The sequence below is a fragment of the Bacillus sp. MD-5 genome (genome assembly GCF_002201875.1).
GTDB lineage: Bacteria > Bacillota > Bacilli > Bacillales > Bacillaceae > Bacillus > Bacillus stercoris.
On the sequence record NZ_CP021911.1, the window covers coordinates 402751 to 460421 of the forward strand.

General features: G+C 43.0%; 57 protein-coding genes, 2 tRNA genes, 2 rRNA genes, 3 pseudogenes and 1 riboswitch (2 of these 65 only partly in view). Of the genes and pseudogenes, 36 read left to right on the forward strand and 28 right to left on the reverse strand.

Features of this window, described 5'->3' with window-relative positions; translation table 11 throughout:
- The 3 genes from CDO84_RS01965 to CDO84_RS01975 all read right to left on the reverse strand — a co-directional run.
- Positions 1-59 carry the 5' portion of a carboxymuconolactone decarboxylase family protein gene (locus CDO84_RS01965; RefSeq protein ID WP_040084067.1) on the reverse strand. Its footprint begins 385 nt before the window's first position, so 59 of the gene's 444 nt are visible here — the first part of the coding sequence; its start codon is at positions 57-59; the stop codon falls past the left edge of the window.
- Positions 60-146: 87 nt separating this feature from the next.
- A complete protein-coding gene (locus CDO84_RS01970; protein ID WP_080478167.1) occupies positions 147-323 on the reverse strand; it encodes a hypothetical protein in 177 nt (58 codons plus the stop codon).
- A complete protein-coding gene (locus tag CDO84_RS01975; RefSeq protein WP_052438186.1) occupies positions 320-469 on the reverse strand; it encodes a hypothetical protein in 150 nt (49 codons plus the stop codon). The genes CDO84_RS01970 and CDO84_RS01975 overlap by 4 nt, the downstream gene beginning before the upstream one ends.
- Before the next feature lie 189 nt (positions 470-658).
- On the opposite strand from CDO84_RS01975, the gene ydfH reads away from it, so the two are divergent.
- The 3 genes from ydfH to CDO84_RS01990 all read left to right on the forward strand — a co-directional run bounded on the left by ydfH (position 659) and on the right by CDO84_RS01990 (position 4803).
- Positions 659-1882 carry a two-component system sensor histidine kinase YdfH gene (ydfH, locus tag CDO84_RS01980; RefSeq protein WP_040084065.1) on the forward strand — a complete coding sequence of 408 codons (1224 nt, stop codon included), beginning with the start codon at positions 659-661 and terminating at the stop codon, positions 1880-1882.
- Entirely contained in the window at positions 1875-2516 is a 642-nt protein-coding gene (gene ydfI, locus CDO84_RS01985; RefSeq protein ID WP_040084064.1) for a two-component system response regulator YdfI, read from the forward strand. The genes ydfH and ydfI overlap by 8 nt, the downstream gene beginning before the upstream one ends.
- A 115-nt stretch (positions 2517-2631) precedes the next feature.
- Positions 2632-4803, forward strand: a complete 2172-nt coding sequence (locus CDO84_RS01990; RefSeq protein WP_040084062.1) for an MMPL family transporter — start codon at positions 2632-2634, stop codon at positions 4801-4803.
- Positions 4804-5273: 470 nt separating this feature from the next.
- On the opposite strand, the gene CDO84_RS01995 is transcribed toward CDO84_RS01990, so the two are convergent.
- The 3 genes and pseudogenes from CDO84_RS01995 to CDO84_RS02005 form a co-directional block, all read right to left on the reverse strand.
- Entirely contained in the window at positions 5274-6176 is a 903-nt protein-coding gene (locus tag CDO84_RS01995) for a carboxylesterase (protein ID WP_040084061.1), read from the reverse strand.
- Between the two features lie 195 nt (positions 6177-6371).
- A pseudogene (locus CDO84_RS02000) lies at positions 6372-6582 on the reverse strand (DUF554 family protein); the annotation flags it as partial.
- Between the two features lie 270 nt (positions 6583-6852).
- A complete protein-coding gene (locus CDO84_RS02005) occupies positions 6853-8241 on the reverse strand; it encodes an aminotransferase-like domain-containing protein (protein WP_040084060.1) in 1389 nt (462 codons plus the stop codon).
- A 114-nt stretch (positions 8242-8355) separates the two neighbouring features.
- Between CDO84_RS02005 and azlC the strand changes: the two genes are divergently transcribed.
- From azlC to CDO84_RS02025, 4 genes are all read left to right on the forward strand, one after another.
- A complete protein-coding gene (gene azlC / locus CDO84_RS02010; RefSeq protein ID WP_080488072.1) occupies positions 8356-9117 on the forward strand; it encodes an azaleucine resistance protein AzlC in 762 nt (253 codons plus the stop codon).
- Positions 9114-9446 carry a branched-chain amino acid transporter permease gene (locus tag CDO84_RS02015; RefSeq protein WP_040084057.1) on the forward strand — a complete coding sequence of 111 codons (333 nt, stop codon included), beginning with the start codon at positions 9114-9116 and terminating at the stop codon, positions 9444-9446. Before azlC ends, CDO84_RS02015 begins: the two co-directional genes overlap by 4 nt.
- Positions 9447-9607: 161 nt before the next feature.
- Positions 9608-10930: a branched-chain amino acid transport system II carrier protein gene (brnQ, locus tag CDO84_RS02020; RefSeq protein ID WP_040084056.1), complete on the forward strand. Its 1323-nt coding sequence runs from the start codon at positions 9608-9610 to the stop codon at positions 10928-10930.
- Between the two features lie 147 nt (positions 10931-11077).
- Positions 11078-11452: a Rok-like winged helix domain-containing protein gene (locus CDO84_RS02025; RefSeq protein ID WP_040084054.1), complete on the forward strand. Its 375-nt coding sequence runs from the start codon at positions 11078-11080 to the stop codon at positions 11450-11452.
- A 254-nt stretch (positions 11453-11706) separates the two neighbouring features.
- On the opposite strand, the gene CDO84_RS02030 is transcribed toward CDO84_RS02025, so the two are convergent.
- The 3 genes from CDO84_RS02030 to mneP all read right to left on the reverse strand — a co-directional run bounded on the left by CDO84_RS02030 (position 11707) and on the right by mneP (position 14307).
- On the reverse strand, positions 11707-12396 hold the full coding sequence (locus CDO84_RS02030) for a DUF554 domain-containing protein (RefSeq protein WP_040084053.1): 690 nt from the start codon (positions 12394-12396) through the stop codon (positions 11707-11709).
- Between the two features lie 90 nt (positions 12397-12486).
- The gene (locus CDO84_RS02035) at positions 12487-13299 is read right to left on the reverse strand and encodes a MerR family transcriptional regulator (protein ID WP_040084052.1); all 813 of its coding nucleotides are present in this window, start codon (positions 13297-13299) and stop codon (positions 12487-12489) included.
- Positions 13300-13413: 114 nt separating this feature from the next.
- Positions 13414-14307, reverse strand: coding sequence for a manganese transporter MneP (gene mneP / locus CDO84_RS02040; RefSeq protein WP_014662962.1), 894 nt, complete (start codon positions 14305-14307; stop codon positions 13414-13416).
- Between the two features lie 453 nt (positions 14308-14760).
- Here mneP and CDO84_RS02045 point away from each other — a divergent pair, with 453 nt between their 5' ends.
- From CDO84_RS02045 to CDO84_RS02060, 4 genes are all read left to right on the forward strand, one after another.
- The gene (locus CDO84_RS02045) at positions 14761-15381 is read left to right on the forward strand and encodes a nitroreductase family protein (protein WP_040084051.1); all 621 of its coding nucleotides are present in this window, start codon (positions 14761-14763) and stop codon (positions 15379-15381) included.
- A gap of 15 nt (positions 15382-15396) precedes the next feature.
- Positions 15397-16335 carry a ring-cleaving dioxygenase gene (locus CDO84_RS02050; protein ID WP_040084050.1) on the forward strand — a complete coding sequence of 313 codons (939 nt, stop codon included), beginning with the start codon at positions 15397-15399 and terminating at the stop codon, positions 16333-16335.
- A gap of 101 nt (positions 16336-16436) precedes the next feature.
- Complete coding sequence (locus tag CDO84_RS02055; RefSeq protein ID WP_014662965.1) at positions 16437-16826, forward strand: DoxX family protein; 390 nt, start codon at positions 16437-16439, stop codon at positions 16824-16826.
- A gap of 181 nt (positions 16827-17007) precedes the next feature.
- Entirely contained in the window at positions 17008-17346 is a 339-nt protein-coding gene (locus CDO84_RS02060; RefSeq protein WP_040084048.1) for a thioredoxin family protein, read from the forward strand.
- Between the two features lie 171 nt (positions 17347-17517).
- Here CDO84_RS02060 and CDO84_RS02065 read toward each other — a convergent pair whose 3' ends face one another.
- From CDO84_RS02065 to CDO84_RS02075, 4 genes are all read right to left on the reverse strand, one after another.
- Positions 17518-17754, reverse strand: a complete 237-nt coding sequence (locus tag CDO84_RS02065; protein ID WP_014662967.1) for a spore germination protein — start codon at positions 17752-17754, stop codon at positions 17518-17520.
- A 231-nt stretch (positions 17755-17985) separates the two neighbouring features.
- Positions 17986-18279: a hypothetical protein gene (locus CDO84_RS21540; RefSeq protein WP_014662968.1), complete on the reverse strand. Its 294-nt coding sequence runs from the start codon at positions 18277-18279 to the stop codon at positions 17986-17988.
- 33 nt (positions 18280-18312) lie between these two features.
- On the reverse strand, positions 18313-18543 hold the full coding sequence (locus CDO84_RS02070; protein ID WP_014662969.1) for a spore germination protein: 231 nt from the start codon (positions 18541-18543) through the stop codon (positions 18313-18315).
- Positions 18544-18666: 123 nt separating this feature from the next.
- The gene (locus CDO84_RS02075) at positions 18667-19248 is read right to left on the reverse strand and encodes a DUF421 domain-containing protein (protein ID WP_014662970.1); all 582 of its coding nucleotides are present in this window, start codon (positions 19246-19248) and stop codon (positions 18667-18669) included.
- 209 nt (positions 19249-19457) lie between these two features.
- On the opposite strand from CDO84_RS02075, the gene CDO84_RS02080 reads away from it, so the two are divergent.
- Positions 19458-20165, forward strand: coding sequence for a DUF421 domain-containing protein (locus CDO84_RS02080; RefSeq protein ID WP_014662971.1), 708 nt, complete (start codon positions 19458-19460; stop codon positions 20163-20165).
- A gap of 11 nt (positions 20166-20176) precedes the next feature.
- Here CDO84_RS02080 and cotP read toward each other — a convergent pair whose 3' ends face one another.
- From cotP to CDO84_RS02095, 3 genes are read right to left on the reverse strand one after another with little or no spacing between them, the layout of a single operon-like run.
- Positions 20177-20608, reverse strand: coding sequence for a spore coat protein CotP (gene cotP / locus CDO84_RS02085; RefSeq protein ID WP_014662972.1), 432 nt, complete (start codon positions 20606-20608; stop codon positions 20177-20179).
- A 12-nt stretch (positions 20609-20620) separates the two neighbouring features.
- Entirely contained in the window at positions 20621-20863 is a 243-nt protein-coding gene (locus CDO84_RS02090) for a spore germination protein (protein WP_014478992.1), read from the reverse strand.
- Positions 20864-20876: 13 nt separating this feature from the next.
- Positions 20877-21149 carry a spore germination protein gene (locus tag CDO84_RS02095; protein WP_003243854.1) on the reverse strand — a complete coding sequence of 91 codons (273 nt, stop codon included), beginning with the start codon at positions 21147-21149 and terminating at the stop codon, positions 20877-20879.
- Positions 21150-21506: 357 nt separating this feature from the next.
- Between CDO84_RS02095 and CDO84_RS02100 the strand changes: the two genes are divergently transcribed.
- From CDO84_RS02100 to CDO84_RS02110, 3 genes are all read left to right on the forward strand, one after another.
- On the forward strand, positions 21507-22106 hold the full coding sequence (locus CDO84_RS02100; RefSeq protein ID WP_040084046.1) for a TetR/AcrR family transcriptional regulator: 600 nt from the start codon (positions 21507-21509) through the stop codon (positions 22104-22106).
- Positions 22103-22438, forward strand: a complete 336-nt coding sequence (locus tag CDO84_RS02105) for a DoxX family protein (RefSeq protein ID WP_040084045.1) — start codon at positions 22103-22105, stop codon at positions 22436-22438. Before CDO84_RS02100 ends, CDO84_RS02105 begins: the two co-directional genes overlap by 4 nt.
- Positions 22439-22579: 141 nt before the next feature.
- Entirely contained in the window at positions 22580-23053 is a 474-nt protein-coding gene (locus tag CDO84_RS02110; protein WP_040084044.1) for a GNAT family N-acetyltransferase, read from the forward strand.
- A 136-nt stretch (positions 23054-23189) separates the two neighbouring features.
- On the opposite strand, the gene vmlR is transcribed toward CDO84_RS02110, so the two are convergent.
- The 3 genes from vmlR to dinB form a co-directional block, all read right to left on the reverse strand.
- Positions 23190-24833 carry an ABC-F type ribosomal protection protein VmlR gene (gene vmlR / locus CDO84_RS02115; RefSeq protein WP_040084043.1) on the reverse strand — a complete coding sequence of 548 codons (1644 nt, stop codon included), beginning with the start codon at positions 24831-24833 and terminating at the stop codon, positions 23190-23192.
- A gap of 321 nt (positions 24834-25154) precedes the next feature.
- Entirely contained in the window at positions 25155-26531 is a 1377-nt protein-coding gene (locus tag CDO84_RS02120; RefSeq protein WP_040084042.1) for an amino acid permease, read from the reverse strand.
- Positions 26532-26701: 170 nt separating this feature from the next.
- The gene (gene dinB, locus CDO84_RS02125) at positions 26702-27220 is read right to left on the reverse strand and encodes a damage-inducible protein DinB (RefSeq protein WP_040084041.1); all 519 of its coding nucleotides are present in this window, start codon (positions 27218-27220) and stop codon (positions 26702-26704) included.
- Between the two features lie 161 nt (positions 27221-27381).
- Between dinB and CDO84_RS02130 the strand changes: the two genes are divergently transcribed.
- Both CDO84_RS02130 and CDO84_RS02135 read left to right on the forward strand, forming a co-directional pair.
- On the forward strand, positions 27382-27840 hold the full coding sequence (locus tag CDO84_RS02130) for a MarR family transcriptional regulator (RefSeq protein WP_040084379.1): 459 nt from the start codon (positions 27382-27384) through the stop codon (positions 27838-27840).
- The gene (locus CDO84_RS02135; protein ID WP_040084040.1) at positions 27837-30494 is read left to right on the forward strand and encodes an MMPL family transporter; all 2658 of its coding nucleotides are present in this window, start codon (positions 27837-27839) and stop codon (positions 30492-30494) included. Before CDO84_RS02130 ends, CDO84_RS02135 begins: the two co-directional genes overlap by 4 nt.
- Positions 30495-30655: 161 nt before the next feature.
- Here the strand turns inward: CDO84_RS02135 and CDO84_RS02140 are convergent, their stop codons facing one another.
- On the reverse strand, positions 30656-31285 hold the full coding sequence (locus CDO84_RS02140) for a nitroreductase family protein (RefSeq protein WP_014662981.1): 630 nt from the start codon (positions 31283-31285) through the stop codon (positions 30656-30658).
- A gap of 15 nt (positions 31286-31300) precedes the next feature.
- A pseudogene (locus CDO84_RS02145) lies at positions 31301-31794 on the reverse strand (MarR family transcriptional regulator).
- Between the two features lie 310 nt (positions 31795-32104).
- On the opposite strand from CDO84_RS02145, the gene CDO84_RS02150 reads away from it, so the two are divergent.
- A complete protein-coding gene (locus CDO84_RS02150) occupies positions 32105-33313 on the forward strand; it encodes a Bcr/CflA family efflux MFS transporter (protein ID WP_040084038.1) in 1209 nt (402 codons plus the stop codon).
- 35 nt (positions 33314-33348) lie between these two features.
- Here CDO84_RS02150 and CDO84_RS02155 read toward each other — a convergent pair whose 3' ends face one another.
- The gene (locus CDO84_RS02155) at positions 33349-34086 is read right to left on the reverse strand and encodes a sulfite exporter TauE/SafE family protein (RefSeq protein ID WP_040084037.1); all 738 of its coding nucleotides are present in this window, start codon (positions 34084-34086) and stop codon (positions 33349-33351) included.
- A gap of 246 nt (positions 34087-34332) precedes the next feature.
- Between CDO84_RS02155 and CDO84_RS02160 the strand changes: the two genes are divergently transcribed.
- The 3 genes from CDO84_RS02160 to CDO84_RS02170 all read left to right on the forward strand — a co-directional run bounded on the left by CDO84_RS02160 (position 34333) and on the right by CDO84_RS02170 (position 37741).
- Positions 34333-35007, forward strand: coding sequence for a GntR family transcriptional regulator (locus CDO84_RS02160; protein WP_003234129.1), 675 nt, complete (start codon positions 34333-34335; stop codon positions 35005-35007).
- Between the two features lie 125 nt (positions 35008-35132).
- Positions 35133-36395, forward strand: a complete 1263-nt coding sequence (locus tag CDO84_RS02165) for a glycoside hydrolase family 18 protein (RefSeq protein WP_040084036.1) — start codon at positions 35133-35135, stop codon at positions 36393-36395.
- A 158-nt stretch (positions 36396-36553) separates the two neighbouring features.
- A complete protein-coding gene (locus CDO84_RS02170; protein WP_040084034.1) occupies positions 36554-37741 on the forward strand; it encodes a macrolide family glycosyltransferase in 1188 nt (395 codons plus the stop codon).
- Between the two features lie 38 nt (positions 37742-37779).
- Here the strand turns inward: CDO84_RS02170 and CDO84_RS02175 are convergent, their stop codons facing one another.
- A complete protein-coding gene (locus tag CDO84_RS02175) occupies positions 37780-38484 on the reverse strand; it encodes a membrane lipoprotein lipid attachment site-containing protein (RefSeq protein ID WP_040084032.1) in 705 nt (234 codons plus the stop codon).
- A 65-nt stretch (positions 38485-38549) separates the two neighbouring features.
- Positions 38550-39938 (reverse strand): alkaline phosphatase family protein, encoded by a 1389-nt coding sequence (gene phoB / locus CDO84_RS02180; protein WP_082033066.1) that lies wholly within the window; start codon positions 39936-39938, stop codon positions 38550-38552.
- Between the two features lie 326 nt (positions 39939-40264).
- On the opposite strand from phoB, the gene fra reads away from it, so the two are divergent.
- Positions 40265-40636, forward strand: a complete 372-nt coding sequence (gene fra / locus CDO84_RS02185) for an iron chaperone frataxin (RefSeq protein WP_040084030.1) — start codon at positions 40265-40267, stop codon at positions 40634-40636.
- A 93-nt stretch (positions 40637-40729) separates the two neighbouring features.
- On the opposite strand, the gene CDO84_RS02190 is transcribed toward fra, so the two are convergent.
- Both CDO84_RS02190 and CDO84_RS02195 read right to left on the reverse strand, forming a co-directional pair.
- Positions 40730-41215 carry a YdhH/YoaO family protein gene (locus CDO84_RS02190; protein ID WP_040084029.1) on the reverse strand — a complete coding sequence of 162 codons (486 nt, stop codon included), beginning with the start codon at positions 41213-41215 and terminating at the stop codon, positions 40730-40732.
- A gap of 17 nt (positions 41216-41232) precedes the next feature.
- Positions 41233-41712 (reverse strand): GNAT family N-acetyltransferase, encoded by a 480-nt coding sequence (locus tag CDO84_RS02195; RefSeq protein WP_040084028.1) that lies wholly within the window; start codon positions 41710-41712, stop codon positions 41233-41235.
- An 81-nt stretch (positions 41713-41793) separates the two neighbouring features.
- On the opposite strand from CDO84_RS02195, the gene CDO84_RS02200 reads away from it, so the two are divergent.
- Together CDO84_RS02200 and CDO84_RS02205 are read left to right on the forward strand one after the other, a co-directional pair.
- Entirely contained in the window at positions 41794-42771 is a 978-nt protein-coding gene (locus CDO84_RS02200; protein WP_040084026.1) for an HD domain-containing protein, read from the forward strand.
- 145 nt (positions 42772-42916) lie between these two features.
- A complete protein-coding gene (locus tag CDO84_RS02205) occupies positions 42917-43537 on the forward strand; it encodes a YdhK family protein (protein ID WP_082033065.1) in 621 nt (206 codons plus the stop codon).
- Between the two features lie 13 nt (positions 43538-43550).
- Here CDO84_RS02205 and pbuE read toward each other — a convergent pair whose 3' ends face one another.
- The gene (gene pbuE, locus CDO84_RS02210; RefSeq protein WP_014662995.1) at positions 43551-44717 is read right to left on the reverse strand and encodes a purine transporter PbuE; all 1167 of its coding nucleotides are present in this window, start codon (positions 44715-44717) and stop codon (positions 43551-43553) included.
- A 55-nt stretch (positions 44718-44772) separates the two neighbouring features.
- Positions 44773-44872: riboswitch (purine riboswitch) on the reverse strand.
- Between the two features lie 175 nt (positions 44873-45047).
- Between pbuE and CDO84_RS02215 the strand changes: the two genes are divergently transcribed.
- The 8 genes from CDO84_RS02215 to gmuG all read left to right on the forward strand — a co-directional run bounded on the left by CDO84_RS02215 (position 45048) and on the right by gmuG (position 52293).
- Positions 45048-45359 carry a PTS sugar transporter subunit IIB gene (locus tag CDO84_RS02215; protein ID WP_014475989.1) on the forward strand — a complete coding sequence of 104 codons (312 nt, stop codon included), beginning with the start codon at positions 45048-45050 and terminating at the stop codon, positions 45357-45359.
- Positions 45359-45691: a PTS sugar transporter subunit IIA gene (locus CDO84_RS02220; protein WP_040084022.1), complete on the forward strand. Its 333-nt coding sequence runs from the start codon at positions 45359-45361 to the stop codon at positions 45689-45691. The genes CDO84_RS02215 and CDO84_RS02220 overlap by 1 nt, the downstream gene beginning before the upstream one ends.
- A gap of 18 nt (positions 45692-45709) precedes the next feature.
- Complete coding sequence (gene celB, locus CDO84_RS02225; RefSeq protein WP_040084020.1) at positions 45710-47038, forward strand: PTS cellobiose transporter subunit IIC; 1329 nt, start codon at positions 45710-45712, stop codon at positions 47036-47038.
- A gap of 17 nt (positions 47039-47055) precedes the next feature.
- Positions 47056-48453 (forward strand): 6-phospho-beta-glucosidase GmuD, encoded by a 1398-nt coding sequence (gene gmuD / locus CDO84_RS02230; protein ID WP_040084017.1) that lies wholly within the window; start codon positions 47056-47058, stop codon positions 48451-48453.
- A 147-nt stretch (positions 48454-48600) separates the two neighbouring features.
- On the forward strand, positions 48601-49314 hold the full coding sequence (gmuR, locus tag CDO84_RS02235; protein WP_014662999.1) for a transcriptional regulator GmuR: 714 nt from the start codon (positions 48601-48603) through the stop codon (positions 49312-49314).
- A gap of 28 nt (positions 49315-49342) precedes the next feature.
- Positions 49343-50242, forward strand: coding sequence for an ROK family protein (gene gmuE / locus CDO84_RS02240; RefSeq protein WP_040084015.1), 900 nt, complete (start codon positions 49343-49345; stop codon positions 50240-50242).
- A complete protein-coding gene (gene manA / locus CDO84_RS02245; RefSeq protein ID WP_040084013.1) occupies positions 50239-51186 on the forward strand; it encodes a mannose-6-phosphate isomerase, class I in 948 nt (315 codons plus the stop codon). Before gmuE ends, manA begins: the two co-directional genes overlap by 4 nt.
- Positions 51187-51204: 18 nt before the next feature.
- Positions 51205-52293 carry a mannan endo-1,4-beta-mannosidase gene (gmuG, locus tag CDO84_RS02250; RefSeq protein WP_040084009.1) on the forward strand — a complete coding sequence of 363 codons (1089 nt, stop codon included), beginning with the start codon at positions 51205-51207 and terminating at the stop codon, positions 52291-52293.
- 131 nt (positions 52294-52424) lie between these two features.
- On the opposite strand, the pseudogene CDO84_RS02255 reads toward gmuG, so the two are convergent.
- Positions 52425-52766, reverse strand: a pseudogene (locus CDO84_RS02255) (manganese catalase family protein); the annotation flags it as partial.
- 288 nt (positions 52767-53054) lie between these two features.
- On the opposite strand from CDO84_RS02255, the gene CDO84_RS02260 reads away from it, so the two are divergent.
- The 4 genes from CDO84_RS02260 to CDO84_RS02275 all read left to right on the forward strand — a co-directional run.
- Positions 53055-53131, forward strand: a tRNA-Arg gene (locus tag CDO84_RS02260).
- Between the two features lie 14 nt (positions 53132-53145).
- Positions 53146-53219: transfer RNA gene (locus CDO84_RS02265), tRNA-Gly, on the forward strand.
- Between the two features lie 98 nt (positions 53220-53317).
- Positions 53318-54867 (forward strand): 16S ribosomal RNA (locus CDO84_RS02270).
- 170 nt (positions 54868-55037) lie between these two features.
- A 23S ribosomal RNA gene (locus CDO84_RS02275) occupies positions 55038-57671 on the forward strand (it continues 294 nt past the right edge of the window).
- The 16S and 23S rRNA genes sit together here with 2 tRNA genes alongside, the layout of an rRNA operon.

A 57671-nucleotide genomic window follows, 5' to 3' on the forward strand; every position in this document is an offset into this window, starting at 1 on the left:
TCCATCATGATTTTCATACCTTCAGGTGCAATCTCATAGTAGGACACTCTTTGACTCATCAGGCAAAACTCCTTTCCGTCGTATATCTAAATTGTATCTCGATATTGATATCTTTACCAATGTGCGAATTGTATGGCGTTATTTCACTATTTTTTAGCAAAAAGCTGCTTAGAATAAAAATAAGGGTAACCCAAAATGATGAGTGGAGCTGCTAAGGCAAGCAGGGTCCACGAGCCTGAGTGGCTGTCTCTAATGATTCCAATGAATACACAAGTACCGATGAGAAAATATAATAAAGCACCTAAAAACCAATACATGTTCATTCCTCTTTTTCCTTGCATCTGATTTTTGGCTGCATATTTTTATCTGTCATATGGCTTAATCGATCAGGATATTGATTTTTTAATACCTTCTCAGTCCGGATTCCTTTTCTTTTTAATGATAAAATTGTAAGATCAATTGATTTCAATGATGATCATTCCTTCAATGAATAGTATGTTCCTTTTGATTTTAAAGATAAATTTGAAAAGATAAAACGTACATAAAGGCAGAACGTTCATGTACGTTTGGGCAATGATCTTTTGTTGGAAACTCTAATGTTGCGTTCGATTCTCATGAATTTTGATTTGGTGAAACAGGTAAAGGAAGTGGATAAGGCTTGCTGATAAGGAATCCTTTCAAAGATAAATATTACTCACATGATAGGCGTGCATTAAACATGCTTGCACTCAGAGTGCCGGGCCTGGCTTTTATTCTCATGATCTATATAGCCTCTATCGTGCTGCAATTTGTTTCTGGGGGCTGGTCCATTTTATTGCTTTATGCGTTTACCATATTAATCGCCATTTTTGCTTTGCTTCATTGGCACTCATATCGCTGGGTTAAGAAAAGAGTGATTCTGTATTTCGTGGTACAAGGTTTGATCACCTTTGCACTTGCTAATCTCATGACTGGCTTCTTTATACTTGTTATTATCGGCCTTTATGCATTTTTAATTGGCCAAATCATAGGAATGGCAGACAGAAGAAGGGTTTTTCCTATTCTTTACCTATTGCTGCTGCTGGGCATAAATTCGGCGTATCACCTTAATAAAGGTGAAGTGTTGCATTTTATTGTTATTGCTGCGCCGATCATGATTGTCATCATCACTTATGCCGCAACATTTTTTGCCCAAGTTGATGAAAAAATAAAAGCTCAATTGACTCTTGAAAGGCTGGAGCTAGCTCATCAGCAGGTCGAACAGCTGACGCTGCAGAACGAAAGGCAGCGGATGGCTCGAGACTTACACGATACGCTTGCTCAAGGGCTGGTCAGTTTAAATATGCAGCTGGACGCGATTCATGTACATCTCTCCAAAGGCAACACAGAGAGAGCGAAGGAAATCATACAACAATCGATGAAAAGAGTGAAAAGCACATTAGCTGATGCACGTTCAGCAATTGATGATCTCCGCAGCAAATCAGAAGAAATCGGTGTTTTAAAAGAAAGAATTACCTCACTGATGGATCATTTTATAGAGTCGACAGGCATGGCTTGTTTATTAGATTACAGATTGCATCAGGTGCTGGATGTGCGTACAGCTGAAAACTGTTATTTCATCATTGGAGAATGCATGACGAATGCGGCAAAGCATGCTGAAGCAAAAACAATCTGGATTTCCATTTGGGATGATGAGAAGGGGAGGCTCCATTTAACAGTTAAGGATAACGGCAAAGGATTTGATGTTGAAAAAGGAAAGAAAAAGAGAGGGCATTATGGGCTTCTTGGCATACAAGAACGTGTCAGATCCATGAATGGCCAATTCAATATAAAGAGTACAAAATTGAAAGGGACACAAATTGAGATTACTGTACCAATTCAGGGAGAGATGCAAGATGAATAAGGTTTTAATCGTTGATGACCATCTTGTCGTGAGGGAAGGTCTGAAGCTTTTAATTGAAACGAACGATCAATACACCATTATAGGAGAGGCGGAAAATGGCAGAGCAGCAGTCCGTCTAGCAGATGAATTGCAACCGGATATCATTCTTATGGATTTGTATATGCCGGAGATGAGCGGATTAGAAGCCATTAAACAAATAAATGAAAAACACGATATCCCCATCATTATTTTGACTACATATAATGAAGATCACCTAATGATTGAAGGAATTGAATTAGGAGCGAAAGGATATCTGTTGAAGGATACGAGTTCAGAAACCCTTTTTCACACAATGGATGCAGCGATAAGAGGAAATGTGCTATTGCAGCCTGATATCCTTAAACGCTTGCAAGAAATCCAATTTGAGCGGATGAAGAAGCAGAGCAGTGAGACGCAGCTGACAGAAAAGGAAGTCATTGTTTTAAAAGCAATTGCTAAAGGGCTTAAAAGCAAAGCGATTGCCTTTGATTTGGGCGTCTCTGAGCGAACAGTAAAGGCCAGATTAACGTCCATTTACAATAAATTAGGCGCGAATTCAAGAACTGAAGCAGTAACGATTGCCATGCAAAAAGGTATTCTGACATTAGACAAATAAACTGCATATTTGAAAATTGCCCAAACGTACATGCCCGAATGTACGTTTTTTTTATTTCGTGGTCAACTACAATGAGAAAGAATGTGATTAAGCAATGTATTGAAAGGAGATTATCATGTCAAAAATGTTATATACATTAGGAGGATGGGTTGCTCGGCATCGCGTAAAAGTAATATGTGCATGGGTCGTTGTGTTAGTTGCTTCGATTGGCCTTGCAATCACCTTAAAGCCAAGTTTTTCTGAGGATATGTCCATACCTGACACACCTTCGGAAAAAGCGATGGATGTGATTGAAAAAGAATTTCCTCACGGTCCTGATAAAGGGAGCATACGGGTGATTTTCGGTGCTGATGATGGGGAGAAACTGACTTCAAAGCCAGCGAAAAAAGCTATAGAAAAAACGTTCAAGGAAATCAGTAAAGATGATTCTGTTGACTCGATTGCAAGTCCTTTTGTGACAGGAACAATCGCGAAAGATGGCACAGTTGCCTATGCTGATATCAAGTATAAATCATCAGCAGATGATATAAAGGATTACTCTATCAAACACTTAAAAGACAGTTTGAAAATGGCTGATGATGAGGGATTGCAAACTGAGCTAAGCGGAGATGTACCGGGAGCCGAGATGGAGATAGGCGGTGTCTCTGAAATTGTCGGCATTATCTTGGCCTTTGTCGTTTTAGCTATTACATTCGGTTCTTTATTAATAGCAGGATTGCCGATTTTAACTGCGCTGCTTGGTTTAGGGGTAAGCATTGGACTGGTTTTGATTGGGACACAAGTATTCGATATTGCTTCCGTCAGTCTTTCATTAGCCGGAATGATTGGTCTTGCTGTTGGGATTGATTATGCTTTATTTATTTTTACGAAACACCGCCAGTTTTTAGGTGAAGGCATACAAAAGAATGACTCGGTTGCAAGAGCCACCGGAACAGCTGGGAGTGCAGTCGTTTTTGCCGGACTTACTGTGATCGTCGCACTTTGCGGATTGACGGTTGTTAACATTCCTTTTATGTCTGCAATGGGGCTGACAGCAGGGCTTAGTGTACTGATGGCTGTTCTTGCCTCCATCACGCTGGTGCCTGCCGTCTTATCAATAGCAGGGAAACGGATGATTCCGAAAGCAAACAAGAAAAAAGGAAAACAAAGCTCTGCCACAAATGCATGGGGGCGTTTTGTCACAAAACATCCTATTCTGCTAAGTGTTTGCAGCATTCTCATTTTGATCGTCATTAGTATTCCATCTATGCATTTGGAACTGGGCTTGCCTGATGCAGGGATGAAAGCGAAGGATAATCCTGAACGCCGGGCTTATGACTTGCTTGCCGATGGGTTTGGAGAAGGTTTTAATGGCCAATTAACCATCGTAGCGGATGCCGCAAGTGTCAAAGGAAATAAAGCGGAGGCTTTCGCAGATGCAGTGAAAGAAATAAAGGGCTTAGACCATGTAGCAAGTGTCACCCCTGCAATGCCTAATAAAGAAGGGAACTTTGCCATCATTACGGTCGTTCCGGAAACAGGTCCAAATGATGTGGCAACGAAAGATTTGGTACACGATGTACGCAGTTTGTCAGATAAAAACGGAGTAGATTTGCTTGTTACTGGATCGACTGCAGTGAATATTGACATTTCAGATCGCCTGAATGATGCGATACCGGTGTTTGCTGTACTCATTGTCGGCTTTGCATTTGTATTGCTGACCATTGTTTTCCGTTCGCTGCTTGTGCCGCTTGTTGCTGTTGCAGGTTTCATTTTAACGATGACAGCCACTCTTGGGATCTGTGTATTTATCTTACAAGACGGCAATCTCATCGACTTTTTCAAAATACCTGAAAAAGGGCCAATACTCGCCTTCCTGCCGATTTTATCGATTGGGATTCTGTTCGGTTTAGCTATGGATTATCAAGTATTTCTTGTCAGCAGAATGCGTGAAGAATATGTAAAAACAAAGAATCCAGTACAAGCCATTCAGGCTGGATTAAAACACAGCGGTCCTGTTGTCACCGCGGCTGGTTTAATCATGATTTTCGTTTTCGCAGGATTTATCTTTGCCGGAGAAGCTACTGTGAAAGCCAACGGATTGGCCCTTTCCTTTGGTGTGCTCTTTGACGCATTTATTGTGCGAATGACACTGATTCCAAGTGTGATGAAACTGATGGGGAATGCAGCCTGGTATTTGCCGAAATGGCTGGACAAGATCATCCCGAATGTGGACATAGAAGGGCATCAACTCACACAGGAAATACAGCCAGAAATAGATCATGAACAAAAGAAACAAATCATGTAATAGAAAAAGCAGATCTTTTATGATCTGCTTTTTTGTTTACTATTCCCGATCAAGCTGTAAACGATTTTATAGCCGAACATTGTGGTGGTATTTGGAAAGTGAAGGAGACACTTATGGCGCCATCACTCATTTTCGATATGTGGCAGAAGCTGCGTCATACTAGCAGGCATCCTAGGAAAAGTGATAAAGCACATCAAATGATTTTTTTGACTTGCATTCACTCCTTGATGCCAAGGATCTTGAGAATCCTTTTTGAAAATTAAGGAATTTAAAACTGATCTGTAAAAAATGCAAATGAAACAAGCACACAAAACCAGTTCTGGGTCTTGTCCAATCGATCATGATATAAATGCAAAAACAAAATGATGTGTAAAAAATAGAGTCCATGAGAGAGACTCTATTTTTTGAAATGGCTGGCTAGAAGCATATTGCAGTTCTTTATGAATGCGAATCACTATCTTAATAAGCACTTATTGTGAAATGTCTTTTTCTGCATTAAAAAAACGCATTACACGTTCATTTACGTATGCGGGTTGCTCCATCGATAAAACATGTCCGGCATTTTTAATGACTTCCGCCTCAATATCAGGAACGAATGAAGAGGCTCGGTGCAGGGCTGAGTGGGGATCATAGATGACTTCATGTTCACCGAGTAATAATAGAATAGGGACTCTTGCTGATTGTAATTCCTCATCGGTAAATACATACGGAAATCCGTCGGCTTTAGGATTTGGATTTCTTGATCCATCCTGCCACATTACCCCTGCCTGAAACTGCTTCACAAAAATCGGGTGCAGCACACTGTGATCATTCATCATCCAATGTAAGAATGTTTCAACTCCATTTGGAGCTGTAAGGCCAAGAGCGTATTTGTAGAAATCGTGATGAAATGGCAAAAATGTTTCTGCCGGACTCAGTATAGCTGCGCTTTTTACTCTCTCAGGCATACGTAAAAGGAAATTCATCGTATGGAGACCGCCAAGCGAAAGTCCGATCATGTGGGACTTTTCGATCCCCAGATTGTCAAACACATCAAGAAGCCAATTGGCGTAATCCGTTCTCGTACCGCTTAGATTCTCAGGAATACTCTTGTTTTTATCACCTATGATATCAACTGCATAAGTTCTGTATTTGCTGCTCCAATCGGCGATGTTGGGATACCACATCGTGGAGCTGAATAATGCTCCGTGGAGTAATACAAGCGGCGGGGCATCCTCTGGCCCGCTAGCAATCACATGGGTTTGTCCAAAACGAGTGGATATGTAGAATGATTTGCAGCGGACCGGCCAAAGACTAAGGCTTTCATTATAAGTTTGATAATAGCGGATACCGCTGTCACTTAATTCGGGAATACTAGATGAATGGTTTGACATACAAGTGCCCCTCTCAATTTTGTTTAAATGAATGTGCCGTTTCGTGATGGGGAGTCTGATTTTGATATAACAGAATTTATTTACAATATAATACAGAGGTTATTCGACGTCAAATCCAAGATAAAAAGGAAATAAAATGATTGGGACAGATTATTGAAAATCAATATAACAGAATATTAACCTCCTTTTTGGGAGCGCCATAGCAATTCCAAAACCAAAAGTTGAAGCGAGCACAATGGAGGTGATCCCATATAATATTCCGTTAGTCAGGAGGTATGATAATCTCCATGCAAAGCGGCTTCAATAGGGCTTAAAATTGACAGCGAACCGATACAGAATCATAGGATCGCAGTTGATAAACTCTCCGCTAAATTGCTTTGTTCACCAGCTTGTTGAATCGTAATTCCTTCATTCTAATAACCTTTCTGTTCATATGATTTATACATTCACATTAAATAGTACAGTGAGTTCCAAAGGTAAAGTTTGCGGCATAATGAAAAAGCTCCTTTTAAAAAGCAGATCTTTTATGATCTGCTTTTTTCTTCACGTTCATTGCCTGATCATGTTGTAGGCGATTCTATGGCCACTCAATGTGGTCGTATTTAGAAGGTGAAGCCGCCATTTTGTTTTTACGCAGGTAGAGGACATCAAGCGGTATAGGGTGTGTTTGATCAAGTTAGCCGAGATAATGTTTCAATCTCTCTAATCCTATTCTCAACTCGTCTAATGATTCTGTTGAAGAAAGCGCAACACGCAAATGCTTATGAGGAGTGGCAGACCCGCTCAGGAAGCGATCAGAATGAAATGCGCGGATTCCATGTTTCTTCAAATCCGTTTCCAGCTGTAACGCATCGGTATCATCATTGATGGAAAGCCATCGATAAAAGCTGAGAGGATGTCCATTCACCTCTGTTTCAGGAAAAAACTCTGCAAACATATCATTAGCCGACTGGGCAAGCTGTTTTTTTTGAGAAACAATATCGTGCGCTTTTCCTGATAAGATCAGTTCTGTTATGACCTCTGCATCAAAAGAAGACGTTTTTACATTAATGTTGAACATCGCCTGATGGATTTTCTCGCCCAAGGCATCTCCATAGACCATATAGGCCACTCTTAATCCTGAACAGATTGACTTAGAGGTGCTGCAAATATATACGCTTTGTTCTGGGAGCAAGTTGAACATGGGCTCCTGATAATCAGAAATCAAGCCTGCGGTCATAAACGCATGAATATCGTCCTCAATCAATAATAAACGATGCTTGCGGATCACTGCCGCGATTTCTTTCTTTCTGGCACTCGACATCATAACAGTAGTTGGGTTACAGCAAGAAGGCATCAAAAAAATGCCATGAATGTTGAGTTGAGTACATTGCTTTTCTAGTTCGTCCGGCAGCATTCCATACTCATCTCCGGGAATCGGCACTAGCTGAATGTGGTGCATTTTTGCAAGTTCAATAAAGTTTGAGTACGTGTATAAGTCAGTGGCAATTCGATTCCCTGGCTCAAACAGTGCAGCCAATGAAATGGCCAACGCATTTTGGGCACCGGAAACAATTGAGATATGGTCTTGGTCAGTTTGAATGCCAAACGATTTCATCCAGTTTAGCCCTGCTGTTTTTTGATGCGGAATGCCTGTTGGATCATTGTAATTGAGTAACTGTTTTACGTAATGTTTACTCGCAACCTGTTGAATCACTTCCGTTACAATTTGATTGGTTTCTTCAAAAGAGGCGACTAAACCAAGATCGATACAGTTGGTGATTTTATCTTTAGAAATCGTAATTGAACGAGCGGCGCTAGGAGAAACAAAGGTTCCCTTTCCGGTGACCGCATATATCAGCCCCTTTACCTCACACACTTTATAGGCTCGGGTAATTGTAGTGAAGTTTAAGTCAAGAAAGTCAGCCAATTCTCGCTGGGGCGGGAGCTTTGTACCCGGTGCCAAAAAACCATTTTTGATATCGTATTCAAGCAGTGCAGCGATTGATTCATAGAAAGGCCGCTTTAACGCCTCTCTTTCTGGCTTCCAAGACATTGGGTAATTGTCGAATGAATTGACCGGCATAATCCACCTCTATTGTTTCGTTTTCCATGAATGGTTTTTAAAAGGAGTGCAGCAAGTTTTCTCTATTATGATACAAAGGATAATTGTAATCCATACAATTATCTTGTTTGTTGTATGGATTTAATATGGTACTTTAAAATAAAAATGTTGCAAGGTGTGAATCTTATGACAAAAAGAACTCAAATAGGGGCTGCATTTCGTTCGGCCTTCCCGTATACGATTCCGATTTTTGCCGGATTTTTATTTTTGGGAATTGCTTATGGAATCTTTATGCATTCTATAGGGTTTAGTGCAATTTATCCGATCATCATGAGTTTTATTATATTTGCAGGATCAATGGAGTTTGTTGCCGCCCATTTCTTGCTGGGCGCGTTCAATCCGTTGAATGCCCTTTTTTTGACGTTGATGATCAATGCCCGACATTTGTTTTATGGAATTTCCATGTTGGATAAGTACAGGGGGACTGGAAAGAAAAAGCTTTATTTGATCTTCGGGATGTGCGATGAATCATTTTCTATCAATTATACCGCTAATGTTCCGGCGAATGTTGACAAGGGCTGGTTTATGTTTTTTGTGACATTGCTTAATCATTTATATTGGGTCGCGGGAGCAGCGATAGGCGGTATTTTTGGATCGTATGTGAAATTTAATACCGAAGGGCTTGAATTTGTGATGACCGCCCTCTTTATTGTGATCTTCATTGAGCAGTGGATGAAAGAGCAAAAACATCACAGTGCTCTCGCAGGCCTTGGGCTTTCAGCTGCCAGCCTTATCATTTTTGGCGGAAACCATTTCATTATTCCTGCTATGCTCGCCATTTTAGGGATACTTACTGTTCTGAGAAAACCATTAGAGAAAGCTGAGGTTTCTGTATGACGATGAGTATAACGCAGCAAATCATTACCGTTGCTATGGTCGTGCTTGGCACAATGCTGACACGGTTCCTTCCATTCATGATTTTCCCGTCTGGGAAACCGACGCCGAAATACATACAATTTTTGGGCAGGGTGCTGCCATCAGCGGTAATCGGGCTTCTGGTTATTTATTGTTTTAAAGACGTGAGTCTACTTTCTGGGAGTCACGGTATTCCTGAATTGATTGGAGCAGCTGCAGTTGCACTGCTTCACTTTTGGAAAAAAAATATGCTACTTTCTATAGCGGGGGGAACCGTTGTTTATATGGCTATGGTACAATTGGTTTTTTAACCGTATGGGGAACGATCAATGATCAAACTTTTATTGAACTTTTTAAAAATTAATGAAATTGACACAATCTTATTTTGGACTCAGCACCGTGCCAATGTATATAGCATCTGTAGTGTTTCCTTGCCATTCAAGAGGTGTCTACTTTATTCGGAGGATTTATCATGTCAAAAAAAGTGTCTGCTTCCTATATCATCATTATAGGACTAATGCTATTTGCATTGTTTTTTGGGGCGGGAAATCTCATTTTCCCGCCTATGCTTGGGCAAATGGCTGGAAAAAATGTATGGATTGCCAATGCGGGTTTCTTGGTGACAGGAGTCGGCTTGCCGCTGCTGGCAATGACTGCATTTGTTTTTTCAGGTAAAGATAATTTACAATCGTTAGCCAGCCGTGTGCATCCGGTGTTTGGCATTGTGTTTACAACGATTCTCTATCTGGCCATCGGGCCTTTTTTCGCTATCCCAAGATCGGGGAACGTATCGTTTGAAATTGGAGTGAAACCTTTTTTATCAGATGATGCAGGCCCTGTTTCATTGATCATATTTACAATATTGTTTTTTACAGTTGCATGTCTGTTATCACTTAATCCCACAAAAATAGTGGATGTGGTCGGAAAAGTTTTAACACCAATTAAATTGACATTTATCGGTTTGCTTGTAGTGGTAGCTCTTGTTCATCCAATTGGAACCATTCAAGCGCCATCAAAAGGGTATACATCGCATGTGTTTTTTAAAGGCTTTCAGGAGGGATACCTTACACTAGATGCCCTTGTAGCATTCGTTTTTGGAATCATTGTGGTGAATGCAATGAAAGAACAAGGGGCAGCCACCAAAAAACAGCTGATCATCATTTGTGCAAAAGCCACCGCGATTGCTGCGACACTTTTAGCCCTTATCTATACTTCCCTTTCATATATGGGGGCCTCCAGCGTTGAAAAGCTGGGGCTTTTAGAAAATGGGGCCGAGGTTTTGGCTAAGGTTTCATCCTATTATTTTGGATCCTATGGTTCTATTTTATTGGGTTTAATGATTACGGTAGCATGTTTGACGACAAGTGTCGGACTCATCACAGCGTGTTCTTCGTTTTTTCATGAATTATTTCCGGGCATTTCTTATAAAAAAATAGCTGTGATGTTAGCGGTGTTTAGCACACTTGTTGCAAATATAGGATTAACAGAGCTCATTAAGGTGTCCAAGCCTGTCTTAATGACGATGTATCCAATCGCGATTTCCTTAATATTTTTAACGTTTTTGCACTCTGTATTTAAAGGGAAGGCTGAAGTGTATCAGGGGAGCTTACTGTTCACGTTTATCATCAGCCTATTTGACGGTTTGAATGCAGCTGGGATAAAAATTGAAGTCGTGAATCGCGTTTTCACTCAGGTTCTTCCTATGTACAGCATAGGGCTTGGGTGGCTTATTCCAGCCATTGCAGGGGGGATAGGCGGCTATATACTGAGTATGTACCGAGTAAAAAAATCATGATTTAGCGCTGTAGGGCCGATAGAACCACTCACCTTCATAGATGGTGATTTCCCTGATCCGTGTTCTAAAGAGTTGAACAATGACTCAGATCTGCAGGTGGAATAAAGCTCTTTTCCGCCTGCTTAATTGGGGGGAGAAGCTTTGTGTATGAGATTAGCACACATAGATAAACACGAAAGATCGATCCTTCGTGAGTTTCAGCTACAACGATCAAAGACGAGCCCATCTCAAGTTGCGTTCATGGAGCAAGCTGCAAATGATGTAAAGACATATCGCGTAACATCAAAACCAATCCAAAAGAAAAAAAGAAGGCAGGGCAGAGCTGAATCAAAAGCCTCCCGTGAAGCAGCATTACACATATTAAAGCAGCAGAATCAGCCAATGAGCAGTATCGATTTGAAAAGAAGGATTGAAAAGGAAACCGGCGTACACATTTCGAATATGACATCATTTATGAATACTTTGATGAAAACACACCCCGAGGTGAGAAAGCCTTATAGAGGGCAGTACATTGTGATTTGAATGCATGGTATCAAAGACTCAGCATTACAAATGTAGATCAGAGACAGAAACACAGCGCATGTTCAGCATGATACCAAGGATCTTGACGACCTTGGTATTTTTGTTGTGAACTGCCGGCCATCGATCGGTTTATGTACAAAGACGATCGCAAAGATTGTGATGAATGAATTGACGCCCATATGACCATTCTCCGTCTGTTCAAGTAATAAAACATGGCCGGCATTCATGATTTTCGCTTAATTGATGCCGATTTGTTAAAAATGCAATCCAAATGATTGAATCACAAAAATCACAACAGGAGGGATCAACAGGGAAGGCAGCAGATTCAGTGTTTTGAACTTCTTGATTCCAAGAATGCTTAGACCTGAACTGAGGATGAGTATGCCACCCACAATAGTAATTTCGTTAATAAGGTCTGTATTGATTGCGCTCTCCATTACTTTAGCAAATAAATAGATGGAGCCCTGCCAAGCAAACAATACAATGGCAGCTGCCGCTATTCCAAAACCAAAAGTCGAGGCGAGCACAATGGAGGTGATCCCATCTAACATACCGTTTGTAAGAAGGTACGTATAATCTCCATGCAAAGCGGCTTCAACAGGACCCAATATTGACAGCGAGCCTATACAAAATAATAAGATCGCAGTTGATAACCCCTCCGCTAAATTGCTTTTAGAAAATTTGTTCACCAGCTTGTTGAATCGTAATTCCAGGTTAATGACCTGGCCAAGCAAACCTCCAATGGCTAAACTCACGATGAAAAGAATGGGGTATTTACTATCAGGCAAATGCTGTGTAACGGCGTTGATCCCCAGTGCGACTGCAGCGAATCCCATTGCCTGCATCAAAATATCCTGGTATTCATCTTTAATGCCTTTTTTGAATATCCCCCCGATTATGCTTCCCGCAATGATCATCACTGTGTTAAAAATCGTTCCAAACATAAGCTTTCTCCTCCAATAATGATTCCTGCATAAAAAATAAACCCTCTAGTTAGTAGAGAGTCAAGGGAGATCAAAAACATATTCATAAGATTATTTGATGGGCAAGAGGATTTCAGTCACATAATTGTCTAGGTTATTCGTAATGCCATAATCAATGAGTGTGATTTCGATAGAATCTCCTGCTACCTCATAATGATGCTCTTCCATATACGCCAGTAATGTTTTGTAGTAGGGTTCGGCTTCTGGGTGTGACCCTCTAAACCTAATTTGCAGATATTCTCTTGAAGGGAAAATGATTTCTGATGAAGTTTTTTCATTTTCATCTTCAAGAATCATAAATATACTGGAATATTTGTCAAACTGTTTTGCCTTCACATTTGCTGCTGAAATGGATAAACCGATTTTGCCTATAAATATATCTTCGTTCACATTCAGGTGGGTTCTCAATTCTGCTAACGAATGTTCGATATCATGGCCGAGAACATATTCATGCTGTAAATAAGCCACACGAATTGCGGGAAGTTTGATTTTTGAAATGTGATGTAACGGCATGTTAACGGCATCTTCTATATGTGTGATGCGGCGGGAGATCTTTCGTTCAATGCGTTCTAATTCTTTCTTCTTGCGGTCAATTTCAGCTTGCTGGCTTTTTAGTAGATGAAGAAGGGTATTTGTATTTTGAGAGTTATAAAAATCAAGCAGCTTATGGATTGGCAGGCCTAAGGCCCTCAAATACTTGATGGTATCCAGCCGCTCAAACTGTTGGGTGGAATAATATCGATAGTTCGTTTGCTCGTCTTTATATTCCGGCTTCAAAAGACCGATTTCATCATAATACCTAAGAGCAGAGATTTTCACATTGAATAACTTTGACACTTCCCCAATCGAAAAAAATTCCTTCATTCTAACAACCTTTCTGTCCCTATGATTGATATACATCCATATTATATAGTACAGCGAGTTCTAAAGGGAAAGTTTAACAGCATAAAGCAAAAGCTCCTTTTCAAAAGGAGCTTTTCATTCTTCGAAATAAGGATTCACATGGATGAGCACTTCTTCAACATCGGAAAACTGTCTTTTGATTTCATTTCGAATTTCGCGGGCAATGTCATGTCCCTGCTTAATTGTCAAATCATGATCCAAAGATAGACGGACATCAAGCAATTTATAGTGGCCGTGTTCTCTCGCGCGGATTCTATCGATTCGTTTTACCTGATCACATTGAAAAATAACAGCTTTATATTCCTCTATCAGTTTGGGGTCAACGCTCTTTTCCATAAGCACATCAACAGACGGCCTGATTAATTCCATAGAAATCTTAAAAATGAGGTAAGCAACGATTGCACTGGCTATTGCATCGGCGTACAACAGATAGGACCAGCCGCGTGTGTTTCCGATGATAGCCAATAGGACGCCGATAAAAGCGGCAAGGGAGGCAACGATATCGCCTTTATGATCGTATGCAATGGCTATAATCGCTTTGCTGTTCCATTTTTCCCCTTGCTTGATAGAATAACGATATAAGATTTCCTTAGCCACGTACGAAATAAGAGCCGCAAATAATGCGCTGTATTGGGGAACGCTTGGCCCTTTAACAAAGGACAGAATCGCTTCAATGAGGATATAAACGGATACGATCACTAAGATTATTCCTACAATAGCCTCACTAATGACTTCTGCTTTTCCGTGCCCAAAAGGATGGTCTTGATCGGGCGGTTTATTGGAAATGCCGATCACTGCCAAGACCGCAATCGAAGCAACGACATCTGCCGCAGAATGGATTCCGTCTGCAAAAACGGCTTCACTATCGCCTATTAGTCCAAAAAAGACCTTTCCTGCCATTAGGATCAGATTGGCGATCAATGCAATCAAAGCAACTTTTCTGCTGATTTGTTCTCTTTCACTTGCCATTTTTTCCTCCTATAAAACTGCACAAAAAAAATAGGAGTGCTCTTTAGACGCTCTCCGTATCCTTTTCTGTGTAATCACTTTGCTTATCATACCAATTCAATTTCGAGTGGGTCTATAGCAACGTTGTTTCCTGGTTACTAATAAATAAGGTAACAGAAAAAAAGTTGGAGCTGTGCTAAAAGCTCATACTGCAAACAAATGAGTTCTCATGTAACAAGGAGTGGCGATAATAATGCTGCCTTCAGCGGAAAAATTCCATCTGTTATAAAAAACTGTTGACATTAGATGATCTGTATTTTACTATTATCTCATATTCAAGATATTTTAATTAGAGATATTAAGTTAATAAGATCAACGATCAAGGTCCAATCGCAGTCAGTTCTTTTTTAAAAATTCAATGAGATTTTTTATAGAATAATATCTCGAATTCGAGATAAAAAGGAGTGTATCGTAATGGCTGAATTTACACAGTTAGTCAATGAAAGAAGATCTGCAAGCAATTTTCTTTCAGGTCATCCAATCACAAAAGAAGACCTCAATGAGATGTTTGAATTGGTTGCATTGGCACCATCGGCTTTTAATTTGCAGCATACAAAATATGTGACGGTTCTAGACCCGGATGTAAAAGAAAAGCTGAAACAGGCCGCAAACGGACAATATAAAGTGTTTAGCTCATCTGCGGTTCTTTTGGTATTAGGGGATAAACAGGCATATCAGCAAGCGGCTGACATCTATGAAGGATTAAAGGTGTTAGGGGTATTAAATAAGCAAGAGTATGACCATATGGTTCAAGACACCGTTTCGTTTTATGAAAACAGGGGAGAGCAATTTAAGAGAGATGAGGCGATAAGGAACGCTTCACTTTCTGCGATGATGTTTATGCTGAGTGCTAAAGAAAAAGGCTGGGACACCTGCCCGATGATCGGCTTTGATGCGGAAGCCGTGAAACAGATTTTGAACATAGATGACCAGTTTGAGGTTGTCATGATGATTACAATTGGGAAAGAAAAAACAGAGAGCAGAAGGCCGCGCGGCTACCGTAAGCCTGTGAATGAGTTTGTTGAGTATATGTAAAAGGAGCAGATAAAAATGGCTAAAAAAACAATGGGAATTCATCATATTACAGCGATTGTCGGCCATCCTCAAGAGAACACAGATTTCTATGCAGGAGTGCTTGGGCTTCGTTTGGTCAAGCAAACTGTCAATTTTGATGATCCAGGTACGTATCATCTTTATTTTGGAAATGAGGGCGGGGAGCCGGGAACAATCATCACTTTCTTTCCGTGGGCTGGAGCCCGCCAAGGCGTCATTGGAGACGGCCAAGTTGGCGTAACGTCATATGTCGTGCCGAAGGGGGCTATGGCATTTTGGGAAAAGAGACTAGAAAAGTTCAACATTCCATACACCAAAATCGAGCGCTTTGGAGAACAATATGTTGAGTTTGATGATCCTCATGGCCTGCACTTAGAAATCGTGGAAAGAGAAGAAGGAGAGGCTAACACGTGGACCTTCGGAGATGTAACGCCTGATGTTGCCATTAAAGGTTTTGGGGGCGCAACCTTATTATCAGCGCAGCCTGACAAAACCGCGGAGCTATTGGAAAACATTATGGGGCTGGAACGAGTCGGCAGGGAAGGAGACTTCATTCGTTATCGTTCTGCCGGTGATATCGGAAATGTGATTGACCTTAAGTTAACGTCTATTGGCCGCGGTCAAATGGGAGCCGGCACGGTGCACCACATTGCTTGGCGGGCTAGTGATGACCAAGATCAATTAGATTGGCAAAGACATATTGCTTCTCACGGATACGGTGTAACTCCTGTTCGGGATAGAAATTATTTTAATGCCATTTACTTCAGGGAACACGGGGAAATTCTGTTTGAAATCGCAACTGATCCACCGGGCTTTGCCCATGATGAATCACACGAAACAATGGGCGGAAAATTGATGCTGCCTGTGCAATATGAACCGCATCGGGCACAAATTGAACAAGGGCTGCTGCCGTTTGAAGTAAGAGAATTAGATTGATTTGACACATAAAAAAATAAAGAAACATATATTCAATTGATGATTGCTGGATGGTATCGCAGCAAAGAATCAGATGAAATCAAAGATGAGGAGAGATAAAAATGGAAGATGCAGGACTGTTGCTTATTCGGATTATGATTGGTGTGGTGTTTCTGTTTTATGGCACACAAAAATTATTCGGCTGGTTTGGGGGATACGGAATTAAAGGGACCGGACAATGGTTCGAATCAATTGGGGTAAAACCAGGTAACGCTGCGGCCGCTCTGTCAGGCCTTGGGGAGTTAGTAAGCGGAATTCTATTTATTTTAGGTGTGTTCCTCCCGCTTGGAGCTGCTATCATCACAATCATTATGCTAGGTGCGATCGTAAAAGTTCATGGAGCGAAAGGCTTTGCGAATGGCGCCGGCGGTTTTGAATATAACGTGGTGCTCATTGCCGTCTCCATAGGGGTTGCACTCATCGGTTCAGGAGCTTACGCTTTGCATTTTTAATACGAAAGTAAATCAGAACAGTTACTGTCATGCAGTAACTGTTCTTTTGTATTTACATTTTCGGCAAGCTTGCAGGTGATATGCAAAGCAAAAAAGCGGAAATACTAAATATAAATCTGTATAGTGAATGGTATATATTAGCTTGGTCATGAAAGGCAGACCTATTTGAAGGAGTAAATGGATGAAAGAAATGACAGCATTACATTCATTAGATTCTATAGATCATTTTATCAAACAGCACCAATTCAGTTTTATCTATATATCAAGGCCTGGCTGTACAGTATGTCACGCAGTTCTGCCGCAGCTTAGAATAGTATTGGATCAGTTTCCAAACATCAAATTGGGGCATGTCAATGCTGACGATGTAGCAGAGGTTGCCGGCAAATTTTCAGTCTTTACTGTTCCCGTGCTTCTTTTGTTCATTGATGGGACTGAGTATTTGAGAGAAGCCCGCTTTGTTCATTTTGAACAGCTTGAACAAAAGCTGGATAGGGTTTATCGATTATATGAAGGCGAATAAAGGGTTTATACATTTATATTGGTCATCATGAATCCATCAGCATATTAGTACTCCTCACTTTATCATATCCTCAGCACTCACACCATCGAGCTTTTCAGAAAAGAAGCATCATATCAAACGAGACAAACGATTAAAAAAGAACTCATATGAGTTCTTTTTTTGTGCATCATGTTATTCTTCACTAGGTGAAGAAGGGTTATCATTCTGCCCTTGATCACTTGTATCATTATCACAACTTGCTGAAATAATAATGGAATTAGAAGGAGAGTAATCTCCTAATGTGAAATTGACACCGTAGTTTTTGCTGTTCGCAGTATGGCTGTTTTGCAAGTTTTGTCCGATATCTGTATTGGCGTTTTGTGTCATCCCATTTATCGTGAGATTTGAGATGTTGATTTGAGATCGCATGCTTCAAAAGCTCCTTTCATTCAGAAGTAGATGTCATAGAGGACGCTGGCAGTCTATTTACTTCTATGATATTTCGTTTTTATTTCATTGCATCAACATAATGGTAAAAATAATAGTGCTTCTTTAAGCGAGTGAATGAGGAGCTCTTTTGAAGATGATCGTACCAGCATTCAAACCTATCAGCAGAATTAAAGCCGCCTGATAAAGAGGCGGCAGATCGTTATATGTCATCTATGAATTTGATGTATCGTTTTTCGTTTGCCTGAAGGATAAGATGGTCGTTTTTAATGATGAGTAGGAGCCTATAGCGGCGTAGCCATAAAACCAGCCCATAAACACGCCGGAAAAGAGGCTGTGTCGATGGCTTATGAAAACAGAAATGACAAGACCTATTATTAAAGCAACCGATGGCACAAAAGTTTTGGGGATTTTCAATAATATTTTGAGGATTTGGGTTATCACTATGATGATTGGAATGGCTATCACAGCATCCCAAAAGTTTGTATGAATAATTGGAAAAGCCATATGGCACCTCATGAAGTGTTTATTTCTTAATTTTTACGCTAAAAGCTTGGAAAGCAGCTCTTGGATCGCATATGTTACATTTTGGGCTTGATTGGCGGAGCTTGTTTGGCTTAAAGTATTGGATTCAAAAACCAAACCTGTATTACTCCCACCGGAACCCTCCGTTGTTTTAGACACAGAGAACGGGCTGATGGAAACTGCAAATCCGTTATTAAAAACGCTGTTCCCGGATATCGAATGAATATAAACTGGGCATTTCATCATTCATCTCTCCTCTCCGTTATGACTGTTTATACAATATGGTGTGTGAGCAGCAGTTGCTTAAACAAAACGGCAAAAACTTTCAGTAAGAGACAAAAACCTGCAAAATGCCACAAGCGCCTTTTGTTAATGCAGCTTTTTAGGGACGTTTTTTTTATTTTTTTTACCAACTTCATCAAAAATATTCTGATTGCCAGACTGGGCTTGTCCATCCTTATTTATGAAATCGGGGTGAATGAGTTTTTTCAAATCCCTGACTGTTAAAGGCTTGGCGTCATCAGTTAATTCAATTCCTAATTGCCCGTTGGCCTCTAATGTCGCTATTTTAACATCTTGTATAGCCGTAACGCCGTGAAGCCTTAGCTGCATTTCAAGCTGGTCAGCTGTAAGTCTCATCTTCTTTAAGTTTTCGATATGAAGCTGTCCGTTTTCAATGACGATTTTTGCTTTTCCGGTTAACATCTTTTCAATGATGTTCGATTTCATTTGGATCCATTCCATAACGATGAGTGTGCTTGTGAAAATTGCCGCTGCAATTAATGTTTTGAAGAGGCTGTACTCGATGATTGGCTGAACGATAATCGTTCCGATCGAAATCATGACAACCGTTTGAGTTGACGTCATTTGTGCAATTGATTTCCTTCCTGAAATTCTCAGCAAAATGACCCCGGCTACAATGAGAACAAGGGATTCCCAAGTGAACTTCATGCTACCACCTGACCAATGAGGAATTAGATTTGTCCTGGGATTGGCTTTCCTTCTGGCCAATCGCAATTTAATATATCCGAAAGGCAGCCGGTTCATTCTGCTCTAAACCGAACAATATTTTTGGGGTAGATGGGATATATTAAGCCCAACAATGATATAGGCAGGAGTTTTTTGGCCAACACAATCTGGGAAGCGGGGAGCGCCATAACATGATTGAACTAGAAGTTGTCATTAGAACGATTGCCAGCTTTGGATTGCTGTTAATCGCAGAACGGATTTTAGGCAAACAGACAATTTCTCAAATGACGATTTTTGATTTTATTGCGGCGATCACATTAGGGGCGATTGCTGCCGGATTAGCTTACAATACTTCAATAAAACCGCACAATATGGCCATTTCTTTTAGTATTTTTGTGCTAACCATTTTTTTGATTTCGTTCCTGTCGATAAAGAACAGGAAGCTGAGAAAATTTTTTGCCGGAGATCCTACAGTGCTGATTCAAAACGGGAAGATACTTGAATCGAATATGAGGAAAATGCGTTACACACTTGATTATTTAAATCAGCAATTACGTGAAAAAGAAATATTTAATATCGAAGAAGTACTTTTTGCAATCCTTGAAACGAATGGTCAGCTGACTGTGTTAAGAAAACCGCAATTCCGGCATGTAACCAAACAGGATTTAATGATTGCGGTAAACCAAGAACACAGGCTTCCGATAGAGCTTATTATGGACGGAGAAATCATTCAGAATAATTTACAGCAGAATCGATTGACAGAATCCTGGCTTTTGGAAGAATTGCGAAAAAGAGACATAAAGGTGAAAGAGACCGTATACGCAGTGCTGCTTGGTAATGGGGATATTTATGTGGATCAATATAAAGACCATATATCAGCCCCTGTGGATAAGGAATGAAAGGAACCATCTTAAAGCCCTTTTTGCAACGGGATGGTTTCGACTTGTCTTGGGTACGAAATGTGGAGAAGCCCGTTTAACAGCTGAATTTGTAATAAATGAGATTCGGTGGCTTCAGGAAGCTGAATGGTTCGCTCAATTTCTCCGTAATACCGTTCACGCAGCACCACCATTTCGTCTGGAAAAACAGGCGTGAGCGTTCCTTTGATCAACAGCTGGGTTTTAGATAATAAGCGGATTGTTAATTCTTCCTCATACACACCGGGCATTTCCACAATGATAAAATTATATTCTTCATCTTGATAAAAGTCGTAAACAAACGTAGAAGCTTCGGAATCAAAAAAATGTTCCGGGGCTTTATACTTGAGCACATTTGTCCAAAAGTCACTTTGTTTATATTCATTCGTAATCTCAAGCCACTTTCGAATTTTTTCGAAATCCATATGAGATTCTCCTTAAATTTGATTTGCAATCGGCGCAGAAGGGTTTCCGATTTGGTCTTGGTCACTAACGTCTGAATCAATATTTCCAGTGTTCAAAAGTGAAGACGTAGGCGAAAGATCCCCTAAGGAAAAGTTTGCTCCAAAATATTTGCTGTTCGCAGTATGGCTGTTGTGCACAGTCGGACCGACATCTATATTTCCGTTTTGCGTGACGCCGTTGATCTTAATATTTGCGATGTTAATTTGATATGGCATAGACGAAACCCCTTTAATCTAAAATTGGCGGTGGTGCAATCGGAGGAGCATTAACATTGGATGTATCAGAGTTGCCGATAGATGTCTGGTCATTTACATCAGGATCGTTTAAGAAGTTTTCCATAACCGATTCTGTAGGTGAGGTATCACCGAAAGAAGAATTGGTCCCTTGAGATTTTTGATTGTTGGTAGGGCTGTTATAAGCAGCTTCGCCTATTGTAATTGAACCATTGCCCGAAATACTGTTGATCTTCAAATAATATAGGTTGATTACTGTAGACGGCATCCCATCACACCCTTCCATCTTTCTGTACAGTACATTATGCGCCGCTGCACCCAATTGTTCCTTGCATTTGCTGGCAAAACTCTATCTGGCCCCGGAGTGATGCTCGTTAGAAAAAAAAGAATAAAGTTTGTCACAGCCTGAATGTCAATCTATTCAGCAAATACTTATCAGTGAATGAAAAGCCATTGATATAGGAATCAATGAATTGATTGAGTTATTCGAAATACATGAGGCTCTTTAATAAAGGAAGCTGGCAAACAAGATCAGTTTGAAATCATTGACAAGGAAGCTAATGACATGAAATAATACTCATGAATAACATTACTCGTGAGTATTATTTTTGGGGGGTGGTCCTCGTTGGAAAGTAAAAAAGGACGTAAAGGAGAAGAAAGCCGAAAACGATTACTCAAAGCTGCCGCTAATGAATTTTCGATTCGGGGATTCCATGACACGAAGATAAGTGAGATTGTAAAAAAAGCTGGGTTCACACAGCCTTCATTTTATCTGTACTTTCAAAGCAAAGAAGCCATCTTTGAGGAGTTAATCACCGATTTTCACTCCCGAGTAAGAAAGCTGACAGAGTCACTTCTTCTGGAAAACGGATTACACACGGAGGGTGTGACAAAACGGGTGCTGTCTGCTGTGGAAACTGTTTTTCAATGTCTGGCTGAAGACAAGGATGTAACCAGGATCGGCTTTTTTCTCAACCCGGAAGCGAAACAAATGAAAAAAGACTTGGCGATGGTTTTGAAAGAAAACCTAGAAGCAGAACAGCGGCTTGGCTATTTTCACTCCGAGCTGGACATGGAAACGGTCGCTGAATGTTTGATCGGCATGATTGAACATTTAACCGATTCCTTTTTGTTAACCGGAATCAAAGATTCGGCAAGCCTCGCAGCAGAGGTTGTAAATCTCTTAATATACGGGATGCTTCCAAAAGGGAGTGACGTAAGATGATATCTATTATTTTGAAAGTCAGTTTGGCAGTTTTTATGCTTGTGGGAGGCATCATCAAGGTAAGCCGCGTTCCCTTTCAAGTTGAGCATTGGCGGCATTATCAATATCCATTATGGTTTCTGACTATTACTGGCATCCTTGAAATAGCCGGGGCACTTGCTATGACAGCGGGAATTTGGAATCGGTATGCAGCGTTAGGAGCAGGTGTGCTGTTTGTCGTTCTCATGGCGGGAGCAATTCATGCGCATATTTTTCGAGCGCGGCAATCGGTCCTTATGACGATACCTGCGATGATCTGTTTGATTGTGTCTATCATGATAATCATGGTGTAACAAACCTATATGCAGGAGATCTCCTCCTCTTATTGAATAATAGAAAGTCCCAGGTTTTAACCGGGTAATTGAAATAGAGCTCCATTTCTGCGTTATTCGTCCGGCATCAGCTGGGCCTTTTTTATAAAGGAGGAGTACAGAATGACATTAACTTTAGAAGCCATGACTTTGAAAGAATTCGAAGCCTTTCGCGGGATGTCCGTGCAAAATTATGCGAAACAAAACATAACGTCGGGAACTTGGACGGAAAAAGAGGCGCTTGAGAAATCGGAGCAGGCATATGAGAACATGATTCCGAATGGGCGAGACAGCAGCAATCATTATTTTTGGAACATCACAAATGTACAAGGGGAAAGAATGGGCTGGCTCTGGCTGTATGCTGATCCGTTTCATCCGCAAAAGGAAGCGTTTATCTATTCCTTTGGATTGTATGAAGCCTTTCGCGGAAAAGGGCTGGCTCAATTGGCGCTTCAAACGCTTGATGAAAGAGCAAGAGAGCTTGGCGTGGAAAGGCTGGCCCTTCATGTGTTTGCGCACAACGAGACAGCCGTCTATCTTTATCAGAAGATGGGCTATGCCATGACCAATATTCGTATGCGGAAACAGCTAAGCTGAAAAGCCGCTACGTTACCCAAACACAGCATGCCTATCTGGAAGCGATGATAGGGGATACTATAAGTCATCTTTTTGAAAATATAAAGAAAAAGGACAACAGTTGTTGTCCTTTTCAATGCCGCTTGAACTTTCCCCATCAGTCTTTTTTGTCTTGATCATCCAGCTCTTTTATCCGTTTCGTAAGCTCGTTGAAAGCTTGATCAAACTCCTTATACCCTTTATCATTTGGCGTCATAAAACTGAGCTTTCCCAGCACTTCTTGTCTTTCTGTCTCAAGCTTTAACCGAAGCTCCTCCCGCTCATTTCTTTCTGAAGGAGTGTCGTTTAACTGCTTTTCGATGCCGTTGTTTGAAATGACGAGTTTACTGTTTGTTGTTTTTTCGAGAAAGTAGCGGTCATGTGAAACCGCCAGCAATGTGCCGCTGTATTGTGACAGTGTTTCTTCCAGCTGTTCGCGTGACGGCAGGTCGAGGTGGTTTGTCGGCTCATCTAAAATCAGCACATCTTTTTCCTCCAGAATATATGCCATCAGCTTGACCTTTACACGCTCCCCCATACTCATATGCTTGATCGGTTCAGTCCATTGGGCGGCTGTAAAGCCTAAGTGCCTCATCAGATTTTGAACGTGCCCCCTTGCTTTGAATGTTTCATTCTCAAATAACTCTTCCGGTGTTTGTTCTAAAGGCAAATCAAACACCTCCTGCGTTAAATAGCCGATGTTGGCGGACGGCGACACCCATACACTTCCTTCTGCTGTTTCCTGTCCCAGAATGATGTTTAGTAATGTCGTTTTTCCACTGCCGTTGGGGCCTAAGATGGCAACCTTTTCGCCATGCTGAATCGTAAAGTTGGCGTTTTTAAAGAGAGTCCTTTCTCCAAAAGCCTTCGTTACATTCTGAACTTCCAAAAAACGTTTTCCTGTTTTGTGGGTTGTATCAATTGAAAAGCTGACTTTATATTCTGGGGTAACGGGTTCCGCCTTTGCTTTTTCCAGCTCTTTTTCAAGCCGCTTCCGCTTGGATTTTATTTGGGCATCCGTACGCTTCGCTTTTACCCGGTGATATTCTTTAAACCCCTCCTTTTTCGTCGATTGGGCGTGGGCTTTTTCCGACCAAGAAGCGAGCTCATTCATTTGTCCTTCAATTCGTTCAACCATTTTTTGCTGCTTTTCATATTCGCGCTGCTGGGTGAGTCTTCTCTTCTCCCGGAACTTCATATACCCGGAGTAATTCCCTTTGAATTCAACCAGCGTCTGATCCTCAAGAGACCATATTTTTGTGGCGGCTTCGTCTAAAAAATATCGATCGTGAGAAACGAGAATCACAGTGCCGTTATAATGTTTCAGCTGTTGGATGAGAAATTGCAAGCTTTTTTCATCAAGGTGGTTTGTCGGTTCATCTAACAGCAGCAGATCCGCATCCTCTGAGAGTCCTTTCGCCAGCCGCGCTTTCAGTTTTTCACCGCCGCTTAACTGATGAAATTCCCGAAGGGGCACATGCCATTTCTCCAGTAACTTCTTTTCGGCAGGTGTCTGATTGGCAAAGGAATACGCCGCGGTTTCCTGTTCGACCAAAGCCATTTTTATATCCGCCCGAAGGATTTGTCCCTGTGCAGGGGCCAAGTCGTTGTGAATAAGGTGCAGCAGCGTAGATTTCCCAGCGCCGTTTTTGCCGATAATCCCAATGATATCTCCTTGCTGAACACTGGCATTTACGTTTTTAAAAACAGTCAGATCCTTCACTTCGTAGCTCACGTTTGTTAATGTTATAATCTCTTTCATCCATATCCCTCGCTTTAAAGGGAGAATAAAAAAATCCTCCCAAATGTGTTGGAAGGATTAGCCGTGCCTGTGCATGATCAAATAAGCTATTCTTTATAAATAGCGGTGTCGTATATATAGAAAATGGGCAGACTAATCCTATTTTTTCTGATTTGAAATATTGATTTCAAACGGTAAAAATAAGATTAGTTAATCATTGTCCACCCATCATCCCTTCTTGTTTTGATTACAAACACTATAGCATACCTTCAAATTCAAAAGCAAAGGTCATTTTCATCAAAAAAACTCCTGCTCTCATTTCTGAGGCAGGAGTTTCGAATCTTATTGATGCTTCGCTTTTCTCACTTTATAAATCACAATCAGCAAAATAAACCAAACCGGTGTGACAAATAAGGAAACACGAGTATCCTGTGCCAGTGCCAGCACAACCAGAACAAACGCCAGGAACGCAAGAATCAGGTAATTTGTAAACGGATAAAGCGGAAGCTTAAACTTGTTTGTTTTCGCTAATTCAGGTCTTGTTTTACGGTATTTCAAATGGCAGATGACCGTAATCCCCCAAATATAGATAAAGCATACGGTTGAAATACTTGTGATCAGGGTGAATACACCTTCTGGCATGATGTAGTTTAACGTAACACCGATTAAAATCACGATAGCTGAAAAGAATAAAGCATTTCTAGGCACTTTACGCTGAGTCAGTTTCGCCATTGACTCCGGCGCATTGTGATCTTTCGCCAGGGAATAAACCATACGGCTTGTACTGAATACAGCGCTGTTGCATGCTGAAGCAGCGGATGTCAACACAACAAAGTTGATAATACTTGCAGCCCCGACGATGCCAACCGCAACAAATACTTGTACGAATGGGCTTTCGCTAGGGTTGATGACATCCCAAGGATAGATGCTCATAATCACGAGAAGAGCACCAATATAAAAAAGCAGCACGCGGACAGGGATATTGTTAATCGCCTTAGGGATTACTTTTTCAGGGTTTTCTGTTTCACCGGCCGTAAGCCCGACAAGCTCAATGCCGACAAAAGCAAATACAACCATCTGGAACGAGAGGATAAACCCGTGCATGCCATTCGGGAACAGGCCTCCATGGCTCCAGAGGTTTGTGAAGCTGGACACTCCTGAGCTTGTGGAAAAGCCTTTGAAAATCATCACAAGACCAATGACGATTAACGCCAAGATGGCAATGACTTTAATCAAAGCAAACCAAAATTCTAATTCTCCAAAAAGCTTGACTGTCGCCAGGTTCATAATCAGTAAAATAATAAGAGCGATTAAGCCGGGCACCCATTGCGGCACACCAGGGAGCCAATATTGAGTGTAAAGCCCGACGGCTGTCAGATCAGCCATCGCAATGGAAATCCAGCAGAACCAATATGTCCAGCCGGTGATAAAGGCTGCCATATCGCCTAGATAGTCTTGTACAAAATCCACAAAAGAGTGGTAGTTCAAATTTGATAACAGCAGTTCACCCAGCGATCTCATAATTAAAAAGCAAATGATTCCTGTGATCATATAAGCAAATAAAATCGACGGTCCGGCAAAATGAATCGATTTGCCTGAGCCGAGAAATAAGCCTGTCCCGATAGCCCCGCCGATGGCGATAAGCTGGATATGCCTGTTTTTCAAGCCTCTCTGCAATGTTTGCTGATTTATATTGTCTTTCGTCATGTCGTCTGTCACTTTATGTGTTCCTCCATTAAAAATTGATTATTGAGTCAGCAATCTATTTTTAATGATTATTATAACACTAAAATTTCTATCTTTTTTACTATAAAGGGTATATGAAAGGAAATTTAATGTGATTTGGACTATTCAGCAAAAGAAAGCAGCTCCATGTAGGAGCCGCTTTCCTATGCCTGTTCAGTTTTTTGCATGTACAGGTAAAGCCCATAATCTGTCGGTGCGGATGCGTATCCTGCCTGCCGCAGCATTGCCGTGATATTGCCGCGGTGGTATGTTCCGTGATTGACAACGTGGGGAATCAGTTCGGAAACAGTTGTTTTCATGATTCCGCCTGAGGGATTTTGAATCTGGAGGGGCTGATTGAGCTGTTCTTTTTGCTGTAAAAATAGTGTGTAGCGCTCGGATAACTTCAGAAACAGGTCTTCCATTTCCTCCATTTCTTTTGCCGCTGTCTGTTCTTTTAGCTGCTCAGCTAACGTCAAAGCATCGCTCATCGTTTTGCCGGAAAATACTTCAATCCAGCCGAGATCACAAAGGTAAACATGAGACAATACATGGGATATCGACGGAAACACACTTTGAATGTCTTGATGGTATACCTCTTTTGGAAGCTCTTTTAATCGGTTGAAGATTTGCTGATTGGCCCAGATGTTATATTGATACAATTTCAGTGCAAAATCTGACATGTCAATTTTCCCCTTTCACGGTTATAACTCCTATTATACACGAACGAGTGTTCCAGGTGTTCATAAATAAAATATGTTGACAGATATAGTTTAGAGGAATAAACTAATTAACATTAATCATAAAGTTTAGCAGGGTAAACTACAATGAGGAGGGGAAGATGTTGAATGAACAAAAGCTATGTCAGGCGATAAACCTGTTTGTGGAAGTCCTGCTTGAAGGGACAGAGTTTGTGCATCGTGAAATCAATCAGGATGTCTTCAAGCATATCTCCAGAGAACAGGCAGACCTGTTAAAAATTTTAAAGGTCAAGGGCCCAACCTCTCCCGGCAGTCTGGCCATGTATCAAAATGTACATAAGAGCGCCATCTCTAACAGGCTGAAAAAGCTGCTCGATAAAGGATGGGTTGAATGGGATGACTGTCCGGCAAAAAGTGATAAGCGCTCTAAGCTTATTAACATCACAACCAGCGGTGAAAAAATTCTCGAAGAATTAGATTCCGCCATCTTTAACGCGCTCAAAGAGCTGATCGATGATATAGATGAGGAACACGTAAATTCCATCATAGAGATATTCACCATTTTAAAAAGCAAATTTAAAGGAGGAGATTCTGCCGAATGAGAGCCATCATCAAATTCAAGTGGGCAATTGCAGCCATTATATTAGCGCTTACCGTCGTATTGAGTTTATTTTCTCCGAACTTAACGGAGCTGGCCAATCAAAAGGGGCAGGCCCAGCTTCCCGCTAATGCTGTTTCAGAAAGGGCAAATGCCATTTTAAAACAAGCGGGAGAAGACAATAATTCGATCAGTGTTGTCTTTACATTAGACCACGCTTTAAAGAAAGAAACAGAGGATCAGCTCCGGACAATGATCGATAAAATCAAAAAGATCGACGGTGTAGAAGAGGTAACATCTCCTCTGTCAGCGGAAAAAGAAGTCAAAGACCAGTTGATGTCGAAAGACAAGAAAACCGTTCTCATTCCTGTCACGATTACAGGTTCTGATAAAAAGGCGGAAAAAATCGCGGACGAGATTTATCAAATCGTTCCCGATGATTTGACGGCATATATTACGGGAGCTTCCCTTATTAATCAGGATTTCGCTCACAGCTCAGAGGAAGGGCTTAAGAAAACGGAAGTGATCACAGTCTGCCTGATCATCGGTTTACTGCTGATCGTGTTCCGATCTGTTGTGACGCCTTTTATACCGATTGTAGCAGTGGGTTTTTCTTATCTGATCAGTCAATCCATACTTGGCATCCTTGTATACTATGTTGATTTTCCTATCTCGACGTTTACGCAAACCTTCTTAGTCGCGATTCTGTTCGGCATTGGAACAGATTACTGTATTCTGCTGCTTACACGATTCCGTGAAGAATTGGCAAACGGGCATGACAAAAAAGAAGCGGCGCTTATCGCTTACCGCACAGGGGGAAAAACCTTATTCATCAGCGGATTCGCGGTATTAATCGGATTTTCCGCGTTAGGATTTGCGAAGTTTGCGATTTTCCAATCCGCCGTAGGAGTAGCGGTCGGTGTGGGAATCTTAATGATCATTCTCTATACACTGCTGCCATTATTTATGGTGACACTGGGTGAAAAATTATTCTGGCCATCAAAGAAAGTGCTGTCGCACAGTGACAACAAATTATGGGCGTTTCTTGGCAGACACTCCGTTGCGCGTCCGTTTCTGTTCATTGCCATCACGGTGGTGATTACGCTTCCGTTCATCTTGACCTATGATGACCAGATATCATTCGATTCAACTGCGGAAATCAGCAGTGATTATCAATCAATCAAAGCTCTCGAGGCCATCAAGGACGGATTCGGGGAAGGAAAAGCATTCCCGATCAACGTTGTCGTAAAAGGAGACAAAGATCTCACAACAGCTGATACAATCCCTTATCTCGGGAATATCAGCAAAGCGATCGAGAAAGTCGATCATGTTGACTCTGTCATGACCATCACGCAGCCGACTGGTAAAAAAATCAAAGATTTATATATTGATAACCAGCTAGGGTCGGTTTCAGACGGGCTGGATAAGACGGTAAAAGGGATTGCCGATGTCCAAAACGGATTAACAGATATAGAAAACGGCCTGAATCAAATGGCAGGGCAAACCGGCTCGGCTTCAAATAGCGGCTCTGGCGGTTCACTGGGTGATGCCGCAGATGGTTTGGGCAAAATCAATCAGCAGCTGCAGCTCGTGAGCAAACAGATTTCCCAAACTGGAAATACCGCACAGACCGTGCAGCAGCTTACAGCAATCAGCGGACAGCTTGGCCAGATTCAAACCGGCCTTGAACAAGCAAACCAGCAGCTCTCAGGCCAGCAGGCACAAGCCGGAACATTGACAGAAAGCCTGAAGAAGCTGTCAGAAGGCGTGAAGAGCGCAAATGAAGGCCTGACGAAAGTCTCTGACGGCATTACAGCTTCCAGTGATATGTTAGAGGACATGAGCAAAAGTCCAACTGTAAGAGATACAGGCATATTCATTCCTGGTCAAGTAATGAAGGACAAAGACTTTAAGAAGTCAATTGACCAATATTCCTTTGCAGACGGAAAAGGTGTTCAATTAAGCGTCGTTCTGGATTCAAATCCGTACTCAGAACAAGCTATTACGACAATCAACCAAATCAAAAAAGCTATCGCAAACGAAGTTGATGGCACTCCTCTGGAGGATGCCCAGATCGTGTACGGCGGAGTCACGAGTATGAATGCGGACTTAAAAGAGCTGTCCACAACGGACTTCTCCAGAACGATGGTGATCATGATTATAGGCCTGTTTGTCGTGTTAACCATTTTGTTCCGCTCCATGATCATGCCGATTTATATGATCGCGTCACTGCTGCTGACGTACTATACGTCCATATCTATCACAGAATTGATTTTTGTAAACGGCTTAGGAAACGCCGGCGTCAGCTGGGCAGTACCATTTTTCAGCTTTGTTATCTTAATCGCATTAGGGGTAGATTATTCGATCTTCTTGCTGGATCGATTTAAGGAAGAGGTGCACCTTGGCATTCAGCAAGGTGTTGTCAGGTCAATGAGCAAAATGGGATCTGTCATTATTACAGCTGCCATTATACTGGCCGGTACGTTCGCGGCGATGATGCCTTCAGGCGTCAATACGCTAATGCAGGTGGCAAGTGTTATCATTATCGGGCTCTTGCTATATGGCCTTGTCATTCTTCCGCTCTTTATTCCGGCAATCATTGCGACCTTCGGAGAAGGAAACTGGTGGCCGTTCGGCAGGAAGAAAATAAAAGAATAATAGAAAGAAGAGTGATGAGTGGTCATCACTCTTTTTTCATGACTAAACGACAAAATCAAATCAAGGGTTAACTTCAGACATGTTAACCAAAAGGTCAGACGATCGAACGGCGGCTATACTTAAAATTAAAGAGCCCGGAAAACATTCCTGGGCTCTTTGTTTTATTTCCATTCTGCAATTGTATCAATCGGCAGGCGGTAGGAAGCATAGCCTTCGTCTGCTGCTTTTCCGATAGAAAGCAGCATGACCGGTACATAACGTTCTTTATCCAATCCGAAGGTTTCCGCGATGTTTTCTTTATCGTATCCGCCGATCGGGTTTGTATCGTAGCCGTGCGCGCGTGCAGTCAGCATCAGCTGCATGGAAACGAGGCCTCCGTCAATCAGGATCGTTTCGCGGTTCACCTGTGCCGGAAGCTTTTCAAAATGAGCGGTCAGCGCGGCGATTTGTCTGTCTTTGACCTCCTGCGGCATATAACCGAGTTCAACGGCTTTAGAATAGATTTCTTCTAAGTAGTCATCATTGTTCATGTCTGCAAATACAGCGATGACAGCAGATGATGTTGTGACTTGTGTTTGGTTAAAGCTTGCGAGCGGTGCGAGCTTTTCTTTTCCTTCCGGGCTGTCAATGACAAGAAAACGCCATGGCTGCGCGTTAACAGAAGATGGCGCAGTTGTTGCTTCCTCTAAGATTTCTGTCATCTCTTCTTTGCTGATTTTCACTGTCGGATCATAGTTGCGAATCGAACGGCGGCCTTTCATAATTTCCATAAAATCGTTTGTTTTGATCATGTTGATACACTCCTCTTATGCTTCAATATTGTTTATGTTGTTCCGCATGCGCCCCAGCACATCAATGAGCAGGCGGCGCTCTTCTGCGCTTACATTTGCGAGCATTTCCTTCATGAAACGCTCCTTTTCTTTCTTAGAAGACTCGATTCGCTCTCTTCCCTGATCTGTAAGCCGAACAAGGGTGATGCGATTGTCCTCAGGCTTGCGCCGTCTTGACACCATGCCTTTGGCTTCCAGCTGTTTCAGATGTCTGGTAACGGCTGCGCTATCGATATTTACTTTCTTTTGAAGGTCGCTTTGACTGATCTCATCTGCATGATAAAGCAATGTCAGCAATTCCAAACGAGATTGGCTGATGCCCGTGCATGCCTCGAACTTCACACCAATCACCTTGTTCACGCCTTGCAGCTGATATAAAATCTCGGCTTCCTCTGAACAAAATGACGCCAAAACCCATCCCTTCTTCCTGTCAAAATTATTAATTGATATATCAATGATTGACACGTCAATTAATATACAACGATTGATTTCATCTTGCAAGTCATTTGCGTTTTTTTAAAAATTTCCAGTATATAAAACTCGCTAGGCTAGAGCTTAGCAAAAAAAGCTGGCCGTTTCTTCAGATGGCGCTGATCACGATGATTCCCCGGCCCATTCCCTTTTGAGGTGTTTGAAATATCGCTTTGCCGAGCCAGTACTCAAGCGGCTTTCATAGGTTGAAAGTTATGATACAATATACAAATGTTTCACAGCTTCAATCCATTATTGGAGCTGACATCCATTATATAAGGGATTAGGTTGAAGGGAAGGTTTGATAACATGCAGCACAATCCAACTGGAAAAGAACGCTTGGCACTGGCGTTTCTGCTCGGCATGCTTGCTATATTGGGCCCGCTTAATATAGATATGTATTTGCCAAGTTTTCCTGAAATCGCGGAAGATTTATCAGCGAGTGCTTCACTTGTTCAGTTAAGTTTAACAGCCTGTCTGGTCGGACTTACGATCGGCCAGCTGATTGTCGGGCCGGTCAGTGATGCGCAGGGAAGGCGAAAACCGCTATTAATCTGTATTTTTTTATTTGCGTTATCCTCTCTGTTTTGTGCACTGTCGCCCAATATTACAACTTTAGTGGCTGCGCGTTTTTTACAGGGATTCACTGCTTCCGCAGGGCTTGTCCTGTCTCGCGCAATCGTCCGCGATGTGTTTACCGGAAGAGAGCTTTCTAAATTTTTCTCGCTGCTCATGGTGATTACCGCCGTGGCGCCGATGGTTGCGCCTATGACAGGCGGTGCCATTTTGCTTTTGCCGTTCGCAACGTGGCATACAATTTTTCATGTCCTAATGATCATTGGATTTTTGCTGGTTCTTCTGATTGCATTGAGGTTAAAAGAAACGCTTCCGCCGAAAAAACGGATTCCAAGCTCAATCGGAACATCCGTCAAAACGATGGGCAGCCTGCTGAAGGATCGGTCCTTTATGGGGTACGCGTTAACTGTCGGGTTTATTCACGGAGGAAGCTTTGCATATGTGTCCGGTACGCCTTTTGTATACCAGGATATCTACGGGGTGTCTCCGCAGGTATTTAGTATCCTTTTCGGCATTAACGGCCTGGCCATTATATCAGGCAGCTTTATCATCGGGCGCTTCGGCGGAATCATTCACGAAAAAAGCCTGCTTCGCATGGCGGTCATTACGGCTATGATTGCGACGGCTGTGCTATTAACCATGACCATCATTCACGGTCCTCTTGCCACATTAGTCATATCCATTTTCATTTACATGATTACGATCGGCATGGTTCTGACCAGCACGTTCACCCTGGCCATGGAAAAGCAGGGGCACCGCGCCGGAAGTGCAAGTGCACTGCTTGGAATGCTTCCGCTGCTCCTTGGTTCGATTGTGTCACCGCTTGTTGGCATTAATGAGACAACAGCCGTTCCGATGGGAGCGATTATGTTTGTGACAGCTGTCATCGGCTCACTGGCGTTTTTTGGATTGACGAAAGAACGAGTAGGGCAGAATTCATAAAAAAACCTGACATGACGTCAGGTTTTTTGTTTTATTTAGAATAACAAGAGCAGACCCGCAATCGCCGGAGTCAAAAAGATGGCTGATTTCAAAACCACCTTTGGCATGAGGTTGGTGAATTTGGCGCCTACATAGGCACCGCACATTGTTCCGACCAGAACTTTAATCAGCAATACATAATCGACGAAACCTTCGGTGATATATCCGATGCCTCCACCAACAGCCAGAGGGATGATCACAAGCATCGTCGTTCCGACAGAATGGCGGATGGACAGATTCAGCATAATCATTAACCCGATTTGAATAAAAGGTGCCGACCCAATGCCGAATGTGCCGGAAAGTACACCTGCTGCAATTCCTAAGATAACCGCTCTCGTATACGTTGAAAGAGTGCTTTGATTCATTTGAGCCTTCTCTTTTAAAATAAATAATCTGATTAAAATAAGAATCGCTGATAAAAATAACATTCCAGCCGTCAAATAATGAAGCAAATCAGCCGGAATAAAAGATGTCAGCTTGGCGCCGAAAAATGAGCCAACCGCAGCAAAGCCTCCGACTATTAAGCCGATTTTCATTTGGATGTTGCCCTCGCGATAGTGGCTGTATGCCCCTGATAAGCTGGTGAAAGCCATGCCGGCGAGAGAAGTGCCTAAAGCCGTATGGATCGGGATATGAAAAAGCAGCGTTAAAAGAGCAATGACAAAGCCCGCTCCACCGGCGCCAATAAAGCCTAAAATAATTCCGAGAAGAAACATAACAAGAATAATGAGCATATTTTTTCCTCCATTGAAAAGATGTAAAAATGTAATCGTGCGCTATTCTGGCGGAGGTATCGTGTCCTATTGACGAAAAAACACGCCGGTTTTCTAGTTGTCAGTAGTCCGTCGACCGTCGTTCAGCAAACATATCGTACCTCAAATTCTGGGATCTGACAAGGCAGTTTGTTGCTTCCCATTACCATCTGTTATATGATTTTGATGAAGAAAAGCCCTTGAATATATTCAGAAGAGGTATTATATATGGACGATTTTAAATTAGATAAGCCGACTCCCTACTACCTGCAATTTTATAATCAGCTGAAAAAAATGATCTTTAACGGGACTTTTAAGCCTGGGGAACGGATAAACGAAACACAGCTGGCCAAAAGCTTTGGCGTCAGCCGCTCTCCGATAAGGGAAGCCATGCGATTGCTTGAGAAAGATGGTTTGTTAAAAGCGGATGACCGAAATGGCTTTTCGATCACGTCATTAACGGCAAAAGATGTAGATGAGATTTATAAAATCAGAATTCCGCTCGAGCAGCTGGCAGTCGAATTGGTCATAGACGAAGCGGATGAAGAAGAGCTGACCATACTTGAAAAGCAGCTTGAAGAAACAGAGAAAGCGATTCACAACGGCACGGAAGATACGGAAATCATTCGTTTAAACCAAAAATTTCATGAGCTGCTTGTTGATTTCAGCCATAACCGACATTTGAAAAATTTGCTTGAGCATGTAAATGATCTGATTCACTTTTGCAGAATCCTTAATTATACCGGCGACCATCGTGCAGAAACGATACTACGTGAGCACCGCAGGATATTTGAAGAAGTGAAAAAGAAAAACAAAGAAGCAGCCAAACAGCATGTGCTGGCTCATTTTAATCATGACTGTGAGCATTTGAAGCATGTGCTTGAAGAAGGAAAAGAGAATTGATTGTATGATCCGGTACCAAGGGGAAGCAGAACCCTTGGTATTTTTTTATGCATTCACCACATATTTAAGCGGCCCCGTTAATAAGATTTTATGATGGTTTGACTAACGAATAATGGGGGTTAAACATGTTTATCCATATCGTCGGGCCTGGTGATTCTTTGTTTTCGATAGGCAGAAGATACGGTGCTTCTGTTGATCAAATAAGGGGTGTGAATGGTTTAGATGAAACGAATATCGTGCCGGGGCAGGCTCTGCTTATCCCTCTTTATGTATATACAGTCCAGCCGGGAGACACGCTTACAACCATTGCGGCAAAAGCGCTTGTTCCATTAGAGCGCCTGCGGGCAGCCAATCCGGGCATCAGCCCAAATGCTTTACAAGCGGGATCAAAAATAACGATTCCTTCGATCTCAAATTACATTGCGGGAACATTAAGTTTTTACGTGCTCCGAAATCCTGACCTTGATCGGGAGCTAATCAATGATTATGCGCCATACTCGTCTTCAATTTCGATTTTTGAATATCGTATTGCACCTAACGGCGATATTGCAAACCAATTAAATGATGCGGCTGCTATCGAGACAACTTGGCAAAGGCGAGTCACGCCGCTGGCAACAATAACGAACCTTACATCAGGAGGCTTCAGTACGGAAATTGTTCACCAAGTGCTGAACAATCCGACAGCGAGAACCAATCTGGTCAACAACATTTATAACTTAGTTTCTACAAGGGGATATGGGGGTGTTACAATTGATTTTGAACAGGTGAGCGCCGCGGACCGCGATCTTTTCACTGGCTTTTTGCGCCAGCTGAGAGATCGCCTTCAGGCGGGAGGGTATGTGCTGACGATAGCTGTTCCGGCAAAAACAAGCGATAATATTCCATGGCTGAGAGGCTACGATTACGGGGGGATAGGATCGGTTGTCAATTATATGTTTATCATGGCTTATGATTGGCATCATGCGGGAAGTGAGCCGGGCCCTGTAGCGCCGATTACTGAAATAAGGAGAACCATTGAGTTTACGATTGCACAGGTGCCGAGCAGAAAAATCATTATCGGAGTCCCGCTCTACGGGTACGACTGGATCATCCCGTATCAGCCGGGTACAGTTGCTTCAGCGATTTCAAATCAAAACGCAATCGAAAGAGCGATGAGGTACCAAGCTCCGATACAATATTCTACCGAATATCAATCACCATTTTTCCGGTACAGTGATCAGCAGGGACGAACGCATGAGGTATGGTTTGAGGATGTCAGAAGCATGAGCCGGAAGATGCAGATCGTCCGCGAATACAGACTGCAGGCTATTGGCGCTTGGCAGTTAACGCTGGGCTTTACACCGGGCCCATGGCTTCTGCGGAAATTTTTTACGATCAGAAAAGTGTAAAAAAGACACCACAGCTGGGGTGTCTTTTTTTGATTACATCCAGAGCAGCAGATTAGTTCATTCATTTGTCCCTTGCATGAGTTGTGTTCCCATCTTACGATTAGTAGTAGTCTGATCAAACAAAGATTCAGAATACGATTTGAGAGGGAGTTGTCTACATGAAGACAGTATTGATTTTGAATTTTCCTGCGGAAGGCCATGTGAATCCTACCTTAGGCATTACAAAAGCGTTTTCCGATAAGGGATATGATGTCCATTATATCTCCACTGAAAAATATAAAAAACGTTTAGAAGCAGCGGGAGCAACTGTCCATCTTCACAGGGATCTGCTGAGAACAACACCTATTCATGTCGGTTCGCCCAATGGCATTCTTGAATTCGTCAAAATCCATATCAAAACGTCATTGGACATTTTACAGATTGTCAAAGATTTATCTAAGAGCATTCAATTTGATTTTGTTTATTATGATAAATTCGGCGCGGGGGAATTGGTGAGGGATTACTTAGATATTCCAGGAGTCTCTTCATCGGCGTCTTTCCTGTTTGGCGAGGAGCATCTGAAAATCCTGCCGCTGCATCCGGAGTCTGGAGCGCCGCTTGAATTGGATCAAGAGTGCGAAGACCTTTTGGCAAAAATGAAAGAAACGTACGGTGTTGCCCCGAAAAACCTGGTTCAATTCATGAACAATAAAGGGGAATTGAACGTAGTGTATACAAGCCGTTATTTTCAGCCGGAAAGTGATCGTTTCGGGGACGAGTGTCTGTTTATCGGCCCAAGCTTTCCAAAGAGAGCGGAAAAAACAGATTTCCCGATAGAACAGTTAAAAGATGAAAAGGTCATTTATATTTCAATGGGGACTGTACTGGATCATACAGAGGAATTCTTCAACCTTTGTATCGATGCATTTTCCGCCTTTAACGGAAAAGTCGTCATCGCTGCTGGAGAAAAAGCGAACTTGACCAAATTAAAGCAGGCCCCGGAAAACTTTATCATTGCTCCGTATGTCCCTCAGCTGGAAGTGCTGGAGCAATCGGATGTTTTCATTACACACGGCGGAATGAACAGCGTAAACGAAGGGATTCATTTCAGCGTGCCACTGGTTGTCATGCCTCATGACAAGGACCAGCCGATGGTGGCGCAGCGTCTCTCTGAACTCCAAGCAGGCTATGTCGTCTCTAAAGATGAAGTCAATGTCCAACTATTAAAACAGGCTGTAGATGAGGTTTTACACAACGATCAGTATACGGCAGGCATTAAAAAAATCAATCAAAGCTTCAAAGAGTGCATGGAGATGGAAGAAGTGATGGAGCGGATTGATGAATTGATTCGCCAAAAAAACAGATAAGAAAAAGAACTCCCGTACCTTGTACGGGAGTTCTTCATTTAAAACTTGATTTTGATCTTTTGAGCATCACTGATTTTCTTATGGTTATGGTCAAAGACGTCGCTTGTCGTGATTTCGATCCACTTGATCTCTGCTTTCTTCTGATCTGCTTCTTTATCATGAGCATGGCCGCTTGATGCGTTCACAATAAAGCCGAGATTACCGGACTTTTCGGCGCCGCCTTCCAATTCGCCGTTTAACTCTTCAAGATAAATATCTTTGTTCCAATCAAAGGTTTCGCCTGTATTTGTTTTCATCAAGGCAATCGGCGCAACATTTACTTTTTTTGAAGAGGTGTTCTTAATATCAACGAAAACCTTAACGAAATCGAACTCTTCATCATGTGTTAACTCATGAAAATAATCAATCATGCTGTAGTCCGGGCGCAAGTGGATCAGCTTCATCTCTTCTACCGTTAACTCCACGTCGCCAATCTTATAGGTTTTGTTCACTGGTTTGATATCTTTTAAGACAGCTTTTCCCTTATCATCCGAAAACGTTTGGCCGACCTTAAGCAATGACCGGTCATCAGTTACCTGGGAATTAGGCTGATAATCATCTGTACTGTCCTTCTGGGATGAAGTGCTTTGCGGCTCGGCTTTTACTGTTTTCTCCCCGCCTGCATGCTGTTTTTCAGTACTAGCGTTTGATGAGCAGCCCGCAAGCATGATGGCAAAAACCAAAATTGAAAGAATTCTTCTCATGATAATTCCTCCATTAAAAAGAGATCCCGTTACTTCATACAAGCAACGGGACATCTTGTATTCTTTTACTTATCGTGAATCTTAATGTTGTATTGTAAAGCCTTGAAGACATTTTTGGCGATTTCTGTATTATCGATTTGGCCGGCAAATGTCTCACTAGACGGACCGTACGCATAGACGGGAACATCTTCACCGGTATGGCCCCCTGTTGTCCATCCAGTGTGAGAGCGTTTATTGAAAATGTTTTCGATGGCGTTATCGATATCCAGCACTTCCTTCGATTTGGCCGCTTCTTCAACCGATTGAATTTCGGATTTTGTTAAAGCCAATTTCTTTTGATCGATATATGTTTTTAACGTTTTTTCAACATTCGCGCCGTCAGCGATCTTTTCTGCCATAAAGTCAGGTGTGCGCTTTGCGGCTTTAATGGGTTCACTGAACCAATTGTAGATGCCGTCCGCACCGATGGAATATCCGCCGGTTGAGTGATCAGCCGTTGCCACAACCAATGTGTGCTTGTCTTTTTTGGCGAAATCAATAGCCGCCTTATAAGCTTGTTCGAAGTCTTCCATCTCGCTCATGGCGCCGACGATATCATTGTCATGGCCCGCCCAGTCAATTTGGCTGCCTTCCACCATGAGGAAGAATCCGTCTTTATCCTTGTTTAACTTTTTAATCGCTGTGTTTGTCATATCTTTAAGTGAAGGAATATCCTTCGTCCGGTCAATCTTTTTAGGCAGGCCGCCGTCAGCGAATAGGCCGAGAACTTGGCTGTCTTTATTTTTCAGCATGTCTTTCCGGTTATCCACATAGCTGTATCCCGCTTTTTTGAATTCCTTGATCAAATTACGGTCCTTACGGTCAAAATTGCTCTTTCCTCCGCCTAGAAGAACATCAATTTTGTGCTTGCCGTTGACCATTTCATCAAAATAATCATCTGCAATTGAGTTCATATTTTTTCGGCTGTGGTCGTGTGACCCGAAAGAGGCCGGAGTGGCGTGTGTAATTTCTGAAGTAGCCACAAGTCCTGTTGCTTTTCCTTTTTCTTTCGCAGCTTCAAGCACCGTTTTGGCCTCTGACCCGTCATTATCCACGGCTATGGCATTATTGTATGTTTTAATTCCCGCAGACATAGCCGTTGCCGCCGCTGCAGAATCCGTTACATTTTGTTCTGGATCATCGGGGTAAGTTGTTTGCTGGCCGACAAGATACTGATCAAAAGCAGTAGGCTCCACAGCTTTTGTCTTTTTATTATCCTTTAAGTATCGATAAGCAGACGTATAAGACACACCCATACCATCACCAATCAGAACAATAACATTCTTAATTTCGTCTTGGTTCCCCTTTTTCTTTTCCTGGGCGCTGGCTTCAGGCACACTGCCGCCGGCTAAGCTGCTGAACGCAATCGATGATAGAACTGCGATAGGCAGTAATTTCTTCGGGAATTTTTTCAACTGGATAACCTCCTAAAATAGTTAAATCTCAATGACAACCCAATTATATTTTTAAACTGTTAAGCTGGTATTAATCGATTTTAAAGATTGGGTTTACAAGAATAATAAACTGAGACCCTTATATAATGATTATTCTTTTATGAGAAGTTTTAGAAGGAGAGAGCGATAGTACTAAAGAAATAAATTGAAGGTATGGATACTGGACGTAGGTAGACGGACTGACAACTGATATCGTCCCTTAGAAACAATCCGCTTACATCTTGAACAATCAGGATTCTTTTAACGAACTTCTCTTTACGGCATCATTTAATTTAGGAGGGAGCAACATGGATGTTTTTTCTGAGTATATAGAAGGGATTGATGACCCGTTCCACCGCGATAGAACCGATGAGGTGTTGACTTGGATAAAAAATAAATATCCAAATTTACATACAGAAATAAAATGGAACCAACCGATGTTTACGGATCACGGTACATTTATTATTGGTTTTAGTGTTTCTAAAAAGCATTTAGCTGTCGCTCCTGAAAAAGTAACGATAGCGCACGTAAAGGATGATATTGTGAAGGCCGGATATGACCACACCGAGCAGCTAATACGTATCCCCTGGAACGGTCCAGTTGATTACACGCTACTTGAGAAAATGATTGAGTTTAATATTCTGGATAAGGCGGACTGCTCCACTTTTTGGCGGAAATGAAAAAAGTAGAAAAGGCATAACATATTAGCTGTTTAAAATATGCTACGCCTTTTCATTTGTCTTTTTTTAAATTTTGATCATCTATTGCTGCTTTTACTCAAACAAGGTCTTTTCATGGAGCGTAAGCTGACTCGCAGAATAATGATCGCCTTGCTTCCATTTCACTTCAATGGTTATATCATGGCCTTCAAGCTCATGTTCATCTAACCGCTCTAAAAAAGAAACAGACTTTTCTTTTGCGCTTCCATCACGAAAAGTGCCACCGGAATAGTCACGCATTGGAATTTCTGTGTTAGAATTCAGCAGAACCTCATTATCCTTTTTTACAATCAGTGATTCCAAATAAGTGTCGGCTGTTTCATTTGAATCGCCGATCCAATAAAGTTCGCCGCTGTATTCATTCGGTGCATCTTCATTTTTTTTGAAAACAGCTTCCCAATTCTGATCTTTGCTTTCTCCCTGCCAATTCGGATACTCCAAACGCACATGATGAATCAGGCGATAGGAAAAAAAGATTAGGCAGAAAGCGATGAGTAGAAATGCCGTGAAAATGAGAGGGTATTTATAATGACTGGACATAAAAGACTCCTATTCGTTTAATCTATTACCTTCAACAAAAGAATTTCATCCCGAATCAAAATGCCGTTTTCAGCTATCACGGGAATCGCCGGCTTGAGTCTCCGCGCTTTTTCAACTGCGTTTGGAAACACTGCAGCGAATTGATAGCCTCTCTTTTGATAAAACGCCATCGCATGTACATTATCATTTGTTGTGATAAGCTTTATTCGCTGACAATGTGCATGCTTAGCTGTCGCTTCAACCTGCTGAAGTAAAGCTGTGCCGATTCCTTTATTTTCAATCATACTATCTAATGAAATAATTTCACAGTCTTTCCCATCTAGTGTGTATGTAATGCAGCCAATGATTTCGCCGCTCTCATTTACGGCGGCAAATCCATCTATTTCATCACACCGAAAAATGCCGCTGGAAATCGCCATCTCGGGTGTACCCCAATGCTTGGCAAAAAAATCGGTCAACATCTGTTTCGCTATCTCATTGTTTGGGATGATGATCATCGTAACACTCCTCTATTGAAAGTATACGATCAATATATACAATAAAATGAACACTAAGAAAATAGACGTTGAGGTGACGGCATGGAAATCAACGATGTTATTTACGGGCAGCACCATATAGACGGAGTGCTGGAAGAACTTATCAAAAGCGCTCCGATGCAAAGATTAAAAGGAATCTATCAAGGCGGAGCAAGCTTTTTAGTCAATCGAAAGTGGAATGTGACCAGGTATGAGCACTCCATCGGCGTGATGCTCCTCATCAAAAAGCTCGGAGGAACGATAGAAGAGCAGATTGCAGGCCTGCTCCATGATGTATCACACACGGCTTTTTCGCATGTGGCCGACATTGTTTTTGAAACTCAAGCCGAAGACTATCATGAAAACATCTATCAACAAGTTATTGTTCACTCTGAAATCCCGGACATTTTACAAAAATACGGCTATCAAAGCGAAGAACTTTTATTTGACGATTCAAGATGGACGTTGCTCGAACAGCCTGCACCGGAGCTGTGTGCTGATCGGATAGACTATACGCTGCGTGATATGTACCGATATGGGCACATTAGTCTGCACGAAGCGCAAACCTTTTTGGATCATCTTATTGTGAGAAACGGAAGGATGTTTCCGGACGGTATCGAAGCCGCCGAATGGTTTGTCGGTGTGTATTACAAAGAAGTGATTGATTTCTTTTTAGATCCCGTGAATGTATATGGATATGAATATTTAGCGCGAGCGTTGAAAGCAGCGCTGCGGCATCATGTCATATCCGCAAAGGATCTGCTGAAAACGGATCAAGAGGTACTGAACATCCTGTGGTCATCAAAAAATGAAGAAGTTCTGAGCTTGCTTACATCCATTCAACCAGGCATACAAGTAATAGAAGATGACATCCAGTACGATTTCCATTTAAAGAAGAAAATGCGTCTTATCGACCCATCCATTTTTCACGATGACAAATGGATCAAATCCTCAGATGCTTCTGAACAGGTGAGGAAAATGGGTGAGGCCGCCTATCAAAAAGCAAAAAAAGGTGTGTATATCAAAATCTTAAATCAGTAATTGCCGCCTGACAGCGGCTTTTTTTATGTTTGGCTTTACAAGTTGAGGGGAATAGGACAAACTGCGGGAACGTTTTATGAGAACATCAGCGCATTTACATACCGTTCGGGGGTATAGTATTATTGAGAGGGCATGTTATTTTTCATTGTCTGCGGGCAATAGTTACAGTAAAAAAATGAAGCAAAGGAGAATGAACATGAAAATCTCTAAAAATGCACTGGGAATTCTGATGTTATCTCTTGTTTTTGTTTTATCAGCATGCGGTAATAACAACAGTACGAAACAAAGCACACATGACAATCATTCAGACTCCTCAACACATGAAGAGATGGACCATTCCGGATCAGCTGACGTTCCAGAGGGATTACAGGAATCTAAAAATCCAAAATACAAAGTAGGCAGCCAAGTAATCATCAAGGCTTCCCATATGAAAGGCATGAAAGGTGCCGAAGCCACAGTGACAGGCGCCTACGATACAACGGCGTATGTTGTCTCTTATACTCCGACAAACGGGGGACAGCGCGTGGATCATCACAAATGGGTCATCCAAGAAGAAATCAAAGATGCCGGAGATAAAACGTTACAACCCGGAGATCAGGCGATTTTAGAGGCTTCTCATATGAAAGGCATGAAAGGAGCAACAGCTGAGATCGACTCCGCGGAAAAAACAACTGTATACATGGTTGACTATACATCGACAACAAGCGGCGAAAAAGTGAAAAACCACAAATGGGTCACCGAAGATGAGCTTTCAGCTAAATCATAAAAAAATCCTCCTTTTACAAGGAGGATTTTTTTGCTGTCTGAACAGGTCTTGTTAAAGAAATGAAAGCAAACAGGACAGCGATGATCACAATCGATCCGCCGCACCATGCCGTTGACACCACAGTACCCGTCTGATCCAAAACAACACCGCCAATGGCTGAGCCAAGGGCAATTCCGACCTGGAGGGCCGATGTGTTAAAGCTTTGCTGAATGTCAGAGGAATCTGGTGCAATTTCAATTAAATAGCTTTGCTGAGCGGGGGCGAGGCTCCAGCTCAGAAGACCCCAAATGACCATGACAGGCAAAAAGAAAATCATAGACGATGTAGACAGCGGCAGTAAGAACATAATGATGGCAAAGGAACCGGTTACCAGCAAAATGCTCTTAAAGGAACCAAGCCGGTCTGAAAGCGCTCCTCCGAAAGGGCCTCCGCATACAGCGGATATCCCGAAAAGGAAATAACAAATGCTGACCCAGAAAGAACTCAGATGAAGAGTTTCTTCTAAAAACGGAGCGAAGTAGGCGTATAGTGTATAATGCCCAGCCAATGTAAACATCGTGACGAGATGTGAACTCGCGATTTTCAGATTGCCAACCGTCTTGAGCTGTTCCCGGAAAGGAATCATTTTCTCTGCTGGTATTCTTTCAAAGAAGATTGAAATAATCAGCATGGAGACCAGCGCCAACAGGCCGATGCCAAGGAACAAAATCCGCCATCCGAAAGAATCGCTGATTAAGATTCCGAGCGGCACGCCCAATGCGATCGCGGAGCTGAATCCCATAAAAATAATTCCGATTGCGCGGGCTCTGTATTCAGGCGCTACAATTTTCGGAGCAATCGTTAAAGAAAGTACAACAATCAGCCCTGTACTCATCGCCGCCAATACCCTGGATACCATCAGTGTTGCAAAATTAGGGCTGAAGTAGGCGACAAGATTGCTAAGGAAGAAAACAAATAAAGCAATTAAATATAAGCGCTTCCGCTCAACCTTCGCAGTCAATGCCAAAAGCAAAGGCCCAGATACTGCATATCCCAGCGCAAATACACTGATCAGCTGTCCGGCTGAAACAATGGAAATGTCTAAATCATTTGCGATCTGAGGAAGAATCCCTCCCACAATTAACTCAACCAATCCGACTGCAATCGTAGAAGCTGCAAGCAGGAAAACTTTGAAATTCATAACAAACTCCTTTACTTAAATGTTTTGATAAATAAAAAAAATCCTGATTACAAAAAATGTCATAAACAAATTTTGTAATCAGGATTTTACGGTTCCTGGTAGACACCCTCAAACCATATTATTGAGGTTATACAAGTGATAATAGCTATTTAATTGATTCGTTTCCGTTGATGAGTGTAACACATTATGAATGAATCTTCCATAGAAAAATTTACAAAACGATGAACCGTACAAAAATATGATTATATTTATTTTATAAAAGTATAGACATTTAAAATTAAATGTCTATAATAATCTATGTAAGCGTTTTAAATACAGGGGGGATAGCAGTTGAAAAAAATATTACTTGCGTGCAGTTCAGGAATGTCTACCAGTTTATTGGTGACAAAAATGAAGGAATACGCACAGTCTATCGGTGAGGAAGCAGAGATTTGGGCTGTTGGCCAAGATAAGGCAAAAGAAGACATGAGAAAAGCGGATGCCGTTTTGATTGGTCCGCAAATGAGCTTTCTGAAAAGCGAACTCCAAAAAGAGGCGGATCAATACAACATTCGAGTTGAAGTCATTGACATGATGGCCTACGGAATGGCAGATGGGAAAAAAGCGTATGAGCAGGCATTGTCCTTAATGGTGAATCAATAATGGAACAGATGAAAATCACGAATTTAACAGACGAGCAAATCAGTTTTCAGCTAATCCTGCACAGCGGAAATGCCCGCAGCTGCATCATACAATCACTGCGCGCCTATAAAGAAGGGAACAAGGATGAGGCGGATGCCCTCATTGCCAAGGCGGAGCAGGATTTATCCGCGGCCCATGACATTCACTTTCAAATGATACAGAAGGAATCCGGCGGAGAAGCAGCAGCTTTCTCATTGCTGCTTATGCATGCGGAGGATCACCTGATGTCAACATTATCCATGAAAGAATTAGTGAAAGAGATGCTTGATCTCTTTAAAACCAAGAATCTATAAATAATCGGGGTGGATAGGGTGTTCGAGAAAATCAGCCAATTCCTTGTTCCAATTGCAGGTAGGTTAAACAATAACCGTTATTTGCAAGTGCTGCGTGATGCATTTATGCTGGCTTTCCCGCTGACGATATTCGGGTCCATTTTTGTCGTGTTAACGAATTTGCCGTTTCTAAACAAAATCATGAACACCTCAATGCTTACATCGTTTCAGTCTCATTTCGGCATTGCCTCCACGGCGACTATGGGCATTATGTCTGTCTTTGTTGTGTTCGGGATAGGCTATTACCTGTCAAAAAGCTATCAGGTCGAAGCTGTATTTGGCGGAGCGATCGCTTTGGTTTCCTTTTTGCTCTTAACGCCATTTATCGTTCAGCCGGAAACAGGAGATGCCATTACAGGGGTTATCCCTGTCGACCGTCTCGGTGCAAAAGGGATGTTTCTTGGCATGATTACGGCATTTCTTTCTGGTGAAATCTACAGAAGAATCGTTCAGAAAAACCTGACAATCAAAATGCCAGCCGGTGTTCCGCCTGCTGTAGCAAAATCATTTGCCGCACTTATTCCGGCTTTTATCACATTGACCGTATTTTTGCTGATTAACGTAATGGTGACTCTGTTTTTCAAAACAAATATGCACGACGTCATTTATCACGCGATTCAGGCTCCGCTTGTCGGACTTGGAAGCGGTATCATTCCGACGCTGATTGCCGTGTTTTTCATTCAAATTCTTTGGTTTTTCGGACTGCATGGACAGATCATTATCAACTCCGTAATGGACCCGATTTGGAATACATTGCAGGTAGAAAATCTTTCAGCTTACACGGCGGGAAAAGAAATTCCTCATATTATTTCAAAACCGTTTATGGAGATTTATACAGTAGGGATGGGCGGAACGGGGATGACGCTTGCGATTGTGTTTACCATTCTCATCTTCATGAAAAGCAGGCAGATGAAGCAAGTATCAAAACTTGGCCTCGCTCCCGGTATTTTTAACGTAAACGAACCGATTATCTTCGGGCTTCCGATTGTCATGAATCCGATCATTATTGTGCCTTGGGTGCTGGCGCCGATGGTTGTTACGCTCGTCACCTATCTGGCTATGTCAGCCGGGCTCGTTCCGCCTCCGACTGGTGTGACGGTGCCGTGGACGGTTCCATTATTCATTAATGGCATCATGGCGACGAACTCGATTATGGGGGGCGTGATGCAGCTTATCAATCTGCTGATTGTCTTCGTGATTTGGTTTCCGTTCCTAAAAGCAATGGATAAATTAAATCTGGCAAAAGAAAAAGAACAGGCTGTGCAGGAAACAGCTGCTCAGCAAAATGATAACAGCATTAAAATGTGACATAAGGGGAGAGAGACTTGGCACAAACAGAACAATATCGTTTTCCTAAAGATTTTTGGTGGGGATCATCCGCTTCAGCAACACAAACGGAGGGTGCCGCCGACAGAGACGGAAAAGGGCAGAATATATGGGATTATTGGTTTGAGAAAGAACCGCATCGTTTTTTTGACCATGTCGGACCAGCAGCCACATCCCAATTTTACGACAATTATAAAGAAGATATCAGGCTGATGAAGGAGCTTGGCCACAACTCGTTCCGGATGTCGATTTCCTGGTCGCGTTTCATACCAGACGGAACAGGCGAGATCAACGATAAAGCCGTAAATTTCTATAACAATGTCATTGATGAGTTGATCGCTAACGGAATTGAACCTTTTGTCAATTTGTTTCATTTCGATATGCCGATGGCGCTTCAAAAAATCGGCGGCTGGGTAAACAGAGAGACGGTTGACGCTTATGAAAACTATGCAAGAACGTGCTTCCGTTTGTTTGGCGGCAGAGTGAAAAAATGGTTCACGCATAATGAACCAATCGTTCCCGTAGAAGGCGGCTACTTATATGATTTTCATTATCCAAACAAGGTCGACTTTAAAGAGGCTGTCCAGGTCGGATTTCATACGATGCTGTCAAGTGCCCGCGCGATTCAGGCTTACAGGGAGATGGAACAGGACGGAAAAATCGGCATCATTTTAAATTTGACCCCATCATACCCGAGAAGCAGCCATCCGGCGGATGTGAAAGCCGGGGAAATCGCAGACGCGTTTTTTAACAGATCCTTTTTAGACCCATCTGTCAAAGGCGAGTTTCCGAAAGAGCTGGTTGACATTTTGAAGAATGAAGGCTTTATGCCTGATTACAACCCTGAAGATCTTGACATCATCAAAAAGAACACGGTTGACCTGTTGGGAGTGAATTATTACCAGCCGAGACGTGTGAAAGCAAAAGAACATCTTCCGAATCCCGACGCTCCTTTTTTGCCGGACAGGTATTTTGATCCTTACGTCATGCCGGGCCGCAAAATGAATCCGCATCGGGGCTGGGAGATCTATGAAAAAGGCATTTATGATATTTTGGTCAATTTAAAAGAAAACTACGGGAACATCGAGTGTTTTATCTCTGAAAACGGCATGGGAGTTGAAGGCGAAGAGCGCTTCAGGGATGAACAAGGCATGATTCAGGATGATTACCGGATTGAATTTATAAAAGAGCACCTTAAATGGATTCACCGCGCCATGCAGGAAGGATCGAACGTAAAGGGCTATCACTTATGGACGTTCATGGACAACTGGTCTTGGACAAATGCCTATAAAAACCGATACGGGTTTGTATCAGTCAATCTCGAGAAAGACGGAGAAAGAACCGTCAAAAAGAGCGGAAAATGGTTCAAAACGGTTGCTGAGCAAAACGGTTTCTAGATTTTCTTAAGGTCAAGGTCTTCCGGCAATCATCATGATGAATAGAGATGACGAACAGCCGCAACATTGATGAAATAGGGAAAAGAACTTATGATATCCGTAAAAGCTTATGTGATATCAGACTCTAACAGCTGCCGGAGGATACCAATGAATAAATACGAAATCATTGCAAATGAAATGAGAAAAAGAATTAAAAATAACGTATATCCGATCGATCAGCCCATTCCTGATGAAGTATCTCTTGCAAAAGAATTTAACTCAAGCCGTATGACGATGAAGAGAGCCTTGGATAATTTAGTTGCCGAGGGTCTGCTGTTCAGAAAACGCGGCCATGGCACGTTTATTATTCAATCTGCAATACAGGATGACCATGTCCATGTAGTCAGCAATGAGATTCTCGGATTGACCAACTTGCTGAAAGATAAAAAAATCAAAAGCAAGGTCATTCAGTTTGAAGTGCAATTTCCCACTGAGGAAGTGGCCGCCCATTTGTCTATTGATCAGAAAACACCGGTTTATTATGTCGTTCGGCTGCGGATTGTAGAAGGTGAACCCTATGTACTGGAAAAAACATATATGCCGACGCATTTAATCCCAGGCATTAATGACGATGTCCTTCATGATTCGATCTACAATCATATTACAAATGTGCTGCAGCTCAAAATCGCCGGAACGCATCGGAAAATCAGAGCCTGCAAATCTGATCATATTGACCAGCAGCATCTGGGCTGCAAACAGGATGATCCAATTCTTGAAGTGGAACATGTGGGCTTCTTAGATACCGGGATTCCATTTGAATATTCCTTTTCACGTCATCGGCATGACAAGTTTGTTGTGACTTCTGTAAACATACGGCGCTGATTGCGGAGACAACAAGGAGGCCATCTGCATGCTTGGCGGTATTGAAGCAGGCGGCACAAAGTTTGTTTGTGCTGTCGGCAGAGAAGATGGAACGATCATTGACAGGATAGAATTCCCCACAAAGATGCCGGATGAAACGATAGAGAAAGTGATTCAATATTTTCGCCAATTTTCATTACAGGCAATCGGCATCGGCTCCTTTGGTCCTGTTGATAACGATAAAACGAGTCAAACATACGGCACCATTACGGCCACGCCGAAAGCGGGCTGGAGACACTATCCCTTTTTGCAAACCGTTAAGAACGAATTGAAAATCCCAGTCGGGTTTAGTACGGATGTTAACGCTGCAGCTCTGGGTGAATTCCTTTTCGGTGAAGCGAAGGGGCTCGACAGCTGCCTGTATATAACGATTGGAACTGGCATAGGCGCGGGGGCTATTGTAGAGGGGAGGCTCCTTCAGGGGCTGTCACACCCAGAGATGGGCCATATTTATATCCGGAGGCACCCGGATGACGTATACCAAGGGAAGTGCCCTTATCATGGAGATTGCTTTGAAGGCTTAGCTTCAGGCCCCGCTATCGAAGCCCGCTGGGGAAAAAAAGCTGCTGATTTATCAGATCTAACCCAAGTCTGGGAACTGGAAGGGTACTATATTGCCCAAGCGCTGGCTCAGTATATTTTGATCCTTGCACCTAAAAAAATCATTCTTGGCGGCGGCGTCATGCAACAGAAACAAGTGTTTCCTTATATCTATCAATATGTACCGAAGATCATGAACAGCTACTTTAATTTTTCTGAATTATCAGAAAGTATTAGCGGTTATATTGTCCCTCCTCATTTAGGCAGTAACGCAGGAATCATCGGCACGCTGGTTTTAGCGCAACAGGCCTTGCAAGCAGAATCAGCATCCGGGGAGGTGCGATCATGAAGCATCCTTTATTTTTGGAGCCTGTCTTTAAAGAAAGAATATGGGGGGGAACAAAGCTTTACGATGCTTTCGGCTACACAATACCCTCAGAAAAAACAGGGGAATGCTGGGCCGTTTCTGCACATGCTCATGGTCCGTCGGTTGTAAAAAGCGGTCCGCTGGCAGGAAAGACACTTGATCAAGTATGGCAAGATCATCCGGAGTTCTTCGGGTTTCCGGATGGTAAGGTGTTTCCGCTTTTGGTAAAGCTGCTTGATGCAAATATGGATCTCTCCGTGCAAGTCCATCCTGATGATGATTATGCAAAACTGCACGAAAACGGTGATCTTGGTAAAACAGAGTGCTGGTATATCATGGATTGCAAAGATGACGCCGAACTGATTTTGGGACATCACGCAAGCACAAGGGAAGAGTTCAAACAGCGAATTGAAAGCGGTGATTGGAACGGGCTGCTGAGGAGAATCAAAATTAAGCCCGGAGATTTCTTTTATGTGCCAAGCGGTACACTCCATGCTTTATGTGAGGGAACCCTCCTCCTTGAAATCCAGCAAAACTCTGATACAACGTATCGCGTATACGATTATGACCGCTGTAATGACCAGGGCGAAAAAAGATCTCTTCATATAGAAAAAGCCATGGAAGTCATAACGATACCGCATATTGATAAAGCGCATACACCTGAAGTGAAAGAAGCTGGTAACGCGGAGATCACTGTTTATGTGCAATCAGATTATTTCTCAGTGTACAAATGGAAGATTAGCGGCCGAGCTTCTTTTCCTTCTCATCAAACCTATTTGCTGGGAAGTGTTCTGAGCGGATCAGGACGAATCATCAATAATGGTATTCAGTATAAATGCACTGCAGGCTCACACTTTATTCTGCCTGCGCATTTTGGCGAATTTTCAATAGAAGGAACATGTGAATTCATGATCTCTCACCCTTAATGAATGGAGGAGTTGGATGTGGTTAAGAAATATACGATCTCTTTGCTCATTTTATTTTTGCTTGCGTCTGCTGTTTTAGCAAAACCAATTGAAGCGCATACTGTGTCTCCTGTAAATCCTAATGCACAGCAGACAACAAAAGCAGTGATGAATTGGCTTGCTCATCTGCCGAACCGTACGGAAAACAGAGTTCTTTCTGGCGCGTTCGGAGGTTACAGTCATGACACATTTTCTATGGCTGAGGCTGATAGAATCCGAAGCGCCGCCGGGCAATCGCCTGCTATTTACGGCTGTGATTATGCCAGAGGGTGGCTTGAAACCGCTAAAATTGAAGATTCAATAGATGTAAGCTGCAACAGCGATTTAATTTCGTATTGGAAAAATGGCGGAATTCCGCAAATCAGTTTGCACCTGGCGAACCCTGCTTTTCAGTCAGGGCATTTTAAAACACCGATTACAAATGATCAGTATAAAAAAATACTAGACTCTTCAACAGTAGAAGGGAAGCGGCTAAATGCCATGCTCAGCAAAATTGCTGACGGACTTCAAGAGCTGGAGAACCAAGGTGTGCCTGTTCTATTCAGGCCGCTGCATGAAATGAACGGTGAATGGTTTTGGTGGGGACTTACATCATATAATCAAAAGGATAATGAAAGAATCTCTCTATATAAACAGCTCTACAAGAAAATCTATCATTATATGACCGACACAAGAGGACTTGATCATTTGCTTTGGGTTTACTCCCCCGACGCCAATCGAGATTTCAAAACCGATTTTTACCCTGGTGCGTCTTACGTGGATATTGTCGGACTAGATGCGTATTTCCAAGACGCCTATTCGATAAAAGGATATGATCAGCTAACGGCGCTTAATAAACCATTTGCTTTTACAGAAGTGGGCCCGCAAACAGCAAACGGCAGCTTCGATTACAGCCTGTTCATCAATGCAATAAAACAAAAATATCCTAAAACCATTTACTTTCTCGCATGGAATGATGAATGGAGCCCAGCGGTAAACAAGGGTGCTTCAGCTTTATATCATGACAGCTGGACGCTTAATAAGGGAGAAATATGGAATGGCGATTCTTTAACGCCAATCGTTGAATGAATGATTTTCACAAATTAGAAGGTGCTCAAGAAGTTTCATTGAGCACCTTCCCGCCTTGATTAGGCATTCATATCGCCTAACCCCGGACTACCCTGCCGAAGGGTCTATGACTTGTAACTATCCGCCATTTCGGCTGGAGATCTCCCTTGATAGATTTCCCCGATTCTCGTTTCATCCAACTTGAAGGTAAACTGTGCATCATGGTAATTCAACATACTCTCTGCACTGTTAATATCATAATTTGGAACAGGGGAGAGCTTCGCCAACTCAACGCCCAATGTCTCGAGCGATTTCGCAAATGCATTCTGGTGAGCATTGTCGCGTACAATCAAAAAAGCAAGTGTTTCCCGAAGCGTCTGATTTGAGCTCATTTCATAAATCCTTGTTTTTGGCAGTACGCCTGTCGACTCAAGAAGCAAGTTATCCAACAGGTCAGTAATTAAGTTTCCGTTGTTATACACCCATCTAATATTGTTTGTAAGATGAGATAAAATATATACAAAACAAAGGCGTGAAAGAAGAAAATAAAAAACACAGGAAAAGTATTGACCAAATAAAACAGGCATGGTATATTATTAAACGTCGCTGATGAACAGCGTGAAACAAAACGAAAAACAAAAAAGTTTTTCTAAGGTGTTTACAAGAATTTTAAAATGTGTATAATAAGAAAAGTCGAATTGAAAAAGATTCGAAAAACATTTTAAAAAAAACTTCTTGACTTCAACAACGAATGATAGTATGATAGTTAAGTCGCTTGATAAGCGCCCGTAGCTCAATTGGATAGAGCGTTTGACTACGGATCAAAAGGTTAGGGGTTCGACTCCTCTCGGGCGCGCCAATATAAGATATCACGCGGGTGTAGTTTAGTGGTAAAACCTCAGCCTTCCAAGCTGATGTCGTGAGTTCGATTCTCATCACCCGCTCCATTATTGAATGATCTTTGAAAACTAAACAAGACAAAATGTACCTGTTAATTCATTTTTTCATAAATCGCACAGCGATGTGCGTAGTCAGTCAAACTACTTTATCGGAGAGTTTGATCCTGGCTCAGGACGAACGCTGGCGGCGTGCCTAATACATGCAAGTCGAGCGGACAGATGGGAGCTTGCTCCCTGATGTTAGCGGCGGACGGGTGAGTAACACGTGGGTAACCTGCCTGTAAGACTGGGATAACTCCGGGAAACCGGGGCTAATACCGGATGCTTGTTTGAACCGCATGGTTCAAACATAAAAGGTGGCTTCGGCTACCACTTACAGATGGACCCGCGGCGCATTAGCTAGTTGGTGAGGTAATGGCTCACCAAGGCAACGATGCGTAGCCGACCTGAGAGGGTGATCGGCCACACTGGGACTGAGACACGGCCCAGACTCCTACGGGAGGCAGCAGTAGGGAATCTTCCGCAATGGACGAAAGTCTGACGGAGCAACGCCGCGTGAGTGATGAAGGTTTTCGGATCGTAAAGCTCTGTTGTTAGGGAAGAACAAGTACCGTTCGAATAGGGCGGTACCTTGACGGTACCTAACCAGAAAGCCACGGCTAACTACGTGCCAGCAGCCGCGGTAATACGTAGGTGGCAAGCGTTGTCCGGAATTATTGGGCGTAAAGGGCTCGCAGGCGGTTTCTTAAGTCTGATGTGAAAGCCCCCGGCTCAACCGGGGAGGGTCATTGGAAACTGGGGAACTTGAGTGCAGAAGAGGAGAGTGGAATTCCACGTGTAGCGGTGAAATGCGTAGAGATGTGGAGGAACACCAGTGGCGAAGGCGACTCTCTGGTCTGTAACTGACGCTGAGGAGCGAAAGCGTGGGGAGCGAACAGGATTAGATACCCTGGTAGTCCACGCCGTAAACGATGAGTGCTAAGTGTTAGGGGGTTTCCGCCCCTTAGTGCTGCAGCTAACGCATTAAGCACTCCGCCTGGGGAGTACGGTCGCAAGACTGAAACTCAAAGGAATTGACGGGGGCCCGCACAAGCGGTGGAGCATGTGGTTTAATTCGAAGCAACGCGAAGAACCTTACCAGGTCTTGACATCCTCTGACAATCCTAGAGATAGGACGTCCCCTTCGGGGGCAGAGTGACAGGTGGTGCATGGTTGTCGTCAGCTCGTGTCGTGAGATGTTGGGTTAAGTCCCGCAACGAGCGCAACCCTTGATCTTAGTTGCCAGCATTCAGTTGGGCACTCTAAGGTGACTGCCGGTGACAAACCGGAGGAAGGTGGGGATGACGTCAAATCATCATGCCCCTTATGACCTGGGCTACACACGTGCTACAATGGACAGAACAAAGGGCAGCGAAACCGCGAGGTTAAGCCAATCCCACAAATCTGTTCTCAGTTCGGATCGCAGTCTGCAACTCGACTGCGTGAAGCTGGAATCGCTAGTAATCGCGGATCAGCATGCCGCGGTGAATACGTTCCCGGGCCTTGTACACACCGCCCGTCACACCACGAGAGTTTGTAACACCCGAAGTCGGTGAGGTAACCTTTTAGGAGCCAGCCGCCGAAGGTGGGACAGATGATTGGGGTGAAGTCGTAACAAGGTAGCCGTATCGGAAGGTGCGGCTGGATCACCTCCTTTCTAAGGATATTATACGGAATATAAGACCTTGGGTCTTATAAACAGAACGTTCCCTGTCTTGTTTAGTTTTGAAGGATCATTCCTTCGAAACGTGTTCTTTGAAAACTAGATAACAGTAGACATCACATTCAATTAGTAATACAAGATATCACATAGTGATTCTTTTTAACGGTTAAGTTAGAAAGGGCGCACGGTGGATGCCTTGGCACTAGGAGCCGATGAAGGACGGGACGAACACCGATATGCTTCGGGGAGCTGTAAGCAAGCTTTGATCCGGAGATTTCCGAATGGGGAAACCCACCACTCGTAATGGAGTGGTATCCATATCTGAATTCATAGGATATGAGAAGGCAGACCCGGGGAACTGAAACATCTAAGTACCCGGAGGAAGAGAAAGCAAATGCGATTCCCTGAGTAGCGGCGAGCGAAACGGGATTAGCCCAAACCAAGAGGCTTGCCTCTTGGGGTTGTAGGACACTCTGTACGGAGTTACAAAGGAACGAGGTAGATGAAGAGGTCTGGAAAGGCCCGCCATAGGAGGTAACAGCCCTGTAGTCAAAACTTCGTTCTCTCCTGAGTGGATCCTGAGTACGGCGGAACACGTGAAATTCCGTCGGAATCCGGGAGGACCATCTCCCAAGGCTAAATACTCCCTAGTGACCGATAGTGAACCAGTACCGTGAGGGAAAGGTGAAAAGCACCCCGGAAGGGGAGTGAAAGAGATCCTGAAACCGTGTGCCTACAAGTAGTCAGAGCCCGTTAACGGGTGATGGCGTGCCTTTTGTAGAATGAACCGGCGAGTTACGATCCCGTGCAAGGTTAAGCAGAAGATGCGGAGCCGCAGCGAAAGCGAGTCTGAATAGGGCGCATGAGTACGTGGTCGTAGACCCGAAACCAGGTGATCTACCCATGTCCAGGGTGAAGTTCAGGTAACACTGAATGGAGGCCCGAACCCACGCACGTTGAAAAGTGCGGGGATGAGGTGTGGGTAGGGGTGAAATGCCAATCGAACCTGGAGATAGCTGGTTCTCTCCGAAATAGCTTTAGGGCTAGCCTCAAGGTAAGAGTCTTGGAGGTAGAGCACTGATTGGACTAGGGGCCCCTACCGGGTTACCGAATTCAGTCAAACTCCGAATGCCAATGACTTATCCTTGGGAGTCAGACTGCGAGTGATAAGATCCGTAGTCGAAAGGGAAACAGCCCAGACCGCCAGCTAAGGTCCCAAAGTATACGTTAAGTGGAAAAGGATGTGGAGTTGCTTAGACAACCAGGATGTTGGCTTAGAAGCAGCCACCATTTAAAGAGTGCGTAATAGCTCACTGGTCGAGTGACTCTGCGCCGAAAATGTACCGGGGCTAAACGTATCACCGAAGCTGCGGACTGTTCTTCGAACAGTGGTAGGAGAGCGTTCTAAGGGCTGTGAAGCCAGACCGGAAGGACTGGTGGAGCGCTTAGAAGTGAGAATGCCGGTATGAGTAGCGAAAGAGGGGTGAGAATCCCCTCCACCGAATGCCTAAGGTTTCCTGAGGAAGGCTCGTCCGCTCAGGGTTAGTCGGGACCTAAGCCGAGGCCGAAAGGCGTAGGCGATGGACAACAGGTTGATATTCCTGTACCACCTCCTCACCATTTGAGCAATGGGGGGACGCAGGAGGATAGGGTAAGCGCGGTATTGGATATCCGCGTCCAAGCAGTTAGGCTGGGAAATAGGCAAATCCGTTTCCCATAAGGCTGAGCTGTGATGGCGAGCGAAATATAGTAGCGAAGTTCCTGATTCCACACTGCCAAGAAAAGCCTCTAGCGAGGTGAGAGGTGCCCGTACCGCAAACCGACACAGGTAGGCGAGGAGAGAATCCTAAGGTGATCGAGAGAACTCTCGTTAAGGAACTCGGCAAAATGACCCCGTAACTTCGGGAGAAGGGGTGCTCTGTTAGGGTGCAAGCCCGAGAGAGCCGCAGTGAATAGGCCCAGGCGACTGTTTAGCAAAAACACAGGTCTCTGCGAAGCCGTAAGGCGAAGTATAGGGGCTGACGCCTGCCCGGTGCTGGAAGGTTAAGAGGAGCGCTTAGCGTAAGCGAAGGTGCGAATTGAAGCCCCAGTAAACGGCGGCCGTAACTATAACGGTCCTAAGGTAGCGAAATTCCTTGTCGGGTAAGTTCCGACCCGCACGAAAGGCGCAACGATCTGGGCACTGTCTCAACGAGAGACTCGGTGAAATTATAGTACCTGTGAAGATGCAGGTTACCCGCGACAGGACGGAAAGACCCCGTGGAGCTTTACTGCAGCCTGATATTGAATGTTGGTACAGCTTGTACAGGATAGGTAGGAGCCTTGGAAACCGGAGCGCCAGCTTCGGTGGAGGCATCGGTGGGATACTACCCTGGCTGTATTGACCTTCTAACCCGCCGCCCTTATCGGGCGGGGAGACAGTGTCAGGTGGGCAGTTTGACTGGGGCGGTCGCCTCCTAAAAGGTAACGGAGGCGCCCAAAGGTTCCCTCAGAATGGTTGGAAATCATTCGCAGAGTGTAAAGGCACAAGGGAGCTTGACTGCGAGACCTACAAGTCGAGCAGGGACGAAAGTCGGGCTTAGTGATCCGGTGGTTCCGCATGGAAGGGCCATCGCTCAACGGATAAAAGCTACCCCGGGGATAACAGGCTTATCTCCCCCAAGAGTCCACATCGACGGGGAGGTTTGGCACCTCGATGTCGGCTCATCGCATCCTGGGGCTGTAGTCGGTCCCAAGGGTTGGGCTGTTCGCCCATTAAAGCGGTACGCGAGCTGGGTTCAGAACGTCGTGAGACAGTT

Coding starts and splice junctions, on each gene's coding strand:
- CDO84_RS01970 (WP_080478167.1), bottom strand. CDS start 323: ATGAACATGTATTGGTTTTTAGGTGCTTTATTATATTTTCTCATCGGT.
- ydfI (WP_040084064.1), top strand. CDS start 1,875: ATGAATAAGGTTTTAATCGTTGATGACCATCTTGTCGTGAGGGAAGGT.
- CDO84_RS01990 (WP_040084062.1), top strand. CDS start 2,632: ATGTCAAAAATGTTATATACATTAGGAGGATGGGTTGCTCGGCATCGC.
- CDO84_RS01995 (WP_040084061.1), bottom strand. CDS start 6,176: ATGTCAAACCATTCATCTAGTATTCCCGAATTAAGTGACAGCGGTATC.
- CDO84_RS02005 (WP_040084060.1), bottom strand. CDS start 8,241: ATGCCGGTCAATTCATTCGACAATTACCCAATGTCTTGGAAGCCAGAA.
- azlC (WP_080488072.1), top strand. CDS start 8,356: ATGGATTTAATATGGTACTTTAAAATAAAAATGTTGCAAGGTGTGAAT.
- CDO84_RS02015 (WP_040084057.1), top strand. CDS start 9,114: ATGACGATGAGTATAACGCAGCAAATCATTACCGTTGCTATGGTCGTG.
- brnQ (WP_040084056.1), top strand. CDS start 9,608: ATGTCAAAAAAAGTGTCTGCTTCCTATATCATCATTATAGGACTAATG.
- CDO84_RS02025 (WP_040084054.1), top strand. CDS start 11,078: ATGAGATTAGCACACATAGATAAACACGAAAGATCGATCCTTCGTGAG.
- CDO84_RS02030 (WP_040084053.1), bottom strand. CDS start 12,396: ATGTTTGGAACGATTTTTAACACAGTGATGATCATTGCGGGAAGCATA.
- CDO84_RS02035 (WP_040084052.1), bottom strand. CDS start 13,299: ATGAAGGAATTTTTTTCGATTGGGGAAGTGTCAAAGTTATTCAATGTG.
- mneP (WP_014662962.1), bottom strand. CDS start 14,307: ATGGCAAGTGAAAGAGAACAAATCAGCAGAAAAGTTGCTTTGATTGCA.
- CDO84_RS02045 (WP_040084051.1), top strand. CDS start 14,761: ATGGCTGAATTTACACAGTTAGTCAATGAAAGAAGATCTGCAAGCAAT.
- CDO84_RS02050 (WP_040084050.1), top strand. CDS start 15,397: ATGGCTAAAAAAACAATGGGAATTCATCATATTACAGCGATTGTCGGC.
- CDO84_RS02055 (WP_014662965.1), top strand. CDS start 16,437: ATGGAAGATGCAGGACTGTTGCTTATTCGGATTATGATTGGTGTGGTG.
- CDO84_RS02060 (WP_040084048.1), top strand. CDS start 17,008: ATGAAAGAAATGACAGCATTACATTCATTAGATTCTATAGATCATTTT.
- CDO84_RS02065 (WP_014662967.1), bottom strand. CDS start 17,754: ATGCGATCTCAAATCAACATCTCAAATCTCACGATAAATGGGATGACA.
- CDO84_RS21540 (WP_014662968.1), bottom strand. CDS start 18,279: ATGGCTTTTCCAATTATTCATACAAACTTTTGGGATGCTGTGATAGCC.
- CDO84_RS02070 (WP_014662969.1), bottom strand. CDS start 18,543: ATGATGAAATGCCCAGTTTATATTCATTCGATATCCGGGAACAGCGTT.
- CDO84_RS02075 (WP_014662970.1), bottom strand. CDS start 19,248: ATGAAGTTCACTTGGGAATCCCTTGTTCTCATTGTAGCCGGGGTCATT.
- CDO84_RS02080 (WP_014662971.1), top strand. CDS start 19,458: ATGATTGAACTAGAAGTTGTCATTAGAACGATTGCCAGCTTTGGATTG.
- cotP (WP_014662972.1), bottom strand. CDS start 20,608: ATGGATTTCGAAAAAATTCGAAAGTGGCTTGAGATTACGAATGAATAT.
- CDO84_RS02090 (WP_014478992.1), bottom strand. CDS start 20,863: ATGCCATATCAAATTAACATCGCAAATATTAAGATCAACGGCGTCACG.
- CDO84_RS02095 (WP_003243854.1), bottom strand. CDS start 21,149: ATGCCGTCTACAGTAATCAACCTATATTATTTGAAGATCAACAGTATT.
- CDO84_RS02105 (WP_040084045.1), top strand. CDS start 22,103: ATGATATCTATTATTTTGAAAGTCAGTTTGGCAGTTTTTATGCTTGTG.
- CDO84_RS02110 (WP_040084044.1), top strand. CDS start 22,580: ATGACATTAACTTTAGAAGCCATGACTTTGAAAGAATTCGAAGCCTTT.
- vmlR (WP_040084043.1), bottom strand. CDS start 24,833: ATGAAAGAGATTATAACATTAACAAACGTGAGCTACGAAGTGAAGGAT.
- dinB (WP_040084041.1), bottom strand. CDS start 27,220: ATGTCAGATTTTGCACTGAAATTGTATCAATATAACATCTGGGCCAAT.
- CDO84_RS02135 (WP_040084040.1), top strand. CDS start 27,837: ATGAGAGCCATCATCAAATTCAAGTGGGCAATTGCAGCCATTATATTA.
- CDO84_RS02140 (WP_014662981.1), bottom strand. CDS start 31,285: ATGATCAAAACAAACGATTTTATGGAAATTATGAAAGGCCGCCGTTCG.
- CDO84_RS02150 (WP_040084038.1), top strand. CDS start 32,105: ATGCAGCACAATCCAACTGGAAAAGAACGCTTGGCACTGGCGTTTCTG.
- CDO84_RS02155 (WP_040084037.1), bottom strand. CDS start 34,086: ATGCTCATTATTCTTGTTATGTTTCTTCTCGGAATTATTTTAGGCTTT.
- CDO84_RS02160 (WP_003234129.1), top strand. CDS start 34,333: ATGGACGATTTTAAATTAGATAAGCCGACTCCCTACTACCTGCAATTT.
- CDO84_RS02165 (WP_040084036.1), top strand. CDS start 35,133: ATGTTTATCCATATCGTCGGGCCTGGTGATTCTTTGTTTTCGATAGGC.
- CDO84_RS02170 (WP_040084034.1), top strand. CDS start 36,554: ATGAAGACAGTATTGATTTTGAATTTTCCTGCGGAAGGCCATGTGAAT.
- CDO84_RS02175 (WP_040084032.1), bottom strand. CDS start 38,484: ATGAGAAGAATTCTTTCAATTTTGGTTTTTGCCATCATGCTTGCGGGC.
- fra (WP_040084030.1), top strand. CDS start 40,265: ATGGATGTTTTTTCTGAGTATATAGAAGGGATTGATGACCCGTTCCAC.
- CDO84_RS02190 (WP_040084029.1), bottom strand. CDS start 41,215: ATGTCCAGTCATTATAAATACCCTCTCATTTTCACGGCATTTCTACTC.
- CDO84_RS02195 (WP_040084028.1), bottom strand. CDS start 41,712: ATGATCATCATCCCAAACAATGAGATAGCGAAACAGATGTTGACCGAT.
- CDO84_RS02200 (WP_040084026.1), top strand. CDS start 41,794: ATGGAAATCAACGATGTTATTTACGGGCAGCACCATATAGACGGAGTG.
- pbuE (WP_014662995.1), bottom strand. CDS start 44,717: ATGAATTTCAAAGTTTTCCTGCTTGCAGCTTCTACGATTGCAGTCGGA.
- CDO84_RS02220 (WP_040084022.1), top strand. CDS start 45,359: ATGGAACAGATGAAAATCACGAATTTAACAGACGAGCAAATCAGTTTT.
- gmuR (WP_014662999.1), top strand. CDS start 48,601: ATGAATAAATACGAAATCATTGCAAATGAAATGAGAAAAAGAATTAAA.
- gmuE (WP_040084015.1), top strand. CDS start 49,343: ATGCTTGGCGGTATTGAAGCAGGCGGCACAAAGTTTGTTTGTGCTGTC.
- manA (WP_040084013.1), top strand. CDS start 50,239: ATGAAGCATCCTTTATTTTTGGAGCCTGTCTTTAAAGAAAGAATATGG.